This window comes from Geminocystis sp. CENA526 (genome assembly GCF_050753365.1).
Lineage (GTDB): Bacteria > Cyanobacteriota > Cyanobacteriia > Cyanobacteriales > Cyanobacteriaceae > Geminocystis.
Genome location: NZ_JBLZFY010000016.1, coordinates 1 through 57,671 on the forward strand (window position 1 = coordinate 1; position 57,671 = coordinate 57,671).

52 protein-coding genes and 1 pseudogene (1 of these 53 running past the window's edge) are annotated in these 57,671 nt (G+C 34.5%); 18 read left to right on the forward strand and 35 right to left on the reverse strand.

Annotated features, from left to right (window positions below):
* From ACN4EE_RS06715 to ACN4EE_RS06735, 5 genes and pseudogenes are all read right to left on the reverse strand, one after another.
* Window positions 1–172: type II toxin-antitoxin system RelE/ParE family toxin (locus ACN4EE_RS06715; RefSeq protein WP_431705695.1), on the reverse strand; the 172-nt coding region annotated here is incomplete at its 3' end.
* Complete coding sequence (locus ACN4EE_RS06720) at window positions 165–383, reverse strand: hypothetical protein (protein WP_431705644.1); 219 nt, start codon at window positions 381–383, stop codon at window positions 165–167. The genes ACN4EE_RS06720 and ACN4EE_RS06715, both read right to left, overlap by 8 nt.
* 222 nt (window positions 384–605) lie before the next feature.
* Window positions 606–1,773: pseudogene (locus tag ACN4EE_RS06725) on the reverse strand (IS1634 family transposase).
* A gap of 179 nt (window positions 1,774–1,952) precedes the next feature.
* The gene (locus ACN4EE_RS06730; protein ID WP_431705645.1) at window positions 1,953–3,857 is read right to left on the reverse strand and encodes a sensor histidine kinase; all 1,905 of its coding nucleotides are present in this window, start codon (window positions 3,855–3,857) and stop codon (window positions 1,953–1,955) included.
* A gap of 139 nt (window positions 3,858–3,996) precedes the next feature.
* Window positions 3,997–4,323, reverse strand: coding sequence for a hypothetical protein (locus ACN4EE_RS06735; protein ID WP_431705646.1), 327 nt, complete (start codon window positions 4,321–4,323; stop codon window positions 3,997–3,999).
* 308 nt (window positions 4,324–4,631) lie between these two features.
* Between ACN4EE_RS06735 and ACN4EE_RS06740 the strand changes: the two genes are divergently transcribed.
* The 4 genes from ACN4EE_RS06740 (at window position 4,632) to ACN4EE_RS06755 (ending at window position 7,799) form a co-directional block, all read left to right on the forward strand.
* Window positions 4,632–5,087 carry a DUF1036 domain-containing protein gene (locus ACN4EE_RS06740; protein ID WP_431705647.1) on the forward strand — a complete coding sequence of 152 codons (456 nt, stop codon included), beginning with the start codon at window positions 4,632–4,634 and terminating at the stop codon, window positions 5,085–5,087.
* A 69-nt stretch (window positions 5,088–5,156) separates the two neighbouring features.
* Window positions 5,157–6,131, forward strand: coding sequence for a hypothetical protein (locus tag ACN4EE_RS06745; RefSeq protein WP_431705648.1), 975 nt, complete (start codon window positions 5,157–5,159; stop codon window positions 6,129–6,131).
* Window positions 6,132–6,215: 84 nt separating this feature from the next.
* A complete protein-coding gene (locus ACN4EE_RS06750) occupies window positions 6,216–7,241 on the forward strand; it encodes a hypothetical protein (protein ID WP_431705649.1) in 1,026 nt (341 codons plus the stop codon).
* A 15-nt stretch (window positions 7,242–7,256) separates the two neighbouring features.
* Window positions 7,257–7,799, forward strand: coding sequence for a hypothetical protein (locus ACN4EE_RS06755; protein WP_431705650.1), 543 nt, complete (start codon window positions 7,257–7,259; stop codon window positions 7,797–7,799).
* Window positions 7,800–7,802: 3 nt separating this feature from the next.
* Here ACN4EE_RS06755 and ACN4EE_RS06760 read toward each other — a convergent pair whose 3' ends face one another.
* On the reverse strand, window positions 7,803–7,979 hold the full coding sequence (locus ACN4EE_RS06760) for a hypothetical protein (protein WP_431705651.1): 177 nt from the start codon (window positions 7,977–7,979) through the stop codon (window positions 7,803–7,805).
* 43 nt (window positions 7,980–8,022) lie between these two features.
* On the opposite strand from ACN4EE_RS06760, the gene ACN4EE_RS06765 reads away from it, so the two are divergent.
* On the forward strand, window positions 8,023–8,322 hold the full coding sequence (locus ACN4EE_RS06765; RefSeq protein WP_431705652.1) for a hypothetical protein: 300 nt from the start codon (window positions 8,023–8,025) through the stop codon (window positions 8,320–8,322).
* On the opposite strand, the gene ACN4EE_RS06770 is transcribed toward ACN4EE_RS06765, so the two are convergent.
* The 5 genes from ACN4EE_RS06770 to cobS all read right to left on the reverse strand — a co-directional run bounded on the left by ACN4EE_RS06770 (window position 8,308) and on the right by cobS (window position 13,534).
* Entirely contained in the window at window positions 8,308–8,997 is a 690-nt protein-coding gene (locus tag ACN4EE_RS06770; RefSeq protein WP_431705653.1) for a LuxR C-terminal-related transcriptional regulator, read from the reverse strand. The genes ACN4EE_RS06765 and ACN4EE_RS06770 overlap by 15 nt on opposite strands.
* A 186-nt stretch (window positions 8,998–9,183) precedes the next feature.
* A complete protein-coding gene (locus ACN4EE_RS06775) occupies window positions 9,184–10,422 on the reverse strand; it encodes a vWA domain-containing protein (protein WP_431705654.1) in 1,239 nt (412 codons plus the stop codon).
* Between the two features lie 2 nt (window positions 10,423–10,424).
* Window positions 10,425–11,123: a MerR family transcriptional regulator gene (locus ACN4EE_RS06780; protein ID WP_431705655.1), complete on the reverse strand. Its 699-nt coding sequence runs from the start codon at window positions 11,121–11,123 to the stop codon at window positions 10,425–10,427.
* 211 nt (window positions 11,124–11,334) lie between these two features.
* Entirely contained in the window at window positions 11,335–12,630 is a 1,296-nt protein-coding gene (gene purB / locus ACN4EE_RS06785; protein WP_431705656.1) for an adenylosuccinate lyase, read from the reverse strand.
* A 145-nt stretch (window positions 12,631–12,775) separates the two neighbouring features.
* Window positions 12,776–13,534, reverse strand: a complete 759-nt coding sequence (gene cobS, locus ACN4EE_RS06790; protein WP_431705657.1) for an adenosylcobinamide-GDP ribazoletransferase — start codon at window positions 13,532–13,534, stop codon at window positions 12,776–12,778.
* Window positions 13,535–14,085: 551 nt separating this feature from the next.
* On the opposite strand from cobS, the gene ACN4EE_RS06795 reads away from it, so the two are divergent.
* Both ACN4EE_RS06795 and tgt read left to right on the forward strand, forming a co-directional pair.
* Window positions 14,086–14,526, forward strand: coding sequence for a hypothetical protein (locus ACN4EE_RS06795; protein WP_431705658.1), 441 nt, complete (start codon window positions 14,086–14,088; stop codon window positions 14,524–14,526).
* 122 nt (window positions 14,527–14,648) lie between these two features.
* Entirely contained in the window at window positions 14,649–15,749 is a 1,101-nt protein-coding gene (tgt, locus tag ACN4EE_RS06800; protein WP_431705659.1) for a tRNA guanosine(34) transglycosylase Tgt, read from the forward strand.
* An 88-nt stretch (window positions 15,750–15,837) separates the two neighbouring features.
* Here the strand turns inward: tgt and remA are convergent, their stop codons facing one another.
* Window positions 15,838–16,089: an extracellular matrix/biofilm regulator RemA gene (remA, locus tag ACN4EE_RS06805; protein ID WP_431705660.1), complete on the reverse strand. Its 252-nt coding sequence runs from the start codon at window positions 16,087–16,089 to the stop codon at window positions 15,838–15,840.
* Between the two features lie 170 nt (window positions 16,090–16,259).
* A complete protein-coding gene (locus ACN4EE_RS06810) occupies window positions 16,260–16,886 on the reverse strand; it encodes a hypothetical protein (RefSeq protein WP_431705661.1) in 627 nt (208 codons plus the stop codon).
* 102 nt (window positions 16,887–16,988) lie between these two features.
* Between ACN4EE_RS06810 and ACN4EE_RS06815 the strand changes: the two genes are divergently transcribed.
* Window positions 16,989–18,758, forward strand: coding sequence for a bifunctional serine/threonine-protein kinase/formylglycine-generating enzyme family protein (locus ACN4EE_RS06815; RefSeq protein ID WP_431705662.1), 1,770 nt, complete (start codon window positions 16,989–16,991; stop codon window positions 18,756–18,758).
* A gap of 126 nt (window positions 18,759–18,884) precedes the next feature.
* Here the strand turns inward: ACN4EE_RS06815 and ACN4EE_RS06820 are convergent, their stop codons facing one another.
* From ACN4EE_RS06820 to ACN4EE_RS06850, 7 genes are all read right to left on the reverse strand, one after another.
* Window positions 18,885–19,226: a hypothetical protein gene (locus ACN4EE_RS06820; RefSeq protein ID WP_431705663.1), complete on the reverse strand. Its 342-nt coding sequence runs from the start codon at window positions 19,224–19,226 to the stop codon at window positions 18,885–18,887.
* 2 nt (window positions 19,227–19,228) lie between these two features.
* Window positions 19,229–19,609, reverse strand: coding sequence for a hypothetical protein (locus ACN4EE_RS06825; RefSeq protein ID WP_431705664.1), 381 nt, complete (start codon window positions 19,607–19,609; stop codon window positions 19,229–19,231).
* Between the two features lie 222 nt (window positions 19,610–19,831).
* Complete coding sequence (locus ACN4EE_RS06830; protein WP_431705665.1) at window positions 19,832–20,998, reverse strand: SpoIIE family protein phosphatase; 1,167 nt, start codon at window positions 20,996–20,998, stop codon at window positions 19,832–19,834.
* A 296-nt stretch (window positions 20,999–21,294) separates the two neighbouring features.
* A complete protein-coding gene (gene glcD, locus ACN4EE_RS06835) occupies window positions 21,295–22,761 on the reverse strand; it encodes a glycolate oxidase subunit GlcD (RefSeq protein WP_431705666.1) in 1,467 nt (488 codons plus the stop codon).
* 352 nt (window positions 22,762–23,113) lie between these two features.
* On the reverse strand, window positions 23,114–23,686 hold the full coding sequence (locus ACN4EE_RS06840; RefSeq protein ID WP_431705667.1) for a Uma2 family endonuclease: 573 nt from the start codon (window positions 23,684–23,686) through the stop codon (window positions 23,114–23,116).
* Window positions 23,687–23,975: 289 nt separating this feature from the next.
* On the reverse strand, window positions 23,976–24,992 hold the full coding sequence (locus ACN4EE_RS06845; protein ID WP_431705668.1) for a hypothetical protein: 1,017 nt from the start codon (window positions 24,990–24,992) through the stop codon (window positions 23,976–23,978).
* Window positions 24,993–25,086: 94 nt separating this feature from the next.
* The gene (locus ACN4EE_RS06850; protein ID WP_431705669.1) at window positions 25,087–26,256 is read right to left on the reverse strand and encodes a hypothetical protein; all 1,170 of its coding nucleotides are present in this window, start codon (window positions 26,254–26,256) and stop codon (window positions 25,087–25,089) included.
* A gap of 331 nt (window positions 26,257–26,587) precedes the next feature.
* On the opposite strand from ACN4EE_RS06850, the gene ACN4EE_RS06855 reads away from it, so the two are divergent.
* A complete protein-coding gene (locus ACN4EE_RS06855) occupies window positions 26,588–27,376 on the forward strand; it encodes an Rpn family recombination-promoting nuclease/putative transposase (RefSeq protein WP_431705670.1) in 789 nt (262 codons plus the stop codon).
* Window positions 27,377–27,427: 51 nt separating this feature from the next.
* Here ACN4EE_RS06855 and ACN4EE_RS06860 read toward each other — a convergent pair whose 3' ends face one another.
* The gene (locus ACN4EE_RS06860) at window positions 27,428–28,936 is read right to left on the reverse strand and encodes a UbiD family decarboxylase (protein ID WP_431705671.1); all 1,509 of its coding nucleotides are present in this window, start codon (window positions 28,934–28,936) and stop codon (window positions 27,428–27,430) included.
* Window positions 28,937–29,122: 186 nt separating this feature from the next.
* Between ACN4EE_RS06860 and ACN4EE_RS06865 the strand changes: the two genes are divergently transcribed.
* Window positions 29,123–29,548 carry an NfeD family protein gene (locus tag ACN4EE_RS06865; RefSeq protein ID WP_431705672.1) on the forward strand — a complete coding sequence of 142 codons (426 nt, stop codon included), beginning with the start codon at window positions 29,123–29,125 and terminating at the stop codon, window positions 29,546–29,548.
* A 24-nt stretch (window positions 29,549–29,572) separates the two neighbouring features.
* On the forward strand, window positions 29,573–30,544 hold the full coding sequence (locus tag ACN4EE_RS06870; RefSeq protein ID WP_431705673.1) for an SPFH domain-containing protein: 972 nt from the start codon (window positions 29,573–29,575) through the stop codon (window positions 30,542–30,544).
* A 244-nt stretch (window positions 30,545–30,788) separates the two neighbouring features.
* Here ACN4EE_RS06870 and thrS read toward each other — a convergent pair whose 3' ends face one another.
* The 7 genes from thrS to ACN4EE_RS06905 all read right to left on the reverse strand — a co-directional run bounded on the left by thrS (window position 30,789) and on the right by ACN4EE_RS06905 (window position 40,396).
* Window positions 30,789–32,588 (reverse strand): threonine--tRNA ligase, encoded by a 1,800-nt coding sequence (thrS, locus tag ACN4EE_RS06875; RefSeq protein WP_431705674.1) that lies wholly within the window; start codon window positions 32,586–32,588, stop codon window positions 30,789–30,791.
* Between the two features lie 192 nt (window positions 32,589–32,780).
* Window positions 32,781–34,454 carry an ABC transporter permease gene (locus tag ACN4EE_RS06880; protein ID WP_431705675.1) on the reverse strand — a complete coding sequence of 558 codons (1,674 nt, stop codon included), beginning with the start codon at window positions 34,452–34,454 and terminating at the stop codon, window positions 32,781–32,783.
* A 200-nt stretch (window positions 34,455–34,654) separates the two neighbouring features.
* Window positions 34,655–36,916, reverse strand: coding sequence for a BamA/TamA family outer membrane protein (locus tag ACN4EE_RS06885; RefSeq protein ID WP_431705676.1), 2,262 nt, complete (start codon window positions 36,914–36,916; stop codon window positions 34,655–34,657).
* Between the two features lie 37 nt (window positions 36,917–36,953).
* Window positions 36,954–37,697: a phosphoribosylaminoimidazolesuccinocarboxamide synthase gene (purC, locus tag ACN4EE_RS06890; RefSeq protein WP_431705677.1), complete on the reverse strand. Its 744-nt coding sequence runs from the start codon at window positions 37,695–37,697 to the stop codon at window positions 36,954–36,956.
* Window positions 37,698–37,921: 224 nt separating this feature from the next.
* Window positions 37,922–39,139, reverse strand: coding sequence for an RNA-guided endonuclease InsQ/TnpB family protein (locus ACN4EE_RS06895; RefSeq protein WP_431705678.1), 1,218 nt, complete (start codon window positions 39,137–39,139; stop codon window positions 37,922–37,924).
* Window positions 39,140–39,318: 179 nt separating this feature from the next.
* Window positions 39,319–39,897: a Uma2 family endonuclease gene (locus tag ACN4EE_RS06900; RefSeq protein ID WP_431705679.1), complete on the reverse strand. Its 579-nt coding sequence runs from the start codon at window positions 39,895–39,897 to the stop codon at window positions 39,319–39,321.
* A gap of 103 nt (window positions 39,898–40,000) precedes the next feature.
* A complete protein-coding gene (locus ACN4EE_RS06905; RefSeq protein WP_431705680.1) occupies window positions 40,001–40,396 on the reverse strand; it encodes an ArsR/SmtB family transcription factor in 396 nt (131 codons plus the stop codon).
* Window positions 40,397–40,582: 186 nt separating this feature from the next.
* Between ACN4EE_RS06905 and queC the strand changes: the two genes are divergently transcribed.
* Together queC and ACN4EE_RS06915 are read left to right on the forward strand one after the other, a co-directional pair.
* Window positions 40,583–41,248, forward strand: a complete 666-nt coding sequence (queC, locus tag ACN4EE_RS06910; RefSeq protein ID WP_431705681.1) for a 7-cyano-7-deazaguanine synthase QueC — start codon at window positions 40,583–40,585, stop codon at window positions 41,246–41,248.
* 151 nt (window positions 41,249–41,399) lie between these two features.
* Window positions 41,400–43,868 (forward strand): alpha/beta hydrolase, encoded by a 2,469-nt coding sequence (locus ACN4EE_RS06915; RefSeq protein ID WP_431705682.1) that lies wholly within the window; start codon window positions 41,400–41,402, stop codon window positions 43,866–43,868.
* Between the two features lie 112 nt (window positions 43,869–43,980).
* On the opposite strand, the gene ACN4EE_RS06920 is transcribed toward ACN4EE_RS06915, so the two are convergent.
* Window positions 43,981–46,899: a DEAD/DEAH box helicase gene (locus ACN4EE_RS06920; protein WP_431705683.1), complete on the reverse strand. Its 2,919-nt coding sequence runs from the start codon at window positions 46,897–46,899 to the stop codon at window positions 43,981–43,983.
* 430 nt (window positions 46,900–47,329) lie between these two features.
* Here ACN4EE_RS06920 and ACN4EE_RS06925 point away from each other — a divergent pair, with 430 nt between their 5' ends.
* The 4 genes from ACN4EE_RS06925 (at window position 47,330) to ACN4EE_RS06940 (ending at window position 49,836) form a co-directional block, all read left to right on the forward strand.
* On the forward strand, window positions 47,330–47,854 hold the full coding sequence (locus ACN4EE_RS06925; protein WP_431705684.1) for a GNAT family N-acetyltransferase: 525 nt from the start codon (window positions 47,330–47,332) through the stop codon (window positions 47,852–47,854).
* A 91-nt stretch (window positions 47,855–47,945) separates the two neighbouring features.
* A complete protein-coding gene (locus tag ACN4EE_RS06930; protein ID WP_431705685.1) occupies window positions 47,946–49,166 on the forward strand; it encodes a M20 metallopeptidase family protein in 1,221 nt (406 codons plus the stop codon).
* A 99-nt stretch (window positions 49,167–49,265) separates the two neighbouring features.
* A complete protein-coding gene (locus ACN4EE_RS06935) occupies window positions 49,266–49,559 on the forward strand; it encodes a BrnT family toxin (protein WP_431705686.1) in 294 nt (97 codons plus the stop codon).
* Window positions 49,546–49,836 (forward strand): Fe(II)-2OG oxygenase family protein, encoded by a 291-nt coding sequence (locus tag ACN4EE_RS06940; protein ID WP_431705687.1) that lies wholly within the window; start codon window positions 49,546–49,548, stop codon window positions 49,834–49,836. Before ACN4EE_RS06935 ends, ACN4EE_RS06940 begins: the two co-directional genes overlap by 14 nt.
* Window positions 49,837–49,937: 101 nt before the next feature.
* On the opposite strand, the gene ACN4EE_RS06945 is transcribed toward ACN4EE_RS06940, so the two are convergent.
* The 4 genes from ACN4EE_RS06945 to ndhC form a co-directional block, all read right to left on the reverse strand.
* Entirely contained in the window at window positions 49,938–50,204 is a 267-nt protein-coding gene (locus ACN4EE_RS06945) for a YciI family protein (RefSeq protein ID WP_431705688.1), read from the reverse strand.
* Between the two features lie 87 nt (window positions 50,205–50,291).
* Window positions 50,292–50,819 carry an NAD(P)H-quinone oxidoreductase subunit J gene (locus ACN4EE_RS06950; protein ID WP_431705689.1) on the reverse strand — a complete coding sequence of 176 codons (528 nt, stop codon included), beginning with the start codon at window positions 50,817–50,819 and terminating at the stop codon, window positions 50,292–50,294.
* Between the two features lie 3 nt (window positions 50,820–50,822).
* Window positions 50,823–51,557: a photosynthetic/respiratory NAD(P)H-quinone oxidoreductase subunit K gene (gene ndhK, locus ACN4EE_RS06955; protein WP_431705690.1), complete on the reverse strand. Its 735-nt coding sequence runs from the start codon at window positions 51,555–51,557 to the stop codon at window positions 50,823–50,825.
* A 128-nt stretch (window positions 51,558–51,685) separates the two neighbouring features.
* On the reverse strand, window positions 51,686–52,048 hold the full coding sequence (gene ndhC, locus ACN4EE_RS06960; RefSeq protein ID WP_431705691.1) for a photosynthetic/respiratory NAD(P)H-quinone oxidoreductase subunit C: 363 nt from the start codon (window positions 52,046–52,048) through the stop codon (window positions 51,686–51,688).
* A gap of 325 nt (window positions 52,049–52,373) precedes the next feature.
* Here ndhC and hypD point away from each other — a divergent pair, with 325 nt between their 5' ends.
* Complete coding sequence (gene hypD / locus ACN4EE_RS06965) at window positions 52,374–53,480, forward strand: hydrogenase formation protein HypD (protein WP_431705692.1); 1,107 nt, start codon at window positions 52,374–52,376, stop codon at window positions 53,478–53,480.
* On the opposite strand, the gene hypF is transcribed toward hypD, so the two are convergent.
* Together hypF and ACN4EE_RS06975 are read right to left on the reverse strand one after the other, a co-directional pair.
* Window positions 53,421–55,772, reverse strand: a complete 2,352-nt coding sequence (gene hypF / locus ACN4EE_RS06970; RefSeq protein ID WP_431705693.1) for a carbamoyltransferase HypF — start codon at window positions 55,770–55,772, stop codon at window positions 53,421–53,423. The genes hypD and hypF overlap by 60 nt on opposite strands.
* Window positions 55,773–56,326: 554 nt before the next feature.
* On the reverse strand, window positions 56,327–57,671 hold the 3' portion of the coding sequence (locus ACN4EE_RS06975) for a Tex family protein (RefSeq protein WP_431705694.1). It continues 800 nt past the right edge of the window; only the last 1,345 of its 2,145 coding nucleotides appear in the window; its start codon lies off the right edge, out of view — the gene reads right to left on this strand; its stop codon occupies window positions 56,327–56,329.

Sequence of the window (57,671 nt, forward strand, 5' to 3'; positions counted from 1 at the left end):
CCCAAGCCCCTGATAATCTTCCTTTCAATTTGTGAGTGCGTAATACAGGATCATAAGGATTATTAGCTAGTAATCTTAATTTCAATTCGATTTTGGGCTTTAACTCTGGTTTTCTTTTAATAATAGTTTTGAAAGCCCGTTTAAAGGATGGAGTGAGAATTAATTTAGTCATTATCTAATTCAGCAATAATATCATCAACGTCTCCCCGAAATACGTTTCCTTGTTGATAATCTTGACGGGCTTGAGTAATATTTAGAGCAATTTCTTCTCGTCTTTTCTCAATTTGTCTATGGCGAATAATATTAATTAAGTCATCTTGTTCATCCAGAGAAAGATAATCAATCATCTCTAAAATTTGACCAAATTGGATGGTTTGTGACATTATAGTTTTCCTCTTGACCGTTAAAAACTAAGTTTATTATATATAAAATGAAAGCTCGATCGAACTTCCCCCCCAAAAAACTCGATCGAATCTATCTCTTTATATTGATGATGATAACAACTTAATAAGTTCTTACCTCAGTTCGATATAACCGAACTTCCCCCTTTGACAAAAAGCAAAACCTGTGATGTGTATGGTTTTGAATCATTTATTATCCCTCATTTACTGGGTACAAATTAAGGAAACTCCTACTAAATCTAATGCCTTTTGTTGTAATCTCGTTGGTTGAGTAATTGTCGGGAAACTCGACTTTCCTTTTTCAAAATTACATTCTACTTGATGAAGACAAATTGTACCTAAATCTTCTAATAAAGTCCGAAAACTATGTAAGGGATAATCATCTTTATTCCTTTTTTTTCTATCTTTTAACTGGGCTGATTTACTTCGAGATGCTCTCACTATTTCTTCATATTTATTTTCCGTTTCTTCATCTTCAAATAATAATGGCTTTAACCCATTCTTTAAATGCCATTCTACATAATAAGCTAACATACATAAAAATATATGTGCCTTCACTCTCTCTCCTTTATAATGATAAATTGGTCTCACTTTTAAATCTATGGATTTATAACAACGAAATGCTTTTTCTACCTGAGATAAATTCTTATAAGCTATCACCGTTTCTTCCGATGACATCTGGTCTTCTTTTACCGAGGTTCTAATTACATAAACCCCATCTAATGCTCTTTCTTGAGCTATTAAATCTAATTTTCTACTATAATTAAAACTTCCCTCTTTTATCTCTAAATTATAATATTTATTTACCTTATATTTATTCATTACTCTCGTTACTCTCACAATTATTTTATCCTTTTCCTTTAACGCTCTTTTTTCTCTTTGAGTCGCACTTACTATCTTATTTAATTCTTCCTCCGCTTTTAATAATAAATCCTCTCTTTGCTTCCGCTTTTTCAAGATTTAATATCTTTCCTAAACTATTGCTACAGGTTTCTTCATTAAAACTTCTAGCGGTAGCTAATTTTGATGCAGGATTGATAATTCTGGCGGTAATCATTGCCATAATTAAATTAAGATTACGAGAGGATTTAGAACTAATAATAGTGTCTAAATTTAACTTTTTAATCGTCTCTAAAATTAAAGCCACATGACCATGAGGACGACTTCTAACTATGTGAAAATTATCAGGAATTGCTTCATTAATGGAGAGTTTAGTTCCTTTTAAAGCTAGTTTCATACTCTCAATAACATCATCGGATAATTTAGATAAATTAGCCACAGTTCTTTTCTTAACTTTTCCATCCTCTCGATAGGATTCTCTGAGTAAGACGGCAGGAGGTGAATTGCGATTAGGGACTTTTTCGATATACATAATTATCTCTTCTACATGACTACTATCATAGCAAAATATCGTCTCCACAAATCTTAAGAAAATATTAAAAATACATGGGTACAAAAGAACTAGATTTATTAATGTCTAAGTTAGAATTGATAAAGGTTTCAGCTATTTTTTAATACTATTGTACGAGGGAAGTTCGGCTATATGTGCCATTAATAAAGCATTTTCCAACTAAGACATACATAGTAGAGATTTTTCTCAATTTTCTTGTGATAATTTCCCTCTGGTAAATCCATGGCTACTATCTCCATTAGTTTACAACCATAACCGCCGTTCACTCTCTCATTTTTTGTTAATTCGATGCCATCATTAATAATTTCTAAAAATATAAAATCATCTTTTTGTTTCAAAATAATTTCAACATAAGTAGCATTTCCATAAGGCGGTTGAGCGTGTTTAATTATATTACTAATAGCCTCACAAAAAAAGATATATATATCTTCTCTATCAGACAACCAAAGACTGGTAAAATTTGGCTCATTAATCCTTTCAATATCTAAATTTATCGGCAAAAAAAGTTGATCATTTTTTTCTAAATTTTTGAGTGTTATTTCTAATCCTTTCGTTAAACCATTCTTCAACTCTGGACTAATTTCTAGTAAATTATTTGTCTTTTTTCCTAAAATACAACGTAAGTTTTTACCCATTTTTTCTACCTGATTTAATAATAGATTAAACCTTTTTGATAGTTGTGGTTGATGGTTTTCTTTTTCTAACCATTCTAACTCATCTAAAATTATTTTTATTTCCTGTAATGGTCCATCGTGAATTTCCACTGCCAGACGTTTAATTAATTTTTTTGCTTGATTAATAATTGCTTCTTGTTCCATAGTTTTAAGTCTAATCAACTCACATTCTTGCTTTTGCAATAATTCTTCATGTAAAATATATTTTAGACATATACGACAAAAAATATAAGTTAATATCCAAGTCAAAAATACTATAATATAATCTAAAATTATCTTTAGCCATAGACTCACGACAATAAGTGTAAATGGAACAAAAATAAAATAAATTAATAATGAAATAGTTTTCTTCTTGCTGCTTAAGGTATCTATATGTAAAGAAAAAATAGAAATTATAACACTGATCGTAATAATTAAAATACTTTGAATAGATGAAGGTAAAATATAGTAATAAGAATTATCTAGTAAATTAGTTATTTGTAGAGCTTGTAATTTTAATCCTGATATAATTTCTCCATTAGGAGAGTACATCGGTAAAGAGTTGGGATTATCGAGATCACTAAAGCCTACTATAATTATTTTGTCTCGGAAAAAATCTTGGGTAAAACTTTGTTCTAAATCATCAATGGATAAATAATTAAAGTTTTTATAGCGATAATTTATATATATTTTTTGATTTTTAATACTATCTTTAATCTCAAAAATATTTGCTTGTTGAGTAGATAATTTATACTTTTTTAGAGTTAATAAAGCAACTGATTTAAAACTTTCTTTTTTTCTCACATCATCTGCTAAAATAAACTCAGATTGTAAATACATTGTTCGGGCAGGATGATTCAATGTTAAAAAGTTATGTGCGATCGCATCGTAAGAAAAAAAACCCTGTATTTGAGAAGGATTAATTAAAATATTAGTCTGAGAATCAAAAGGAAAAATCTGATTATATTTGTGTAACTCTGATAATTTATCAGGAGAAAGAGAAGGTACACGAGTTGCTAAAACAATTTTATTTTGATTATTAATGATTAAGTTTTTAAGGGGATTATTCTTTTCATCTGCATATTTAACCCAATCAGGCAATAAGTTTAAAACAATGACTTTTGCCCCATCATCGATAATATTTTGTATCATTTGAGAGTAAAAATCTGGTTCTTTTAATACTCCCCAACTTCTTAAATCTCTCTCTCTAATTTTTACCAAAACAATATTCTCAGGCGGTAATGATTCTGATTTTAAGTTTTGTATAACATCGATAAATTTAACATCTAAATAACGAATAAAAGGAATATTAAATAATATAGTTTGATAAATAATTCCCCCAAATAAACCGAGTAAAATAGCATAAATTAAATTAGTTTTTACTTGTTTCATGGCTAATTGAGAAAGTTAACATAAAAATAATTAATATACTGAAAATGATCATTTATTTATATTTACATTATCTTTGATCATCGGAGAAAAGTACGATAATTTTGATACAAACCTTAACTTAATATTTCTTAAGAGTTATTTAAGGAAATTGAAATCTAGGTTGAGATATAATAGGGCTTGTATATAGTTTATAGACAATAACTCGATAGGGTTTTTTTTGATATAGAGTGACAGTTAATTCACTATTTTGACTTTGAAAATGCCAAGTATCATCCATAACTGCAATACTATTATTAAGATGTGAAGAATAAGAATTTAAACTGATAACCTGATTCTGAGAAGGTCCAGATAAAAACTTAATAGTATTGTCATCTATTTCTAAGATTAAATTTAATAATCCGCCCTCCCCTTCACCTCTAATAATTTGTCCTTTCCCTCGCCAAATTTCTCGTGCCATTATTGACATAGATAAGCTAGTGGTAATAATTATCGATATGAGGAAAGAAATAAAAAGTTTCATTATAATTACGTTTCCTTTAATATTAGGAGTTATCATATATATATCTTAAGGAAATCTAAAGTTTTTTTTGGTGGGTTTTTGTCTAAAAAAAATTGCGGTTTAACGCAACAAAGTTTAGGGTTTATGGTAAGTTTTTTCTTCTGATAATTAATACAATAAAAGTAAATGATTCAAGGAGTAAACTGATGAAGATTTCAAAAATTATTACTCGGATTGGTTTAGTCTCAACTATCGCTATTACCTCTTCTATATTAATGGCAACACCAACTTATGCAGACTTATTCTGTTTTCCGTGGGAAAGGAATTGTGTCAGAGATGGAAAAGTTGGCACAAGTCGCCGATACTATACAGTTCATATTCATAATGCTCATAATCAAACTATTTGGGTTGCAGTTTCTTATCGACCGGATGGGGGAACAAGCTATGATGCTGATATACCAACTCCTATAAGACATGGTCAAGATCCTTATATGGGATGGAGAACAGAGGGATATTGGCGTTTAGAACCGGGTCAAACAGCATTGATTTTAGGAGGTAATCACCACAAAATTCGACATCGCTATATTTATTTTCACGCCCATGATGCGAATGGAAATACTTGGGGTGGTAAAGACAGGGTTATTCAGGTGAGGGGTAGAGAACAACCTTTTTTTAGATCAGATATGGGAATGGCTACAGGCCCTGGTAGATATACGCACACCTTTAGGTAGTTTTCTCTTTCTAATAAGCCTATTGCTCATCAAAAACACCAAGTTTTATATATTAGGAGTGTCCTTAAAATGATAAAAAATAATTATTTCTTACCTTTATTTGCTATTCCCCTTGTTGCTTCTAGCCTTGTATTGAATATTCCCAATGCACATTCTCAGACAAAGAATGATGATTCAAATATACAACTACTGGCTCAGTACGCTGTTCCGATTGCACCCCTTCGCATTAGTTTTGTCAACGGTTGTTCATCTGCACCCATTAGAATAGCAGTTCGTTTTATGAATTTATCGGGGCAATGGGAAACAAGATCATGGTATAACTTTCAGGCGGGAAGGGGACAAACTCATCTTGAAGGAACAGATACCCATAATCGTCTGTTTTATTATTATGCAGAGTCCACTGATGGTTCTAAATTGACTTGGGGAGGAAAGGATACTTTCACTGCTATTAATGGAAAAAACTATGGTATGAGAAAAGTGGAAACATCCTCCCCAGGTGATAGAACTTATACCCAAACTTTAAATTGTCCAGAACATGATAAGTTGGCTCAAAATAAACAACCACAGCCACAAAATCAATTTGATCAACCCGAAACTGGCACATTAACAAATAGTCTTCAGCAAAGAGTTGGAGGAGGTTATACAAGAGCAAATGTCAATCTATATCGCAATGGTTCTTTAATGATTCATGGAGAAAATATTTCTACAAAGAGGACTCAAGGTGTCAGAGGTACGGTGAACGTAGTAGGAGTAGATAGAAAAGGTAATGCTTTGTTTGTGTCTGAGCCATTTGATATTAAAACTGCTTGTGGTACATGGGATAAATGTCCGTATCATACACTAGACTTTAAAGAGATAAAGATTAATCCAGAGATTGCTCAATATGTACACAAATTAGACATTTATATAACGGAACGAAATGGACGTACTATATCGGAACAGTTTAAAAGAACAATAAGCAAATCTTGCTCAACATATAATAACTTACCCTCTCCTGTACGAAGTGCAATAGGTATTCAAACAGGGTTTTCGGGTTGTCGTTAAAGTAAAGTATTAACAATATTTATTTTTTCTACTGATTAAAATTTTTACGAGGTAACAATAATGAAATTTTTTTATTCAAAAATAATGGTCGCAACAACACTAGCCACAATAGGTTTAGTAACTTATTTTTCAAAACCAGCTTCTGCGAATCTTTCTTGTTCATCTATTAGTATGTCTCAAGCACCAGTTGGGACAAGATGTACTCATGAACAAACGGTTGACACGGGAAAAACGATGTCTTCTGTTGAAGTAGGATTTCAATACAAAGCACCTTTAGGATGGATTGTTACTCATCATCAATTAATAGCGATTAATGACAATCGTGGTAATGCACAAATTACAGAAATGACTCAATCAGGGGAAGAGTCTGCGGTTTATAGTCAAATATTTAGTAAAGCAAGAGAATTAGAACGCATGGCAGAAGAATTAAAAGCCAGTGGACAATATAAAGGTGTAGGTGCTTCTGGACAAGCTAGTGGCTATTCTGAAGCGATGAAATCATTAGAACAAGCGAGAAACTATGTTCAGTTAGCATCAACGAATGTTTCCTTCCTTCGAGGAGTCGCTACAGCTCAATCATATTGTAAAACCAGAATTTTAGGTAAATGTGTTGATCGTCATGGAGGATGGTGGAATGGTAAATTTTTAGTCGTGGTGGAAAAATTCGCCCAAGATCCTCAAACTATTAATCGTGATATTCTCAATGCTATAACGGAAATAGAAAAAATACGTCAAGCATCTACTCCTCCTTCTAATACCCAACAATCTCAATATCCTCAACAATCTCAATATCCTCAACAACCTCAATATCCTCAACAACCTCAATATCCCCTGCAAACCGGTACTGTTACTTATAACCAAAATATAGACATGGGAGGAGAAATACCACAGTCTGCATTTTTTGATTTGACAACAAAACAACCCATTACCGATCCGACTATGTTAGCTAGATTACGTTCTTTATTTGCTGGACATGGTTTAGCAGAAAGTAACTGTGCATCTCAAGCTCAACAGGTTACTGTAACTTTTAACAATAAGTATATAGGATGTGCTTATCCTAATGGTAAATACTCTGCGGGGAATTATTCCATCAACCTAAGCAATTTTTAAGGAGGAAATAAATTAATGAGATCTCGAAATTTGATTTTGACTACCATTATATTTTTGATAGCATTAGCTACAAATATTCAAGCACAAACTTTTTTAACTCCCATAAATGAAGCGATTAATCCTTTATTGGGGGAAGAAAATGAAAATAGTTCTGAGTTAAAGTCTATTTACATTAATCCACAACCAAGGTCGATCGATCCCCGTATTCAAAATATAGTTTTTACTTTCAATAATTCCTATGAATATGGTAAGTGTTTAGATATATTATTACTGGCTTATGAAGGAAGAATTGAGCAACTGGAGAGGACATCTAATGCTATGGGAATAGATAATTGTGGTCAACAAATTCTTGAAATTTTTGGCAACAATATAAATGCAGATCAAATGCTTCAACTAATTGATTTGGCTAATTTTCGGGCAACGTCTTTGTTAAATAATAAAATCTTTCCTAGTTATGGGCTTCGTCGTCGTATTGCGATCAAACTTGGTTACATTTATGAGATAGATTTGAATGATAGACAAATGCTTGAATATGCCAAATCAAGTCAGGTTCAATAAATGTTAAAAATTAGATTTATGGGGAAGTCCAATGACTAAAATGATATTTTTTATATTTTTCCTGATCATCAACAGTATTATAGTGTTAAATTTAACGTCAAACTCTAGTAAAGCAATACCTGCACCTTGGTTAATTTGCGATTCGGAAGAATTAAAGTCTGCGCCGGAATCTTTAATCATAAAAATACTTAATATTACAGAGACAGGAGTTGCACCAAATCCTATGACATACAAAATAGAAGCCCTTGTCGAACAAGTCATCAATTCATCATCGAATTTGACAGAAAGAGAAAATATCACTATTTATATGAATTATCCTCAACAAATCTCTAACTCTCCAACTAATATCCCAGCCCCCGGCACTCCTATCAATAACTTTTCAATTATCAATGAAGGAGAAGTTCTGTCGGCTTATTTAAGAAGAGTGCCCCCTTATTCACCATCGGAGAAAGTTTATACCACAGCTATTGGTGTAAATAGTTTTAATCATTGTCATCGTTGGAATAATCTAAAAACTGATTAATTTTCTTCTCAATACCTCCACACATAAAGCCACACGAGAACTAGTTTCTTCCGAGGGGTTAACATTTAGTTTTATTTTTAATTTTTGTACATAATTTTGAATAGTTTTTAGAGAGACATTAATTCTCTGGGCGATCGCCTTATCCGTTAAAGATTCTTGACAAATTAACTGTAAAATATATAATTCTTTAGGAGTTAAGATCAATTCATGTTTTAATTCATAAGGAATTTTGAAACCACCATCTAAAGCTAATTTAACACCTTCAATAAAGCTCGATCTTCTCTCAATTTTATTCACTACAACAAAACCACCTTGATAATTATGAATCAAACTTAACTCATTTTTCAATAGACTAGGATCACTTGTATAAACAAGAATATTAAGGTAAGGATATTCTACAAATAAAAATTGTAAAAAATCTAATCCATCCCTCGCAGAATTAACCCCCGAAACGTTACCAAACTGAAGATCAAGAATTATTAAATCAACGGCTTGTTTTTTTAGTACATTCCGTGCTTGTGTAGGATTTTCTGATAAAATACAAGTTGCCGAAGGAGATATTTCTTGGAGATATTTACAGTTATTTTCTCCTACTTCAGGATGATCTTCTACAACTAAAAAGACTAATTGCTTCTTATTACTATTTATATCTATTAAATATTCGATATTATTCATGTCAGTAGTCTTTAAAATATTAATAATAATACTTGTATCACATTTTACCTTGTTTTTACTCCCTTGATTTTGATGATGGTAGATTGTTTTGTACTTACTACTTATTTATCATATTCATTTTGAGAATTTATGCAATTTGTCCTTAATATTTTTTGATGAAGCCTCTACGATCGAACTTTATAAACTTTATGGACGGCTACGACGCTTGTTATAGGCTTGATATTGAGCATTTTTTCGCATGGATTGACGCTCACCCCTTGCCAAATCTTCTAATAAATTATCCATTTCTGCTATTTCTGGCTCAATCATGTCAAAACACACCCCAGAAGCCATCATTTCTTCTTTTGCCTCCTCTAAACGCTCCCTTGTACCGATAATATCCCCCCTGTCAAGGCTTCTTACCGCCTCCTCTTTTGCCCGTGAAGCCATTAACTGAGCAACTTTTGCCTTTACCTCCTCATTAAAAGGATAATCATTCAACTGCGCAGAATTAACCACAGGTAACTGTAACTGATGATGAGAGATTTTTCTTGACTGGGTTTCATTGTCATCATAAGCCAATCGGAATTTAACCAGAGGTGCTGATTCCGTCATGGGGGGAATTTTTAACCGCAATACCACATCAACCTGATTTCCTGCGATAAGATTCGGTAATTTATAACGCCCGTATTCCGTTTTTTCCAAATCATTAAACACATCCACCAATTCCACAGGAGAGAAAGAATTAATCCCTAAACTGACTTTTTGCCCAATGGTTGCCATAATCCCCTGTAACTCACCATTGAAAATACTTGGTAACTGATCGGGATTTTGGATAAAGTAATAGTTACCATCTCCAGATAAAGCCATTCCCTGCATCAAATCCTCATTGAAATCATCGCCGATGCCCATTGTCGTAGTGCTAACCCCCCGTTTACTCAACCCGTTAACATCATTGCCAATCACATCAGGATTCGTCTCTCCCACATTTGCCAAACCATCGGATAACAAAATAACACGGTTTAAATGTTCAGGTTGCAGATACTTACTCACCTGAGTCGCCCCTTCTAGCCAACCGTCATACAACGCCGTCATATTGCGAGGAGTGATGCCATTGATTCGATCGATGATATTCTGTTTATCAGTAGCCTGTTGAGAGGGAATAATCACCTCCACCGTATCATCATAGATGGTAACGCTAATTCTGTCCGACTCCGCTAATTGTTGCACTGCATAGATAGCCGCTTGACGAGCATACTTGATTTTATCACCTTGCATTGAACCAGATCGATCGATCACCAAGCCTAAATTAAGAGTTGGGCGTTGTCGATTAGTCTGGATTTCAGGAATATAGATTCTGACAATCACATCAAGATTAGTCACGGCATCCGATGCAATAGCATCCCTTAAACAGATAAATTGCACTTGGGGCTTAATATTAGTCATAATTACCTCTTTTTGAAGAATTTAGTTAAAATGTTGCTGAAAAGTTCTATTAAAGACTCTCGCTCTTTGATACTATTGGGATAAACAAAATCATCACGAATATGTAACTCTAAACCGTCTAAAATCCTGATACGAGTCCAAGTTTCTTCCCTGTCTAACAAATTTTGATGACTATAAGTCTCATCTAACGCAGACATGGTATTTTTGTTCTCGATCGATGGGATTTGATTCTCTTGTTTGACGCTACCCCTCATCGTTGATTGACTTCTTTTCCCCTTTAAATCAGAGAGAAAATCCAAAGCAGAATTACTGGAATTGTGGGTTTCAGTTAAAATCGGATGGGCTGTCGTAATATTAATCTGAATACCTCCCACTAATAAATTTTTTAACTCCTGATTAGTTTTCGAGGTAAGTAAATCATTAATTGCCGTTGTGCCGATACCATCGCTTAATAAACGCTTAACTAACAATAATTGTAAAAGATGACGATAGGTATAAAAAGCATAACGATTTTGCCGAATAGGCTCATCCATCAACCTTTGACTGGTGTACGATCGCACCAATCGAGTATTAATTTCTTCTTTAACTTTGCTATTACCCTTCATCTGGGGAAGATATAAAGGCAATAACCCATTAGCTACCTCCACAAATTCATCGATTAACCATTCATGATGGTTGTTTTCTAATGTTTCTAAGTCCATAACTTTAGAATAACATTAGTTTTATAAAATGTCAATATCATTTTTCAATGTCAATAAAACTTAAGCTAAAACCCATTTAACTTACATTTTTTCTTGATTATTGTAAACACTATTACCTTCTTTCACAAAAAAACCATGAGACAACCTCTAATTATAATTTTACCACCGTAGAACAGGCAAGATGCCTGTTTTTTTGAAGATGTCTATTGAATTAAATGCCTAATCTTTGGTAAATTGTATCAAGATTTTTTAAGTGTTGTTGAGGATCGAAACAAGTATCAATCTCAGAATCTGTCAATAATTCGGCAATTTCAGCATGATTTTCTACCAAATTACGGAAATTACCATCTTTAGTATTCCATGCCTGATGAGCGCATCCTTGAACTATACGATAAGCATCTTCTCGACTCATGCCTTTAGAAACTAACGCTAGTAAAACTTTTTGACTGAAGATCACTCCTCCATAAACGTTCATATTTCTTGCCATGTTGTCAGGATACACCAACAAGTTTTGAATCAAATTAGTGGTTTCCCTTAACATAAAATGAATCAAAATACAAGTATCAGGCAAAATTACTCTTTCGACAGAGCTATGGGAAATGTCTCTTTCATGCCATAAAGCCACGTTTTCTAAGGCGGCGATCGCATTTCCCCGAATGATACGAGCCATGCCCGTTATACGCTCACTACGGATAGGATTTCGTTTATGGGGCATCGCCGATGAGCCTTTTTGTCCTTTGGAAAAATACTCCTCAACTTCTAAAACATCGGTTCTTTGTAGGTTGCGAATTTCTACAGAGAATCTTTCTAGGGAAGCGGCAACTAAGGCGATTTGTTGCACAAATTCAGCGTGTCTGTCTCTGGAAATAACTTGAGTGGAAGCAGTATCTGGTTCTAAACCTAAAAGAGTACAGGCGATCGATTCAATACGAGGATCAATGTTAGCATAAGTACCTACAGCACCTGAAATTTTGCCCACTGCCACATCTTGACGTAATTTGACTAAACGATCCCGATTACGGCGCATTTCTGCTAACCAACCAGCGAGTTTAAAGCCGAAGGTGATAGGCTCGGCATGGATTCCGTGCGATCGACCTACCATAAAAGTATAACGGTGTTGTTGTGCCTGATAACGAATAGCTTGGATGGTTTCTTCCACACTTTCGAGAATTAAATTTAAACTAGCGACCATTTGTAATGCTAAAGCGGTATCGAGCATATCAGAGCTAGTCATACCAAGATGAATATATCTTCCTGCGTCTCCCACATATTCATTAACATTAGTCAAAAAAGCGATGACATCGTGGCGTACTTCGGCTTCAATTTCTAATACTCTTTGAACATCAAAATTAGCCTTTGCTTTAATTTCTTCTACAGCTTCTTTGGGAATGTTGCCCACTTGTGCTTGAGCTTCACACACCGCAATTTCAACTTGTAACCATGTTTTTAAACGATATTCGTCTGTCCAAATTCCGCCCATTTCGGGCAAGGTATAGCGTTCAATCACTGCAATTTTAGTTCTTTTGCAAATACAACTGCTATATTGTACCTTAAAACAACCTCAGTTCGATATAAAATTTTCTGATTTAGACATTAGGGTATTAGGAGATTGGGGTATTGGGGGGATTTAGGAATTTCACCATTGTTAATTCTTAATTTACCATAACGGTTAAACAAGTTAAAATTATCACTTCACTCCATTCTACCGTTGCCCCATAGGTGTCTCCCGTATGTCCTCCTAATTGTCGATCGAACCACCATCCCGTTAATAATGATGGTATAAATCCGCTTAATGTTTCTATTATCATCAACTCGATCGAACTTTTTAACCAAAAATATTGAATTAACCATAAAAGAATAATAAATAATGAAGCCACAATGACATCAAAAGGTAAATTTAATTCTTTTTTCAAAAATGCCCCTTTTCCCTCTAACTTAAGGTAAGGATACAGTACGATCGACATCAACTGACCCCACCGAGCCCAACTAGCAGACAAAATCAAATAAAATCCCAAATTTTCCCTAATATCCATGACACTGGCTACCTTTAACAGAATCAGAATAATTCCAGCCATGACTCCATAAGCCCCAGTATTGCTATCACTCATCACCGTTAAACGTTTCTCAGGATTTTGCACAGCTAAACCGTCAGCAGTATCCATCACACCGTCTAAATGCAACCCCCCCGTTAAATATATCCATAATCCAACTATCAAAACCCCTTCCATCAAAGGCGAAAAACCCAACATCTCTAAAACATAGGCAATTAAGCCTAATATACTTCCCAGTAAACAACCCACCCAAGGCAACCACACTGCTACTTTACTAAAATCTATAGGAAGAAAAGACGGTATAGGAATAATGGTATAAAAAAGTATCGCCCCGAAAAAAGAAGAGAACAATTTTTTCATTATTGTTGATAATTGCTAGAGTAATAATTATATTGACAAAGTTAAAGGAAACCATTAAAGAAAATATGGATGAGTGGCTAGAAACTTTAAGAATATATGATAGGCGATAATTTTCAGTATTTCTTTTATTTCCACAAATTTTTTATCCCCATATTTAAAATTAACCTGAACAAAAAGGAAATTTTAAGTTAAAATTGTGTCGTAGCGAACAATTAAAAATTATTTATTTAATTTTGGATTTGCTATTAATATAGAATTAGATTATGACTTTTTTGTCGAATAATCTCTATGAATATTCATCTTGACATCAAAAACTTTGTTGTTAAAGATTGACTGATCGATCGAAATATGAGATTTTGATGTAGCTATTGACTTTCTTTGGATTTAACTACATTTAATCTGTCAATGAAACAATAGATTAAAAACTGATTATTTTCTCATTAGAGAACTTAATTATCTCATATTGTAAATTTTTAATTTAAAGATTGTGGTTAGTAATGAAACCACCATAAAACACATTAGTAAGTAAGAGCGAAAAAAGGGTTAATATTATGAATCAACCAAATTATTGTCAAATACCGGCACCTTGCATTATTGAATCGGGTATTTTAGTTAACAAAGAAGACATCAAACGTTTAATCAATGATTTAACTCAAGTCAACTACATACATATCATCGATGATGTGGTGCTAAATCGAGGCACTGGTTGGATTTTAGAAGTATTTAATGACCCAAATCAAGCTACAGTAGTTTGTAATAATAGTCTCTACATCAATATTCAAAGTTTTGATTATCTGAAATTAACTCAAGTATCGCCTCAAGAAACCTATTTTGATTTAATCCAAGATAATCGTCAATTAAGGTTAATTCCTCTTACTACCGCTAATCAGGATGTGCAAACTCCAAAAAATATTGGTTTTGATTGTTTAGAAGATATGTTAGAAGAAGTTTTATCCGCAAAATGGGATGTGCAGTTAGACGAAGACTTTTAGAATAATGAATAGTGAATAGTGAATAGTGAATAGTGAATAGTGGAGAATTAATAACTTTTGCCTTTTGCATGAGTAGTTTTTACTCATTACTCATTACTCATTACTCATTACTCATTCTCTTGGTGACTTTTACATATTCATTAATTGCAAACTGCTCTCATAGTAAAGCAAGGGCAGGGGTTTTTTCCACTCCTCACGGGGAAGTTGAAACCCCTAAATTTATGCCTGTAGGTACGATTGGTACAGTTAAAGGTATCACTCCCTCTCAACTTCACTCTGTTAATGCTCAAATGATTTTGGGTAATACTTATCATTTACATATTCAACCAGGGGAGGATATTGTCGCTAAGGCTGGTGGTTTACATCGTTTTGTCGGTTGGGATAAACCTATGTTGACGGATTCGGGCGGTTTTCAGGTTTTTAGTTTGGCAGATTTACGCCAAATTACTGATGATGGTGTTAAGTTTCGATCGCCCAAAGATGGCAGAATTATTAATATGACACCAGAAAACTCTATCCGCATTCAAAATGCTTTAGGCGCAGATGTGATTATGGCGTTTGATGAATGCCCTCCTGCTACCGCTACAAGGGATGAAGTGGAGATAGCTGTGGAAAGAACCTATAAATGGTTACAAAGGTGCATGAATGCCCACGCCAAGCCCGATAAACAAGCTCTATTTGGCATTGTGCAAGGAGGAATTTATCCCGATTTGCGCACTCAATGCGCGTTGGATTTGATTAGTTTAGACTTGCCGGGTTATGCCATTGGGGGAGTAAGTGTCGGGGAGAAACCTGAGTTGATACATGAAACTGTACGACAAACGACTCCTTTATTGCCAGTCAATAAACCTCGTTATTTGATGGGGGTAGGCACTTATAAGGAAATGGTAATTGCCATCGCATCAGGGATTGACTTGTTTGATTGCGTCATACCGACTCGTTTAGGGCGACATGGGGCAGCATTAGTGCAAGGGGAGAGGATAAATTTAAGAAATGCCCAATATAAGGAAGATTTTACACCTCTTGATTCTCAATGTAGTTGTTATACCTGTACAAATTTTAGTCGTGCTTACCTTAATCATTTAATTCGATCGAAAGAAATGTTAGGCTATATCTTATTATCCTTGCATAATTTACACGAGTTAATTGAGTTTACAAATAAAATTCGTAGGGCAATTATTAATGATACTTTTATGGCAGAATTTGGTCATTGGTTAAATTAGATTCTTATTTACTAGACTTTGGATGAATTTTTTTTGAGAAGGATAATTATTCTAAAATTAAGAACAATATTGATCATATTGAACAAAATTATTTATCCACATTAATCATAAAACGATTAGCGACAGTTTCGGGCTGAATTGCCGATAAAATAACATGATTGGAGTCTGTTATAATAACGGCTCTTGTTCTTCTACCATAGGTTGCATCGATTAACTGCCCTTTTTCTTTTGCATCGGTGATAAGACGTTTAATAGGAGCAGATTCTGGACTTACGATGGCAATGACTCTATTCGCAGTTACAATATTACCAAAACCGATGTTAATTAACTTAGTATCCATAAATTTTGATGATAGATTTTTGTTTTATTTATCATCATATCTTTAAATATAGAGATTTACAATGATTTTGACAGAAAATTAGCTGAATATAGTGGTTTATCGTTTTTTTTGACAAAAAACTGAATTGATATTTTGAAAAAGCGCAAATTGAGTTGTCAGATTTTATCTTGTTAACAATATTCGACAATAACTTGTTTTTGATTATCTCTTAATAACTTAACTAAATCTTCAATTAAACTTCTCCTAATAGAGATATTTTTTGGTAATAATGGGTTTTGATAAAATTCGTTAATTTGTTGTCCAACTAAAAAATAAATTGAGTCTGCTTCTAAAATTTCTCTAGCTAATAAAACCGCACCATTTTTAATAGTTGGTAGTCGAGAAATATCAAATTTACACTTAGTTAAAACTTCTTTGGCTTTAGAAATTGTTAAGATTCCTTCGGTTACTAAATCCACTTCTTTAAGTTTACCAATGGGCGGTAATTCCTTACTCATCGTCATTATATCCATTTCGATCGTCTCTCCCATATAATTAGCGACAATATTACCCCTCGTGCCTCCACAAATAATTTTTCGCCCAGAAAAACTTAATAATTGTTCTGCATATTCCTCATCTTTGGTAACATCTAAAGGAGGTCCAGTAAAAATCATTAATGGTTTAGGTTTACGAACATATACCCCAACAAAAGTGGCATCATCTCCGATATGATCACAGTATAATTTTTTAGTTTCTTTGACAATTTGTTCTATGATCGATCGAGAATTAGGGGCTTTAGTACGAAAAATATTTTCCATAAATTGAGCAAGATTCCATCCCAATAAATTGATAGAGAGGCAAGGTTCGATCGAACTTTACAATTCAAATAGTATTTTTATATATTTTCATAGTTAAACAAAATGAATAATCAACTATTATTTAAAATGCTCGAAGGGCAAAATATTGATAATAAATATTACCTCAAAAGGTTGTTAGGTTCGGGAGGTTTTGGCGGTGTCTATTTAGCGGATGAAGTAGTAAGAGATAGATTTATTCGAGAATTAGCAGTTAAATTAATTATCACCGATAACCCCGATAAACAGTTAGATGAATTGATTTTTTCTACCACTTTAAAACAGCAGAATTTACTCGATTGTTATACCTGCGGAGAATGTACATTAAATAATTTTGAATTTCTCTATTTATTAATGGAAAAAGCAGATTATAGTTTAGAAGATGAGTTGAAAAAAGGTAAATTACCAGAAGAAAAACTTAAAGAATTAGTATTAGATATAGCCAAAGGATTAGATTATTTACACCGTCAAAATCCTGTAATTGTCCATCGAGATTTGAAACCGGGTAATATTTTAAAAGTAGGGGATAAATGGAAAATCTCGGACTTTGGTTTGGTGAGAAGTGTCCAAAATAATTCTACAAAAACCACCACATTGATGGGATCAATGGGTTACGCACCTCCCGAAGCCTACGAGGGAAAAATCTCTCCAGCGTGGGATATGTGGTCATTTGGGGTGGTTATTTATGAGGCATTAACGGGGGAATTACCTTTTAATAGTGAGACTCCTTTAGCGTTAATGAAGGAAGTGGTAAATAAGGAAGTTAATGTCAGTCAAATTCCTAAGTTTTGGCAAAATATTATTGAAGGTTGTTTAAGTAAAGAAAATAAAAAACGTTTTACCATTACTAATTTACTGGAAAATTTAGAGAATAAGATTAATATAAATAATGGGCAAAAAGAAAATATATTTACACCACTAGAAATCACTGAAAATATTGTTAATTCCTCTTTAGAAGATGCTAAAACTTATTTTAATAGTGCTGAAGAATACAGAAAATTAAAACAATATGAAAAAGCTATTAATGAACAAAAAGAGAAAATATTGATACCTCCTAAACAAGAGCAATATTTCACCGAAGACTTAGGTAATGGAGTCACTCTTGATATGGTTTATATCCCCGCAGGTAGCTTTATGATGGGAGCAAATCAAGGAGAAAAAGGTGCTAGTAATGACGAATATCCACAACATCGAGTAACTTTAAATGCTTTTTATATGGCGAAATATCCCATTACTCAAGCTCAATATCAAGCGATTACGGGGAACAATCCTTCTTATTTTTCTAATGCTAAAAATGCCCCCCTTTCAAAGGGAGGTTGGCTTTCAAAGGGGCATTGGGGAAATCATCCTGTGGAAAATGTATCTTGGGATATGGCACAGGAATTTTGTCAGAAACTATCTCAAAAAACGGGGCAGAAATATCAATTACCATCGGAGGCACAGTGGGAATATGCTTGTCGGGGTGGTAGCACCACTAAATATTATTTTGGAAATAACGATAATCAACTAGGAGACTATGCTTGGTATAGTCAAAACTCAAACAATCAAACTCATGCCGTAGGGGGGAAAAAACCCAATCAATGGGGCTTATACGATATGTTAGGCAACGTTTGGGAATGGTGTGAGGATGATTATGCCGATAATTATCAAAACACACCTACCGATGGCACATCTTACATTAATTTTAGTGCGAAATACAAAAGTATGCGTGGCGGTAGTTACTACAGCTATTTGATTAACTGTCACTGTGCTTACCGTAGTAGAAGTACATGTACAGCTATTTTCGACTACGTTATCGGTTTTCGTGTTGTGTGCAATGTATCCAGTGGTACTTAATCTTTTTTCTTTTACTCTCTCTTATTCCCCCCTTTCAAAGGGGGGTTAGGGAGGATAAAACCCTTATATTCAAAGAAAAAGAGAAACGTCAACTTCAGCATGGGTTAGAGAGTTTTTTTGATAATTTTACTCATATCGATCTTTTTTAGATTTAACAACTTTAATCACATCATCATGACGTTGCCCTGAAATAATATCTTTTAAATGAATTTGTCCATTCAAATACTGAACATGAAGTCTCCAACCAGAAATTTTATCAATATCAGCCCGATAAATAGGAAATTTCTGTCCTTTGATACCTTTAATTACATGAAGTCTGGTTTTCGGAAAATTTCTTTTTTGATGACATTCATTATTTTCTAACTCTGCTAATGCTTCCAGAAAATTCATTTTTAAATTATCTGGTAAAATCTTCATTGCTTCATAGATTATGCCATATTCATCCACAAGAGGTTTAAATTGAGTCATTTTTATGCCAATACCGCCACCTTTTTATTTTCTAAGAAATCATGGTATAGTAAATCTCCTGTTTCCTGATAAACTTTGATCGAATCTGGATTTTTAACTAATCGAAATAAGGTAATAATAATTTGTTCAAAAATGGGATCTTCATCAACGGTAAAGATAAGTTTTAACTGATCATTTATCGGTAAAATATATAAAGAAGAATCGTAGTTATTAACTAACTTAAATTGTAGAGGTTGTTCTATTTTAGAATAAAATTTAACGGGATTTGATAATAGTAAACTAAAATAATTATTAATCTCATTAACAATTAATAAGCGTTCGTTATCATCAAAATAACCAATTTCTTTTTCAAAATTTTCCGTTGAATCAAAAACTAATTTCATAGCTAAAATCATTTATTTTCTTCTGAGATAGCTAATTATATAACATTTCTAATTTGAAAGAAGCGAATATATGTAATAATTAATTAAATTTAAAAGAACTTATCACTCTGGAAAAATGGCTGAATGTCCTATCTGTGCTACCCCATACTAAGAAGGCTCGATCAAAAATGGATCATGGATTTTTAGTGTGTGAGAGTGTCAATGGTTGAATATTTGATATTTTTAACAATATTCGACGATAACTTGTTTTTGATTATCTCTTAATAACTTAACTAAATCTTCAATTAAACTTCTTCTAATGGAGATATTTTTTGGTAATAATGGGTTTTGATAAAATTCGTTAATTTGTTGTCCAACTAAGAAATAAATTGAGTCTGCTTCTAAAATTTCTCTAGCTAATAAAACCGCACCATTTTTAATAGTTGGTAGTCGAGAAATATCAAATTTACACTTAGTTAAAACTTCTTTGGCTTTAGAAATTGTTAAGATTCCTTCGGTTACTAAATCCACTTCTTTAAGTTTACCAATGGGCGGTAATTCCTTACTCATCGTCATTATATCCATTTCGATCGTCTCTCCCATATAATTAGCAACAATGTTGCCCGTCGTGCCTCCACAAATAATTTTTCGCCCAGAAAAACTTAATAATTGTTCTGCATATTCCTCATCTTTGGTAACATCTAAAGGAGGTCCAGTAAAAATCATTAATGGTTTAGGTTTACGAACATATACCCCAACAAAAGTGGCATCATCTCCGATATGATCACAGTATAATTTTTTAGTTTCTTTGACAATTTGTTCTATGATCGATCGAGAATTAGAGGCTTTAGTACGAAAAATATTTTCCATAAATTGAGCGATATTTTGCCAACCCCAACCAAAATTCATCGTATTTCCTAAACCTGCATACAAAATTCCATCACTAGCCGCCCCTAAAAAATCACCCCTTTCTAATACGCCTTGACATGAGTGAATTTTTTTGTTTAAAATCTGTTCTGTTTCATGTTTTAGGGTGACAATTACTCCTTTTTTCAGTAAAAAAATAGGGGGATTATCGAAGTTAATAACGTGGAATTTATTATTAGTATGATCGATCGTAATTATGGTAAAAGTAGCATAGGCAATATTTCTCACTTGACAGATAGGCAAAGTACCGACAATGGTTTCTATTACTTCCTTTAAGGGTAAATCTGCGTCAAGCATGGTAATTAAAATTTCGGTGGTTAATGTAGCTAAAATACTCGCTTTTACTCCACTACCTAAACCATCAGAAAGCACGATCGTACTCTTATTTTTACCTTTAGTAAATTTTACTTGATCACCGCATAATTCTTCATTTTGTTTATTTAAACTATAGTAATAAATATCAAAAAAATTATCTTCATTCATAAGTAGGGGTTGCTGAAAAAGTATTTTGGTGAGGGTAGGGAAGAGGGAAAAGGGAATAGTTATGATTTTTTTAATTATGATAAATTATGTTTAAAAAAAGGTTTCAGGTTGCAGGTTTGAGGTTAAATGAAAGGGTTTTGGAGATTTAATCTTAATATTAGAGCAATTTTCATTTCTTGACACCAAACTTTGCATTCTTCTTACCGACTTTGCTACTTTGCGAGAGATAAAAAATGTGGTTAGGTTAAGGAATTTTGTTGGGTTACGCTAGGCTAACCCAACCTACAATATATCTATTAAAAGGCATTTGCACCTTTAAATTCAGCTCGATTCGCATTAGCAGATTCACCGCAGGTGCGAGGAGTGGGGAAGATTTTTTCGGGATTTGCCAAGCCTTTGGGGTTAAAACTTTTTCTTACATATTGCATGGTTTCTAAGTCGGTTTCGGTAAACATATCACTCATATAACATTTTTTATCGCTACCAATACCATGTTCTCCTGAAATACTACCTCCAACCCTCACACATAACTTGAGGATTTCACCTCCTAATTCTTCTACTTGGTGAAATGAGCCTTCAATGGCATTATTGTATAAAATCAAGGGGTGTAAGTTACCGTCTCCTGCATGGAAAACATTGGCGATGCGATAGCCATATTGTTCACCTAAAGCATTTATTTCTCCTAATACTTGGGATAATTTCGATCGAGGTACGACACCATCTTGTACAAAATAATTGGGGCTAATTTTGCCCATTGCCGCAAATGCCGCTTTTCTTCCCTTCCATAGTTTGAGGCGAGTGGGTGCATCACTAGCGGATGTAACACTCCTAGCACCGTTCGATCGACAAATAGCATCCACTTTTTGCTTATAAGTATCAACTTCCACCTGTAAACCATCTAATTCTACCAATAAAATAGCTTGAGCATCCCGTGGATAACAGTCAGTAGCAACCACATCTTCCACCGCATTAATACTAAAATTGTCCATCATCTCCATTCCAGCAGGAATAATACCAGCACGAATAATCTCAGCAACGGCGCTTCCTGCTTCTTCAATACTATTAAAATCTGCTAATACCACACATATAGCGTCAGGGGTTTTAAGGATTTTCAAAGTTATCTCCGTAGCGATGCCTAAAGTCCCCTCAGAGCCGACAAACAAGCCCGTTAGGTCAAATCCGGGGGTTTCTGGGACTTTCCCCCCTATTGTGACTATATCACCCTCGGCGGTTACGATCGTCAAGCCTAAAACATGATTGGTAGTAGTGCCATATTTCAAACAATGAACTCCTCCCGAATTTTCTGCCACATTACCTCCTATAGAGCATATTATCTGACTAGAAGGATCAGGCGCATAGTAAAAACCTGCACCACTTACAGCCTGAGTCACCCAGTTATTGATAATCCCCGGTTGCACCACAATTCTTTGATTCTCATAGTCAACATCCAAAATTTGACGCATTTTAGCAGTAACGATTAAAAGGCAATCTTCCACAGGCAACGCACCACCAGATAAACCTGTACCTGCACCTCTAGCAATCCATTTTATTTCATTTTTATTGCAAATTTTGACAATTTGGGCGACTTCTTCGGTGGTTTTGGGCAATGTAACTAAAGCTGGGCGTTGACGATATTCCGTTAAACCATCACATTCGTAGGTTAAAAGTTCGTCTTTGCGTTTAACTACTCCATTTTTACCTAAAATTGCTTCTAATTCTTTGATAATAGGTTGCCATTTGTTATCTGTAGAAATTGAAAACATGGTAAAGAAAAAATATTAGGATTTGCGCATTTTATTTTTGAAATTATAGCATGATTAGGAGGTTAGATATAAAATTTTCTGGTTTAGACATTGGGGTATTGGGGTATTAGGGTATTAGGGGAATTTAATAATTTCACAATTGTTAATTCTTTTTAATCAGTAAATTTTGGTTAGCGACTATTCTTAAACCTTTATTTTTCCAAGTTTCTTACATCGAATTTGTGTACTGTTTGAGTCTTCTAGTGGTGACATATTTCAAATTTGACATTAAGATTATTGAGACATAACTGATAAAATTTATCATGGGTTAATTCGATCGACAATTAACAGTTAAATTACTCATAATTTTTACCTACCAAATAAGTTCTAAATTTAACACAAAATTAACTAAAATATTTTCACCAGATAAGGTGTTAGGATTATCTAATATTTCTAATGTTTTATCCTCTCGATAAATCTCGACTTGACGATTTTTTCTATTAATTAACCAACCTAATTGACAACCGTTTTCTTGATATTCTTTCATCTTTTCTTGAGTATCTTTTAAGCTATCACTGGGAGACATTAATTCTATGACAAAATCAGGGCAAATATTAGCAAATTTTTCTTTTTCTTCATTAGGAATTAATTGCCATTTTTCCCAAGAAATCCAAGAAGCATCGGGCGATCGAATCGCATTATTTGGTAAGATGAAACCAGCAGAGGAATCAAAGACTATTCCTAAATTCGATCGACTATTCCATATCCATAATTGAGCTGTTATATCAGCATTACGATTACTACTCATATCTCCCACTGGTGACATAATAACTAAATCTCCTTTACTATTCTTCTCAAATTTGACGTTACGATTATTGATACATAATTGATAAAATTTATCATGGGTTAATTCGATCGATCGACAATCAATAGTTAGGTTACTCATAATTTTTTACCCTAATTGTTATTATTTAATATAGTGCATTATACTAATGTAGCACACAGAGATTGTAGGGGCAGAAAATTTTTCTGCCCAATCCCCACCAAAAAATATTAAAGATTATGCTATTTTTTTTGAGTCTTCCAACTCTTTTCGGATATTTATTTGCTCATTTTTAATAGCTTCTAACTGAGTTAATATTTCCTGTAACAATTTTTTTTGATTCATATTAAATTGTGATGTAATCACATCATTATTAGATTACTAAAAAAAGTTCGATCGAACTTGTAAAAAATTAAGAATGAGATAGTAATTGCTCAATGACTTGAGCTTCAATTTCTTCTAATGCAGGTATAATTCCCACATTTGAATCGTACAAGGTTCGATTTTTTAATTCTTTTAAATAATCGAGAATATTTTGTCTTAAAGGAGTGCGAGATTTTTCTACTATTTTGCGATAATCCCACACTTCCCAAATCACAAAACCAATAGCAACGAGAGGATTCACTAATTCAGCTGTGGTTGATAAAGCAATGGAAGCACCACTTTTTACCGCGACTTTACTACTTGCTTTAATAGCAATATTACTAAATAATTTTGCACCAATAGTTGCACTACCTAAAATGAACATTTCTGTTAAAGAATAGCTACTTAAACTTTCAACAGATAAACTAGATTGGCTATTACCAGTATCATAAATTAATGTAGCTAGGTCTCCTAAATGATTATTCCAATCTTCATCAGGTATTTTATAGTAATTTTTTATATCTGCAAACACTAAACTCATGGAATTACGATAAATTTTTCCTGTTGTTTCAATAATGTTTTTAAAATCTTTTTGTGCTGATTTATTAAGTACTAATTCCTGAAACTTGTTGTAAAAATCTTCTGTTAATCTTTTTTCTATTATTTTCTTTGAGTTCAGATTTTTTTCGTCTTCTTTTCTCAGAACTTTTAAAGGTTCATCTAATTTAAAAGCTATCCAATCAATTATACTTTTATATTCCATTAATTTTTGTTGAAAAAAACCAAAATACCAATCAAGAAATTTGTGATCCACATCAATCATTAGTTCATCCACATAATTATTTAATTCCTCCTCTGCAAATTGTTCAGTTTTATCACCAATATCTTTTATTTTTTGTACTAATAATTTATCTATTTTATTCCAATCATAATTAGAATTATTAGAAATTTTTTGTTCGTTAATAACCTTAGCATTTGCTGTTTGAACATATACAAAGCCATTAGTAAATATTAAACAAAAAGTGAGAAGTAATATTGTCAATATTTTTCCGAGTTGATTAAACATATTCTTTACCATTAAAAGATTTAAGTTGAGTTTGAATAGTGGATATAGATCGAACTATTTATAATTGCTATAGTTCGATTTTTTAGGTCATTTTTTAAGCTAAATTTGAGACGATCGAACTTTGAATTTGATCAACAATGTTCATCATTCCTGTTTGCGGATTATTCAATAAAGAATATTTAACTTCTTCTAAATAATCAATCAAATTTGCCTTTAAAATGGGCTTTTCAATTTCTGCTGTATGATTAATATCCCAAATATCCCACAAAATAATTCCGACACCGACACTAGCATCTAAAAAAGTACCTCCGATTTTTCCCGCAAGGACTCCTCCCGTTTTTGTCGCAACTTTTGCCCCAGCTTTTCCTGCTAATTTTGCCACCACTTTACTACTTACCGTTGGTACAAGTTTGACAATTAAAGGCTTGAATGCGACATAAGCACTAGCACCTGTAAAAACTTTAAAAGAAGTATTAGAAATATTGCCTTCTGTATCGTAAATAGTAATAGCAATATCGTTTAAATAATTATTCCAATCTGTTTGAGGAATTTTATATTTAACTGCAATATTATTAACATTATTTTTTACTTGATCAAGATAATATCTAACAATTTTATCGGTGATTCTTTCTATTTGCAACTGTGCAATTTGTGGGCGTAATACTCTTTTAGCAAATTCTGTTTGAAAATCCGCAGTAATTTCTTCTGCTATTTGCTCATTTACATCTTTATCTGTAAATTTTAAAAGTTTTAATGCACCGCCTTTTATGGCTGTAAAAAAGCCTTTATATTCAATAGATTTTTGATTAAAATAACCAAAATACCAATCTAAAAAATCAGGGTCTATTCTTGTGGCTAAATCATCAACCCATAACTGTAATTGTTCATCAGCATATTTGTTAGTATTTTCATAGGCTACGTTCAAACTATCTTGAATGGCAATATCAACTTTTTTCCAATCAATTTGATTTCCTTCAATGACAATTTCTCGATCGGGAGGAGGGATTACTTTATCACTATTAAAAGAGTTAGCAATAATTGCTTGTCCAATTAAGGGAATTATCACGATGATAACGACTAATGCCCATAAATAAGGAGCAAAAGATTTTAACACGGATGCGATCGAACTTAATAAATTACTCCAAGCATTGATTTTATTAGTAGAATCTGATGAAGTTTGAGTTTCTACTGCCTTAGCTTGTAAAGTATCCGTTTCTGACTTTGTTTCTAAAGTCTCGTTTTGGTTAATTTTTTCTTCAGACATAATATATTGCAAAATATAGTATTAAGATTATTGTTTGCATCACTAAGAGAAATATCTCCTATTCATTTATCAGGATGACTTGATCAATTTATGCACATTACAAAAAGAAATCTTTGTTAGTATCTTTGAAAATCATAATTTGTAGATAAGGCATAAACCAACCTTCTGAAATTGAAAACAATAATTATTTGACGCAATCTGTATTATAAGTTTTTTTTTATAAAACAATTATTAACTTTTATGACAACATTTTCATTAAGGGTTCGTAGTAATGCCTTTAGGCATTTATCCTCATGACATAATTTAGAAAAATAAATATCTTAAAAAATTCATGTTTGATAACGTATGCAAATTTTTAGCCGAAAACTATAGCGAAGACTTTGCTCAATGGTTACTAGGCTATAAAGTGACTTTAACCGAATTAAAACCCACCGAATTATCATTACAACCGATTCGAGCTGATTCTCTCATTCTCTTACAATCAGAAAACCTCGTTTTACATCTGGAATTTCAAACAGATACAGATGAAACAATGGCATTTCGGATGATCGATTATCGATTGAGGGTATATCGCCGTTATCCGCAAAAACGGATGAAACAAGTAGTAATTTACTTGCGAAAAACAAGTTCTGAATTAGCACAACAAAACAATTTCCGCTTAGAGAAAACCTACCATGAATTTGATGTAATTCGACTTTGGGAGCAACCTCCCGAATTATTTATGAATCAATTAGGTTTATTACCTTTAGCAGTGCTATCGTCGGGAGAAAATCCTAAAATGGTATTAACCCAGATAGCTCAAACCATTAAACAAGAATCTGATACAACGACAAAAAACAATCTATTAGCAATATCGAGCATTTTAGCTGGATTAGTGTTAAACGAAACAACCATCAAACAAATATTAAGGAGCGACATTATGAAAGAATCCGTAATTTATCAAGAAATACTCCGAGAAGGCAAAATTGAAGGCAAAATTGAGGGTAAACTCCAAGCAAAAATCGAAATAGCCTTAAATTTGCTCAGGAATGAAATGTCGATCGAACAAGTGGTAATGTTTACAGGTTTACCCCAAGACACCATTGAGGAGTTAGCCCAAACGTTAACAAGAGAATCATAAAAAGTAGGGTGGGCATTGCCCACCAAAAATAGGGGATTCGATCAAATTTTTTTAAAATATTTCGTAACCGAATAGATTAGGGTTAACTTCTTCTAAATTTAACTCTCCTAAGCCGTATTCTGCCCATCTTTGAGTGACTTTTTCCGCTATTTTCTCATCGGATTCTAACACTTCTCCCCATTCATGATCTGTTTCTGGATATACTTTTGTGGTAGCATCGATCGCCATTCTTCCCCCTAAACCAATTTTCTCACTGGCAAAATCAAGGGTATCAAAAGGTGTCTCAGGTAAGATAAACACATCCCTCACAGGATCAACTTTTGATGTAATTGCCCACACTACCTGACGGGGATCACGAATGTTGATTTCTTTGTCAACAACAATCACAAATTTAGTATAGGTGAATTGGGGTAAAGCACTCCAAAAAGCCATAGCCGCCCGTTTTGCCTGTCCGGGGTATGCTTTATCTATAGAGATTACGGCGGCTTTATAGCTTAATGCCTCCATCGGTAAGAAAAAATCGGTAATTTCTGATACCTGTTGACGCAAAATAGGGGTATAAATACGATTCAGTGCGATCGCCATCATGGCTTCTTCCTTTGGTGGACGACCGCTAAAAGTGGTAAGATAAATAGGGTCTTTACGATGTGTCATACAGTGGAAACGAATAAGAGGGGAATCTTCCACTCCACCATAATAACCCATGTGATCCCCAAAAGGTCCATCGGGTAATACCTCCCCAGGGGTAATTGTACCTTCTAAAACAAATTCTGAGTCGGCGGGTACTTCTAAATCAAGGGTTTTACACTTCGCTAGTTTAACTCCTTCTCCACCATATAACCCTGCAAATAACCACTCTGATAAGTCCACAGGAATAGGAGTTGCCGCCGCCAAAATGATTAAGGGATCAACCCCCAGTGCGATCGCAACTTCTAATTTTTTGCCCATTAAACTAGCCTTCCTTAGATGTCTAGCACCACCTCTCACAGATAACCAATGTACTGTCATGGTTTTATCTGATTGTAATTGTAAACGATAAACTCCTACATTGGGCGTTCCTGTTTCACAATCTTTAGTGATGACTAATCCTAAAGTGATGATTTTTCCTGCGTCTTTGGGGTAAGGACGAATTAGGGGTAAAGTGTTTAAATCTAAGTCTTTTTCTTCAATGACTACCTGTTGACAGGGAGGGAAAAAACCTTTAGTGGGTTTGGCTTTTACCACGTCAAATAATACTTTACCAAAATCGATCGCTTGGGAGATTTTTTTTGGGGGTTTTGGTTGTTGCAACATCCCTAATTTTTTGCCTAATTCTTCTAATTCTAAGGGATTTTCCATCTTCATTGCCCAACACACCCTTTCTAATGTACCCAAGAGGTTAACCGCTATAGGATAAGGAGAATTTTTCACATTTTCAAAAAGTAATCCCGCTCCTCCAGCTTGTAACATTCTATTCGCAATTTCTGCAATTTCTAAATCGGCATCAACTTCGGTTTTAATACGTTTTAATTGTCCTTTTTTTTCTAATAATTCGATAAATTGACGTAAATCTCTAGCCATGATGATAGAAAAATAATAAATAAGATAATAACGATACTTTAATAATCTTAATACTTCTTAACAACTAAATGATTTTTCTTGTCTAAAATCTCTTTATCGTTACCTCTGAAAAACTTTTTTTGATAGATTTTGAATTGAATAGCTATAATGATTGATATAGATAGTCGTAAATAATCACGATAATATATGTTATCCCCTGTATTAGTATGGCTGATAATTGGCTCTATTTTTTGTATAATGGAGTTTATTTTCCCTACAGCTTTTGTGGAATTAATGATGGGTTTAAGTGCCATTTTAGTGGCAGGATTTGCCTTATTTATTCCCTATGATAATGTACTAATTATTCTCTGGATGCTTTTTTCTGTTGGTTTAATTTTTCTGGCAAAAAAATATTTTGTCACTAAAAAACAAGAGCCTTTATTATTAGAAGAAAGTGAAGCTATCACTATTACTTCGATCGAACCGGGTAAAGTAGGTCAAGTAATGTATGAAGGTAGTTCTTGGTCAGCTATTTGTAGTGATGAAAACCTTGAAATTCCACCAGAAGAAACAGTTTATATTGTTAGTAGAAAAGGTAATATTTTATCAGTTTTACCTAAAAAATTTGTTTAATCATTTAGTAAAAAATTTAATGTTATGGAAACTTTATTAATTCTAATTTTTTTAGCAGGTTCAGCAGTTTTTGGTAGTGTAAAAATTGTCAACGAAAAAAACGAGTTTTTAGTCGAAAGGTTAGGTAGTTACAATAAAAAATTAACCCCGGGATTGAATTTTATTATGCCTTTTTTAGATAAGGTGGTTTATAAGGACACCACTAGGGATAAAATTTTGGATGTGCCTCCTCAATCTTGTATCACTAAAGACAATGTTTCGATAAGTGTCGATGCGGTGATTTATTGGCGTATTGTGGATATGGAAAAAGCCTATTACAAAATCGAAGATTTACAATCAGGCATGGAAAACCTTGTGTTAACTCAAATTAGGGCGGAAATAGGTAAGTTAGAATTAGATGAAACTTTTGTGGCTCGTGCCGAAATCAACAATGTATTACTTAGAGAATTAGATATAGCTACTGATCCTTGGGGAGTAAAAGTGTTAAGGGTAGAATTAAAAGACATAACTCCTTCTAGTGCAGTACAGCAGTCGATGGAGCAACAAATGGCAGCAGAAAGAAGAAAACGGGCTTCTATCTTAAATTCCGAAGGGGAGAGAGATTCAGCGATTAATTCCGCCCAAGGAAGGGCAGAAGCGAAAGTTTTAGAAGCCGAATCCATGAAAAAAGCGGCAATTTTAGAAGCAGAAGGCAAAAAACAACAGCAAATTCTTCAAGCCCAAGCTACAGCAGAGTCTTTAGATATTATCGTCAATCAGATTAAAAGTGATCCTAATGCCCAAAAGGCTTTACAATTTCTCTTAACTCAACAATATTTAGATATGGGTAAGGTGATTGGTAGTAGCGAAAGTAGTAAGGTTTTATTTATTGATCCTAATAATATCGTCTCTACTTTACATGGTATCGGTTCGATCGTAGATACAGAAAATCAAGACAATAAAGATAATAAATTGTCTAAAACTACGACACCTTTTGTTAACGTCATACCCAATTAAGAATTAAGAATTAAGAATTGAGAATTGAGAATTAAGAATAGTTTTAGTTGTTAATCAATAACACGCCGTGTAATAAATCGCGCAGCGTTGCGAGGCACTAAGCAATCTGACGTCTAATAGTTTCTAGTTCAATAAATTGAACTTTAAATTTTTCAATGAGTGAACATTATTCACTATTCACTATTCACTATTCACTATTCACTATTCACTATTCACTATTCACTATTCACTATTCACTATTCACTTAAAAATTACCATGGGATTCGATCGAACTTACCAGTTTTTCCATGACTTCTGTAACCGCAATAGCGCCCAACTCTCCAGACGCACGAGTGCGAATATTGAGGGTATTGTTAGCCACTTCTTCACCGCCGACAACTGCCATAACGGGGATTTTTTGCTTTTCACCGTTGCGAATCATCTTACCTAGTCTTTCGTTAGATCGATCGACCTCTGCTCGAATACCTGTGAGTTGCATTTTTTGACAAACATCTTCACAGTACCCCGAAAAATCATCGTTAACGGGCATTAAACGCACTTGAACAGGTGCTAACCAAAGAGGGAAGTCCCCTGCGTATTCTTCGATTAAAATGCCCATAAGACGCTCTAAAGAGCCGAAGGGCGCACGGTGAATCATAATGGGGCGTTGACGAGTACCATCGGGGGCGGTATATTCGAGATCAAAACGCTCAGGCAAGTTATAATCAACCTGTACTGTACCTAATTGCCACTCTCTTTCTAAGGCATCTTGAAAGATAAAGTCTAATTTTGGTCCATAAAATGCCGCTTCTCCTTCCGCTTCAAAGTATTCCATGTCAAGGTGTTGCACGGCTTTACGGATAGCGTTTTGAGCTTTTTCCCACACTTCATCACCGCCAATATATTTGTCAGAATTGGGATCACGGAAACTCAAACGGGCTTTAAAATTCTTCAGTTGTAAACTCTTGAACACTGATAAAATAAGTTCAACGACGCTGAAAAATTCTGATTCTAATTGCTCAGGAGTTACAAACAAATGGGAATCATCAACGGTAAAGCCTCTTACTCTGGTTAAACCTCCTAACTCCCCTGATTGTTCATAGCGATACACTGTACCAAATTCCGCTAAACGCATGGGTAACTCACGGTACGATCGTAACTCACTTTTATAGATTTGGATGTGAAAAGGACAATTCATGGGTTTTAAGACAAAACCGATTTCTTTTTCTGCTTCCTCGGCGTTGTCTGCCATCATGGGAAACATATCTTCTTTATAGTTTTGCCAGTGTCCAGAAATCTTAAATAAATCCACTCTACCGATGTGAGGACTCACGACAGGAAGATAACCGCGCTTAACCTGCTCTTTTTTCAAGAAATCTTCCAAAGTCGATCGAATTAAAGTGCCTTTTGGTGTCCAAAGTGGCAAACCTGGACCTACGGGATCAGCGAAAATAAATAAGCCTAATTCTTTACCTAGTTTACGATGATCTCTTTTTAAGGCTTCTTCCTTACGTCTTTTATACTCTGTTAATTGTTCGGGGTTTTCCCATGCTGTGCCGTATAATCGCTGTAACTGCTTATTATTAGAGTCGCCACGCCAGTAAGCTCCTGCAACACTTTCCAGTTCGATGGCTTTCGGGTTTAAATCGGCGGTGGATTCCACATGAGGACCGGCACATAAATCCCACCATTCTTCCGCTAAATGGTATATGGTGATAGTATCGTCCTTAATACTGTCTAAAATCTCTAGTTTATAGGGTTCGTTAATACTTTTGATCCTATTTTGGGCTTCTTCCCGACTCACCACTTCCCTAATTACAGGCAATTTACGGTTAATAATTTTAATCATTTCTTTTTTAATTGCCTTCAAATCCTTTTCTGCTAAGGGTTCGGCTAAATCAAAGTCATAATAAAAACCGTTTTCCGTCCAAGGTCCGATCGTCACCTGTGCATTAGGGTATAATTTTTGTACTGCCATCGCCATGACATGGGAAGTGGTATGACGAATTTTCTTTAATTGTTCAGATTCACTGGTGCGGGGTAATTTGATCGTTTCTGTTGTCATAGGATTTAATATATTTTTATCTCTCGCAAAGGCGCAAAGGCACAAAGTTTATTACTTTATTTTACCGTGAAGGGAAGATAAAGAGCATAACCTGAGTGAACTATAAAATGATGAAGATAAGAGGAAAGAGGGAAAGGGAGAAAGATTTATTTCTAATTAATTCAATTATATACCAGTTAAATGGGTCTTAGCTTACTTATAAACTGATCGAGATCGAGCAATACGATAACTTAGGAAGATAACAGGAATAATGCCTACTAAAATAATCGCTAAAGCAGGGGCAGAGGCTTCAATTAATCTTTCATCGGAAGCGTATTGATATACCCTGACGGCTAAAGTATCAAAGTTGAAAGGGCGCATCACTAGGGTAGCGGGTAATTCTTTCATCACGTCCACAAAAACCAGCATTAAGGCTGTTAAAATGCCTCCTCCAAGGAGGGGTAAATGAATTTTAAACAGGGTAGAAAATGCTCCATAACCGAGGCTACGAGAGGCATCGTCAAGGTTAGGTTTGATTTTGGCTAGGCTAGATTCGATCGTATTGAAAGATACTGCTAAAAATCGCACAAGGTAGGCATAAACTAAAGCCACGATCGTACCACTGAGTAACAAGCCTGTGGAAATGTTAAAATTATTGTACATCCATTCATCAAGGCTATTGTCGAAAATACCGAGGGGGATAAGGATACCAACGGCAATAACCGAACCTGGGATAGCGTAACCCATAGAAGAAATGCGCACAGAAATATTTAAAATGGTATTGGGTATCAATCTTTGTCCATAAGCCATAAATAAACCAATAATAATAGCCACGACACCACTAATTACGGACAAGATAAGACTATTTTGGGTTAAAGTCCAAAAAGTATCGTTAAGGGTTTCTTCTCGATTACGAATCGTTAAATCTAATAAGTAGATAGTAGGAATGACAAAACCAAGCAAAACAGGGAGGGAGCAACTACTAAAAGCCAAAATACTGCGCCACCAATTTAACTGAAAACGGGGTATTTGTTGATTGATGCTATTAGTTTGATAGTAACGGGCATTGGATCTCGATCGACGTTCCAGAAAGATTAAAATGAGGATAAATACCATCAAAAAAGAAGCTAATTGCGCGGCGGCAACTCTTTCTCCCATGCCAAACCAAATACGATAAATACCAGTGGTAAAGGTACTCACACCAAAATACTGTACTGTACCAAAATCGTTTAAAGTTTCCATCAAAGCTAAGGCTAAACCAGCCACAATGGAAGGACGAGCTAAAGGTAAAGCTACTTTGAAAAAACTCTGCCAAGGATTATAACCTAACGATCGACTCGCTTCCACAGTACAAGTGGATTGTTCTAAAAAAGCAACCCTTGCTAAAAGATAAACGTAGGGATATAAAACTAATACTAACAATACGATCGCCCCTGTGATATTACGAATTGAGGGAAACCAATAGTCATCAATACTTTCCCAACCAAAAATACTTCTTAACCAGATTTGAACAGGACCAAAGTACTCTAACATACTGGTATAACTATAAGCCAAAATATAAGCAGGGGCTGCCAAGGGCATTAATAACAACCATTCAAAAATACTTGCTCCCACAAAATCACACATGGTAACTAACCACGCACAACTAACCCCAATAAGAAGAACACCTATACTAACTCCTATCATTAAAACGAGGGAATTAACAATATAATCTTTCAGTACAGTATCCTGTAGATGTTGCCAAATTTCTTGACGATCGGCAAAAATACTACTGACAACCGTTAAAATCGGGAGGGAAATTAACAGCGCGATCGAAGCCAAAGAAATATACCAAAGATAAGTAGGTAATTGATTTAACCAAGATTGTGAGAGTGAGGAAGTTTTCATAAAAGAGGAAAGTAATGAGGAATTAAGAATTAAGAATTAAGAATTAAGAATTAAGAATTAAGAATTAAAAATTGAGAATTGAGAAAGGCAAAAGGCAATAGTAAAAAGGAATGTAGGGGTTTAATATATTAAACCCAACCTCATCAAAAAACAATAATTATTTCCTCCTCCTCTACCTGTCCACCTGTCCACCTGTCCACCTAAAATTTCTCGCCTATACCAAAGTGGATACGACTATCACCTTCATCATTGATAGCATAATCGATACGAATAGGACCGACAGGAGATTGCACTCTTACCCCTAAACCATAACCAAAACCATCACCACTTAAGCCTCTGACTTCGGCAGGTTTACCAATGACTGCACCCTGTGAGCCAATATTTGTACCATAGTCAAAAAATAAAGTACCACCTAAGAAAGAAACAATGGGAAAACGATATTCTGCTGTCGCTTGGAAGTACGATCGACCGTTGCCCAAATCACCCTCTCCGTAACCTCTAACAGAGTTACTACCACCGATAACAAAGGCTTCGTAGGGGGGTAAATCCCCTAATACTGTACCTGCTTGAACGTTGAAAGCTAAGGCTTGAGGACCTTCCATAAAATCAAAATTGAGCAATTTCACAGGCACATAATGGCTATAATTAGCTCGGATGCGATTATATAAAATAGATGTTAGAGGTACAGTTTGTTCCATCCCCAACAGTAATAGACTACCACTGGTAGGACGTAAAGGGTTATCTCTGGTATCTTGGGAAGCATTTAACCGCACACTAATTAAATCATCCACACCACTGGCATTAAAAGCTAGTTTTTGATTACCAAAGGCTTGTCCCGATCGAGGTGCTATATCTCCATCAGCATCTTGTACTTCAATGTTTTGATATTGAATCCCCGTACTAATAACCCACTCTGCTGGAGAAAACACATCTTCACTCAAAGGACGAGAAAAAGAAATCCCCGCCCCCGTGCGCACTACCCTAGGGCTATCATTACGACGCTCTGTACGGATGGTTTCAGTATCTGTACCATCATAAACCAAAGAGATCGATCGACGACGGAAAAGGTTAGCACTGTAAGAAGTACGATAAGGATCACCTGCAATCCAAGGGTCTTGAAAATTCAAATCAAATAGTAATTCTCTTTCCCCTAATTGAAACTCTACCCCTAGAGTTTGGTTATTACCGCCAAAATTACGTTCTTGATAACTAACTGTACCAAATAAACCACTGGTAGAACTAATACCAGCACCTGCACCTAAAGAACCGCTTTTGCCTTCTACTATATCAACATTCATGACCACTTCGGATGGGTCTTCTCCGGGGCTAAAGGAAAGTTTTACATCTTCAAAAATACCTAAACCGAATACCCTTTGTAAGTCTTGTTGAGCAGTACGGCGGTTAAACACATCCCCCGGTTTTAGTTTCATTTCCCTAGTGACGATGAAATCTCTGGTTTTACCGTTAACTTCTTCTTCCTCATCATTAAAAAATCTGACTTGAATATTCTCTAATTGTCCTTCGGCAATAATGAGGGTAACGATTCCATTTGGACTAATTTGAGGTGCGCCCACTACTTGGGCTAAATCATAGCCATTATCGGTGTACCATTTGTTTAACTCTGCAATACCTTCTTGTAAATCTCGTAAATTCAATATTCTCCCATACTGTTCATCAAAGGCTTTATCAATCACTTCTTGGGGTAGTAAAGAACTTTGTCCGTTGCTTTTTGCAGGGAGGGTTTCTATTTCAATGCGATTTAAAACAGGGTTTGGCTGAACTTCATAAGTGATTCTTACCCCTAATTGAGTATCTTCGGGAGTCACTCTCACGTTACTAAAATATCCCGTTGCATAAATAGCGTTAATGTCTTCTTGTAATCTCGATCGAGTCGTGGTACGTCCGGGATTAGTCCTTACGGTATTATAGACTAAATCTTTCAATTCTCCATCTACCCCCGACACTAGGACTTCCGACACCAAAACTCTAGCTTCTTCGGAGGTTGCTTCGGGATTGGATTGAGTAAATAAAGAAGTGGATTTGAAAAAAGGTTCAGTTTGAGCAATTAAATCTGGAGATTTTGCAGAGTTTGGAGGAGGGGGAGAACTTGGGGAGTCTGGTTTTTCTGAGATGTCTGGAAATAAGACTGGTATAGGGATAGAGGTATATAAAGGGTTCGGTTGTGGTGATAAAGCAACGGTATTTTCTGAGGATTCTTCTGCACTCGATACAGGAATAGGAATGGAGGCACTAATGGTTTCTGATTCTGCCATTGCCTTGAGAGGAGAAGTCAATCCGACACTGGATAAGAGGGTGAAAATTAGAGTATTTCGCCAAAATAGCTTATTCTCTTGGTTAAGTTTCGATTCACGCCCTATAACTTTCTCTAATGGTAATTTTAAAGAAAATTTACGCTGATTATCGGTTAAAGAACTAGATTTTTTGTTGTTTTTCACTGCCACACACCACATTTAATTGCAATTATTGTTTTTAAATATACTAATTATTTTTCAGTTTTTCAATTTGAGTTAACACTCTTTTTTGTACTTGCTGATATGCTGACTCTACTTTACCTAAATCTCGGCGAAAGCGATCCTTATCCAAGACTCTTTTTTCTGTGTCTTGTTCCAATACATCCCATAAACGACAAGTATCGGGACTAATTTCGTCCGCTAAAAGGATTGTTCCTTCTTGATCTAAACCAAATTCTAGTTTAAAATCCACTAACGTAATATCACAACTTGCGAAAAATTCTATCAGATATTGATTAATTTTCAGGGCTTTTTCTTTCAGCAGAGATATTTGTTCAGGGGTAGCTATATTCAATAATGTTAATCGATCGATTGTCAAGAGGGGATCGCCCAAGTCATCGTTTTTCAAGTAAAATTCTACGAGGGGAAAAGCTAATTTTTGTCCTTCGGGTAAACCTGTCTGTTTGCACAAACTTCCTGCTGCAATATTTCTCACTACCACTTCTAAGGGGATAATTTCCACTGCTTTAACGAGCATTTCTCTTTCTGACTTTTGATCCAAAAAATGAGTTTTGATGCCCTTATTGCCCAATAATTCCAGTAATGCGGACGATATTGTACAGTTGATACTCCCTTTATTTTCGATCGAACCTTTTTTCTGAGCATTAAAGGCGGTAGCGTCATCTTTAAAATAAGTTAAGTATTCTCGATCGTTTTCAGTAGCATAAACTATTTTAGCTTTTCCTTCATATAATTTTTTACCTGTGGACATAATCAAAAGTTATTCTCAAAAATTTTAAATTTAGATATTATATCAAGTATCGTCTCCGTCAAGACTTAGCACAAGGAAGAAAATGTCCATAAGAACAAGGATACAAAGGAGGTTCATATCTAAGGAAAACGATAAAAAGCAAGTGTTTTTTCAACGGGTAAAGAGTTACGAGGTTTACTTACCTCCTGATTATAGTTTCGATCGAGACGAACTTTATGAGTGAACTACCCACACTGAACTGACGTTACAGTGTTGGCTTCCTGCCCAGAAACTAGCGTAGTAGTAGATTTCTTGCGTCCTCCCTTACCCCGACTTACAGTTTGACGACAGGCTTTATCCCCCGTTCCAGAGGTCTGTAAAATTCGTAGTCCTTCATCTCGGATATTAATTGCTGCGTTTATATCTCTATCATGTTTAGTGCCACACTTTACGCAACTCCAGTATCTTACATTTAGGGGTAAGCTGTCTATTTTGTTTAAGCACACATGACAAGTTTTAGAGCTAGGGAAAAATCTATCTACTTCAATGTAAACTTTTCCTTCCTGCTCCGCTTTATATTTAAGCATAGTGCAAAATTGTCCCCAACCTACTTGTTGAACTGCTTTAGCTAGACAATGATTTTGCATCATGCCCTTAACATTCAGATTCTCTACTGCAATAACTTGGTTTTCGTTTACCATCCTACGAGATAGCTTGTGTAGAAAATCCTCACGACAATTAGTGATTTTTTTATGAACTCTAGCAACTTTTAACCTCGCCTTATTACGGTTATTAGACCCTTTTTGTTTACGAGATAATTGTTGCTGTTTTCTTTTTAAGTTTTTCTCATGTTTATTCAGTATCTTGGGGTTATCAAATTTAGAGCCATCACTGGTAATAGCAAAATGAGTCAAGCCTAAGTCAATTCCAACTGCTTTACCTTCAGAGGATAAAGTCGGTTTATCTTTACCATCCTCAATCAAAACAGAAGCATAGTATTGATCACAGCAGTTTTTAGTAATAGTTACCGTTTTAATTTTACCCTCAATAGGACGATGAATTTTAGCATAAATCAATCCTATTTTGGGAACATTAAGACAGTCATCTTTAATACTGACATTGCTAGGATACTGCAATGATTGCTTACCCTGTTTTTTCTTAAAATTAGGATACTTTGCTCGTTTCTCAAAGAAATTATTAAAAGCTACTCCCAGATTTAAACAAACTTGTTGCAAACATTGAGAGTAGGTTTCAGATAGCCAAGCAGTTTCTTCCTGTTTCTTTAACTCAGGAATTAACTTCTTGACATCATAGCCTGATAAACCTTTTCCTGTTTTTTTGTAAGTCTCATTCATTAAATTCAAAAAATAATTCCAAAGCCACCTACAACTACCAAAGGCTTTTGCCAATGCTAGTTTTTGAGACGAGTCTGGGTAAATTCTGATTTTAACTACTTTCAACATTACTTTAGAGTAAACTTGATTTGCTATAATTTAGTTTAACATTAATTTGAGGATTTGTGCAACAATCTAGGATGGCAATTCACTTGTGGTGAGCGTAGTCGAATCATCTCACACTGATTTTATGAGTGTTTTTTGTGTGGAACAATACAGTGTGAGGCTTTTTGCCGAAGAAGCTAAAACTATTTATTGCTAAATTTAACCCGTTTATACAAATCTGCTAAACTAATTTCTACCTCAACGGATTCTAAGGTTAACACATCCTGTTGACTGACTAATTCTGTCAATAACCATTGATGTTTACCTACTTTGCGATACAATTCCACCCGATAATCTTCTTGAGAGATCAAAATATACTCTTTCAATTCAGGTATAGTGCGATAAAAAGCAAATTTTTGATTCTTGTCAAATCCTTCTGTTGAATTAGATAAAATTTCGGCAATTAAACAAGGATTCGTTACTGCGGTTTGTTTTTCGTTAGTAAAGCAAGGCTCACCTTTAATTACCATAACATCAGGATAAAAATAATTATCACCATGAGGGGGTAATAACTTCATATCACTAACAAAAATCTCGTAACTTTGCCCATTGATTTCTAGGGGTAATAGACGGGTGAAATTAACAGCCAAACGATTATGATTAGCAGAAGCACCCGCCATTTTAACAATTTCTCCTTCTATAAATTCGTTTTTTTCTTCGCTGATTTCTTCTTGTGCAAGATATTCTTCAACGGTGATGGGAAATACGATCGAACTTACCATTTTCAACCTCAACTTTCTGGTATCTTAACTATACTTAGCAATATTGTAATTTTTTATGAGTCTTTCTTAACTTTTACCCATTGCCCATTGCCCATTGCTATATCTAATCCGTTTCGTCTAAATGTTCAGCCACCGATCGATATAATTCTAAAACATGATGGTCTAAAAGACGATAAAAAACCTTTCTCCCTCTTTTTTGATAGGCAACCAAACGCATGACTTTTAAAGTCCTTAATTGGTGAGACACTGCCGATTCACTCATGTCTAAAGTAGCCGCTAAATCACAAACACACAATTCTTGTTGTGCTAATACCGATAAAATTCTTAAACGGTTAGAATCTCCTAATAAACTAAAAAACTCCGCCATTTTTTGCGCCTTATCGTTACTTAAAATTTGTGACTTAAAAGTCTCGATTAATTCTATTTCGACACTGTGAGGCTTACAAGGAATTAATTTTGTTTTGTCTTCTAAAGATTTAACGGAATAGGAAAGATTCATATTTATAGGTAGTGCTGAAAAAATTTTTCTGACGAAGGTGGAGTATCTACGCTCGATAACCACAAAGAATAGTAAACAGTTTTGGAGTTATTATAATAATATGCAGTATTTGTAAATTTATATTTTGTACTTAGTTTTTAACTAAAAATGGTTAAAACTGCGAACTTTTTTATTTATTAATGTATTATGTTGAAAAGAGCTATTGTTTTATTATCAGGAGGTTTAGATTCCGCTACCAGTGCCGCCATTGCTATTGATGCAGGATACGAGACGAGAGCGCTATCCTTTCGTTATGGGCAAAAACACGCCAAAGAATTGGACATCGCCCAAAAATTAGCTCCCAAATTAGGCATTAAAGAACATTATATCATTGATGTTAACCTTTCTCTTTGGGGAGGCTCTTCCCTCACAGATAACAGTTTATCTATTCCCCAAGATGGAGTAAAACCCGATGAAATTCCTTCTACTTATGTACCGGGTAGAAATACTGTATTTATTTCGATCGCACTTTCTTTAGCGGAAGCTACCCAAGCAGAAGCTATTTATTTAGGTATCAACGCCATCGATTATTCTGGTTATCCTGATTGTCGCCCTGAATATTTACAGGCTTTTCAACAATTAGCAAATCTATCCTCAAAAGTCGGTATTGAAGGAAAAGCACCCCAATTAATCGCTCCTTTAGTAACCTTGTCGAAAGTGGAAATTGTGAAAACTGCTATGGCTTTGAATGTACCGATCGATGAAACTTGGTCGTGCTATCAAGGAGGAGAAACCCCCTGCGGTGTCTGTGATTCTTGTCGTATTCGGGATGATGCTTTACTCAAAGCAGGTTATAAACTGGGAAGTATCTAAGTTTACCGATTAAGAGAGGGAATGAATAATGAGTAATGAGTAATGAGGAATGAGTAACGTAGGGGTTTAATATATTAAACCCCACCCCATCAGAAAACTATAAATATTTGTCAATTCTACCTGTCTCTTAATTCCTAATTCCTAATTTTTTATGAAAAAAAGTGCTTTTTTATTAAGTTTAAATATTGTTTTTTTATGCTTTTTTCCTAATTCTGGTAAAAGTGCTGAAACAATTAATTTAGTCCATAGTTCTCTCATTTTTTCCGTTTCGATCGAATCCTTAGAAACCTTTGCTAAAACTGGTGAATTAAAGGGTGATTTACAACAATATAGCTCATCTTTAGATGAAAAAACCTTAATAGAAATTCGTAATTTTCTTAATAAAACCCACGATATTGACTCTGTAATTGTCTCTAAATTAAGTCGCACTTCCTTAGCAGAAGACTTATTAAAACAACTAGGGAAAGTTGTCTCGACTCACCGTGATAGAAATGGTTTTTATGCCCTTCGAGGGGCAGTTGTTACTACAGCAACGCAACAAAATTCTTGGACAATTCTTGATGTTTTACGCAATTTTCCCTCATCAAGTATCTTCGTTAATTTAGAATTATTAGCACAATTAAAAGATGATTTATTTCTTTATCAAAGTTATCGAGATGCTGTAGCAAAATCGATCGAAATTCGAGCGAATAACGATAAACAACTTCACTCTAATATTGACTTAAATACCCTCAAAAATTTGAGTCAAAAAGGAGAATATCAAGTTAGTAAAGAAACTATTACCATTGAAAAACAAGACTTAAGACAAACCGATAAAGGATTTGTGAGAGAATATAGTTTTGATGTGGATGTCTATTTTCCTCAAAATACCTCAGAAAAGAAACCTTTAATCTTAATATCCCACGGATTTGGCTCTTTAAAAGAGAATTTCGTTAATTTAGCCCAACATTTAGCTAGTCATGGCTTTGTTATTGCTATTCCCGAACATATTGGTAGCAATTTACAATACCGTGAAGAATTATTAAAAGGATCGTTAAACAGTGCTTTAAGTCCAGTAGAATTTATTGCTAGACCTCAAGATATGTCGTCAGTCATCGATAAACTGCAAGAATTGACCGCTAAAAGTGAAATTTGGCAAAAAAGAGTGGATTTAAACAAAATAGGGGTTATAGGTGATTCTTTAGGAGGTACGACAGTTTTATCTTTAGCAGGAGCGCCGTTAAATATATCACGACTGCAAACAGAATGCAGACAAGATCAAGTTATTGTCAATACTGCCGTAATTCTACAATGTCAAGGCAGTCATCTTCCTCCTGTGGAATATAATCTACAAGATTCCAGAATCAAAGCGGTTATTGCGACTCATCCCCTCACCAGTGCTATTTTTGGACCTGAAAGTTTGAGTAAAATCAAAATACCGATTATGATTACCGCAGGGGGGGATGATGTCATTACTCCCGTAGTTATTGAGCAAGTACACCCTTTTATCTGGTTACAAAATCCTTTCAAACATCTATTATTTTATCAACCGGGTACACATTTTAGTTCTACCCAACCGAGTCCACAATATACTTTAACTAATTTACCAGAAATATTAGTTGGTCAACATAGAGATATAACGAGTCAATATTTTCATGGTATCGCTGTGGCTTTTATGGAAGCATACTTAAATAATAACTCTCAATATTTAGCTTATCTTACTCCTAATTATGGTGAATTTTCTAGTCACGAAAAATTAAATGTTTATCAAATTAATGATTTAACTGCTGATGATATTACCTCAGTTTTTGGTAGTAATTTACCCTTAAAAATAGTGCCTCCTTTAGTGATTTCTTTTCCTTTAGTAGATAACTATAATTCCATAGTGGATGAAATCAAAAATACGGGAAATTTAAAAGTTGCTTATTCTCAAAATACTCCTCCTTTTGGCTTTATTAATCAAGATGGATATTGGGAAGGTTATTGTAGTTTTTTAGCAGAGGAATTAGCTAGTCATTTAGAGGAGCAATTAGATTTATCTTTTAAGCCTAATATAGTATTATTTCCTTCTAATTTAACTAACCGTTTTGATTTAGTTACTAATGGACAGGTACACTTAGAATGTGGTGCTAATAGTATGAGTCAAAATCTTGATGACATTAGTTTTTCTATTCCTTTTTTTGTCACGGGTAATTACTTCTTAATTCCTAAAACTTTAGAGAAAAATTTTAATCCTAATCACTCTTTACAAAATTTTAAAATTGGTGTCTTAAATAACACTCCTACCGCAGATTTATTGAAAGAAAAATATCCCCAAGCTCAACCTATTTATTTTAATGAAGGTATTGAAGAAGAAATAAAAGCCCTCGAAAAAGGCTCGATCGATGCCATTTTTGATAGTAAAATTTTATTAGAAAATCAAGTATCTTCTCTCAAAAATCCCCAAGACTATTCGATCGTACCCTCTTTACCGATAAACTGTGAATATTATGGATTATTATTACCAAAACAAGATAGCCAATGGATAGAAATAGTGAATAATTTTTTAAACAAAAAACCGTTAACAAAAGAATATTTTTCTCCCGAAGTAGAAGATAATTTAGCGAAAACCCTCAATTATTGCTTAAACATTAATCGCTAATAAAAATTAAGAATTAAGAATTAAGAATTAAAAACTATTCACTATTCACTATTCACTATTCACTATTCACTATTCACTATTCACTATTCACTATTACTTTCCTTTTGATACGTTACAAGACGGGAAAACGCTTCATTTTCTGCACTGCTTCTTTTGCCGTTGTGACTAAATTATTATCAATGCGAGGAATTTGGGGTATTTGTACTAATACATCGATCGTACGTCTTAATACACGCACTATATCCCCTTCATCCATAGTGGTATTTTTCGAGATTTCTTCCCATGTTTCCCCTAAACACCAAGCCTCCGATAAACCAATCATATCCCTTTCTAACAAAACGGGAATAGTTATATCGTGGTGTTTTTGAGCTTGGTTGAGACGACGACGAATTTCCCCTAAAGACTCTTGAGGATTATAGTTAACTTCCTCATCTCTAAGGATTCCCAATGCCTCTAAAATTTCGGGAGAAGGTTGATAACCTACCCATGTGTCAAATCGTGCTGGTTCTGAAATCAGGGCAGTAATCACCCCTGCAAGGTGATGAGGTTGAAGAAAACCAAGATGTTGGGAGGTTAAAGCTAAGGCTAACCATAATTCATTTTCTCCTCGAATCACGGCGGCGGCTTCTCCTAGGGGAGTGGGAGTATAACCGTCTAAAGCGTCAAATTCCCTTAAAATTTCGATTAATGCCAGAAATTCTTGCCAATAATACGAACTATGGGATTTTCCTCGCTGATACTGGGTTTGGATACGAGTTAATTCTTGTTTTAATAGTTGTCGTTTACGATTATTTTTGAGAATTTGTCCGATTTTCTCCACTTTATCTAAGGGATTATTGACGATCGAGTCCTCAATTTGGGCTATAGTTTGTTGTTGTAAAATAATATCTTCGCTAGGGGGGGCGTATTCTTGTTCGTATTCCGTGATTAATTGACTCACATTTAGGGTATGATCATCACCATAATCGAATAAACCGATAACCACTTGTTTAATGTCAGGGATGTCGATATTTTCCACAAAATGAGGGGGAATCCTACCGCCATTAATATCAATAACATCCGCAAAAGAAGCAATATACCAATTATTATCCTTACCTAAACACAGCAAAAACTTTTGATTACCATTGGGAATATGGGCAATAAAAACTCCTTGAATACTATAGGCATTCTTTTTATATTCTCTACATAAATTTAGTATAGCCCCCGGTTGTAGAGTTTCTAAATAAGGCATAATCGCCCGTTGTCGAGCTTGAATCCAATTTCTTTGGAATAATTTAAGGACTTTCTTCTCCTGTTTCTTTCTTTCTTTCAATTTCTCGTAATTAGCTAAGTCTCGACTATTGTAACCAGCTAACATAATATCTAACTTGCTTAACTCCGTCGTGTAGGTATTAATAGCATCCTCTTGGGGTGCAAGTTGTAACTGTGCCAAATACTCGGCAAAACTTAACTCTAATAAATCCTTCGCCTCATCAATGGTATGTTTCTGTAATAAATTTAACACCATACCATAACTAGGGGTGAACTGACTCCGCAAGGGTTCGGGGGGAGCTTTTGCTAATTTAGAAGCCACTAAAGCCCCTTCAAACATGGTTTGCACGGTGATAACGTATCCCACCTTATCCATGCCCCTACGCCCCGCTCTCCCCGCAATTTGCATAAATTCCGAAGGGGTTAAAAAACGATGCCCGTCATCTCCTCTTTTTTTCAACGCAGAAATTACAGTGGTGCGCGCAGGCATATTAATTCCAGCCGATAGGGTAGCAGTAGCAAAAACAATTTTCACTAAACCTAATTCAAATAATCTTTCTACCAACTCTTTCCATGCAGGTAAAATTCCCGCGTGATGGGCTGCAATTCCTCTAGTTAAAGGTTCAATTTGACTACTTCTTACTAATTCGCTATGATCTGCTAAAAATCTTAATAAACGTTCTTTAAATAAGGGTTTTTCGATTAAATAATCTACTAATTCTTCTCCCGCTCGATCGTTATTAGCAATAAAAGAGATAATCTTGTTATAGGCAATTTCATGTTCTTTTTTAGCAAATTCAACTATTTTTCCCTGTAATTCTAAATTTTCAATCATTAGAAAATAGAGTAAATAAAGCAAAATTTTTCTACTTTCTTCAAGGGTGACAAGATTAAAATAGCTCAAAGATTCTACTGCTTGATCACATCCTTTTCTACTAAAAATTACATAGATAGCAGGGAGCATATTATCACTACTTAATTGTTGCACAATTGTTTTAATACTAGGGCAATCTTTATGATGAAATTTGCCTCTTTTATTAGTACCTAAAAAGGGTTTTAATTGAGTATTTAACTTCTGATTTTTCTCATTGAATAAGCTATATAAACCTTTAGCATGACTAAAATAAAACTTTAATGGTACAGGACGAAAATCTGAGTTGACTAACATACACTCACTCTTAACCCCCTGTTGAAAATGCGCATCTCTGACGTTATTAATCCAACGACATAAATCTTCGGGGTTGCCGATGGTTGCTGACAATGCTACTAATTGAACATTAGAAGGGCAATAAATGATAGATTCTTCCCAGACTGTACCTCTCCCCGGATCACTGATATAATGACATTCATCTAGTACGACTGTTTGTACATTTTGAATGGATGTACCCACTTCACCAATGGGAGTACTATAAAGCATATTGCGGAAAATTTCTGTTGTCATCACGATAATAGGCGCATTGGGATTGATTAATGTGTCTCCTGTGATTAAACCAATTTCCGCATAGGTGTTAGTTTCTGCTAATAATGTTTGTCCAAATTTTTCTTGAAAATCTCTAAATTTTTGGTTAGAAAGGGCTTTTAATGGAGTGGTATAAAAGACTCTTTTTCCTTGATTTAATGCACGATAAATAGCATATTCTCCGATTAAAGTTTTACCTGAGCCTGTAGGTGCAGTCACCACTACAGATTTATTTTCGTCTAAATACTTAATGGCTTCTTGTTGAAAATCGTCTAGTTTATGGGGAAAAAGGCGGTTAAAGTCTAATTTATTCGTGTTCATAGTTAAGTTCGATCGAGTTTAAAAGTCAATATTTATTAAAAGTTAATGGAATAATTTTTGTGGAGAGTTTTTATAACATAATTCTTGAGTTAAATTAAGATTTGAGCAAAATAAATATACTTTTAACCGATAACACAAACTAGGCAATTTATTAAGAATAAGTAAATATTTAGAGTGAATATTCAAGGTAATTATTTTTTACTGGGATATTTAGATTAAGGGTTTATTTTCAATTCTACCTAATTTACGATCGAACATGATCAAAATAATCTGAGTTCGACATAAAATGATCAAGATAAGTACTGATATAAAATGATGTTCAGAAATGGGTACTTTGTGGTATTATTTTCTATGCCTAAGTGGAAAAAGAAAGATTCTGCACCATTGAGGAGTAAAATAAGTAGAGCATTTATAGATTGACGCTATAGGCATGGTTTGGTTACAAAAATTGTTTACAAAAACCGATAGTTATAACGGTCGAACTGACAAAGATTTCGATCGAGATTGGGTTACACTAGACCCAAATGTGTTTGGTCGTACTAAACTATATTTTAGTACCAGTCAAGAAATAGACTTATACGAATTAGAAGAATTATGCGACTCCGTAGGGTGGGCGAGAAGACCATTGCGAAAAGTGCGCAAAGCGTTAGATAATAGCTATTTAGTCGCTTCAGCTTGGGAAATACGGGGAGCAAGAACAATACTAATCGGTTTTGCTCGTGCTACATCTGATCGTGCTTTTAACGCTACTATCTGGGATGTGGTGATACATCCTCGTTACCAGAATAAGGGCTTAGGTAAAACTTTTATGAAATATATCATCAAAAAACTACGCAGTGATGATATTAGCAATGTAACATTATTTGCTGATCCCCATGTGGTGGACTTTTATCGCCGTTTAGGTTTTGTATTAGACCCTGAAGGCATTAAGGGTATGTTTTGGTATCCTGACTAGCTTCAACAATATTCGTGACAAATATAGAGATTAAATGAAGGTTAAAATAAAAAACAGATTCATTATTTGATTGTAAATATTTATAAATATTATGGTTAATACCCTCACCTCAGATTATTCCATCAAAACCTCCGAAATTCGCTCAGAAATAGCACAACTTCAACCTCAATTAGTGCATTGGAGACGCAGATTACACCAATATCCAGAGTTGGGTTTTCAGGAGGTATTAACTGCCGATTTTGTAGCGGAAAAATTGAGTGATTGGGGTATTGACTATCAAACTCAAGTGGCAAAAACGGGTATTGTCGCTACTATTCATAGTCATCATGAAGGAAGAGTTTTAGCGATTCGTGCTGATATGGATGCCTTACCGATTCAAGAAGAAAATGAGGTTTCCTACTGTTCTAAACACAAAGGTATTATGCACGGTTGCGGTCACGATGGACATACTGCCATAGCCCTCGGTATTGCCCATTATTTAGCCCATAATCGAGATAAATGGCGGGGGACTGTTAAAGTTATTTTTCAACCTGCTGAAGAAGGACCGGGGGGTGCTAAACCCATGATTGAAGCAGGGGTGTTAACTAATCCTGCGGTGGATGCTATTATTGGACTACATTTGTGGAATAATTTACCCGTCGGTACGATGGGAGTTCGAGAAGGGGCATTAATGGCGGCGGTGGAGTGTTTTAAGTGTACTCTATTTGGGAAAGGGGGGCATGGGGCGATGCCTCATCAAACTATTGATTCTGTGGTTTTAGGCGCTCAAATTATTAATAGTTTACAGTCGATCGTATCTCGTAATGTAAGCCCGATCGATTCGGCGGTGGTGACAGTGGGACAATTCCATGCAGGTACAGCATTAAACGTCATTGCGGATACTGCTAAAATGAGTGGCACAGTACGTTATTTTAATCCGAAACTAGAAAAATTCATTGGGGAGAGAATCGAGGCAATTATTAAGGGAATTTGTGACAGTCACGGTGCAAAATATGATCTCGATTACTGGCAACTTTATCCTCCTGTCATCAATAATTCTCGTATCACGGAATTAGTTAAATCAGTGGCTTTGGAAGTAGTAGAAACGCCCTTGGGAGTCGTGCCTGAATGCCAGACAATGGGGGGAGAAGATATGTCATTCTTTTTGCAACAAGTGCCGGGATGTTACTTCTTTTTAGGTTCAGCGAATGAAGAAAAAGGGTTAAACTATCCTCACCATCATCCTCGTTTTGACTTTGACGAAAGCGTCTTGAGTTTGGGAGTGGAAATATTTGCCCGTTGTGTCGAAAAATTTGCTGATTTTATCATCTAAACTTTTAAGAAAATGCCAAACTAATAATGCTCTTTTTGCAAAATTTTCAAAAACTTTACCAGATAGTAAAACTCTTAGATCAAGCTCACATAAAAATTAATGAATATTGTTTATAATTTACAAGGAATAGAGTTTGAATGGGATAGTAATAAAGCTGATAGTAATGTTATTAAACATGGAATCACATTTGAAGAAGCTGTAGAGGTTTTTTTAGATCCATTTTATCAAACAGGAGATGCCACAAGAAACAATGAGCAAAGAGAATTTATCCTCGGTTATTCTTTAAAATATCGTCTTTTATTAGTCGTTTTTATGGAAAAAAATACAAGAAATCGTATTATTTCCGCCCGTACTGCTACTCGTTATGAACAGAAATTATATGAACAATCATAAAGATTATACTTTAACAATTAAGCCTCGTTCTGGAGAAATAGTATCTATTAAAATACCTTCAGATACCCTTAAACAATTAGAAGAAATAGCTCAAGAAAAAGATATGTCTTTAGAGGCTTTAATCAAATTTTATATAGGTAAAAGTTTAAGAGAAGAAATTAGTCAAAAATTTGCTCAAAAATTAATGCAGTCCACTCTAAAAGTATTAAGTAAGCACATTTCTTCTGAGTCGGAAAGGGAAAAGATTATCAAAGAAATTCAATCAGAATTAATTTAGTTATTTATTAGACATCTTCAATAATACAGGCAAGATGCCTGTTCTACGGTGGTAAAATCATAATAATTGGAGAAGTCTCTTAAATTGACTACTTTTCTAGCTTAACCGACAACAATTTGCCATTGATGTAGCTCATATTCAACACACTTGTTTTTCACAAGGGGATCATTAAGGACGATCGATTCTGCCTCATCCCGTGAGTTGGCGGTAAAAATAAGCATTCCCCCACCTAATTCAGCCCAATAGCCCGTTTTTGCTTCGTGACCATCGGCTATTAATTGCTTAACATACATTATATGATCTTCGACATATCGATCGAACACTTCTTTATTAACGATACCTTTTTCTATTTTGACAAACCAAGCCATGAATGGAGAATGAAGAATGAAGAATGAAGAATGAAGAATTAACAAGTATTACCTATTACCTATTACCTATTACCTATTACCTATTATTTAATATGCGTCTTGGAGTTCGTAAAAATCGGGAGAGATGTAATCCTTGCGTAAAGGCCAACCTACCCAATCTTCGGGCATTAACAGACGTTTTAAGTTAGGATGTCCTTCATAGATAATGCCATACATCTCATAACTTTCTCTTTCTTGCCAGTCGGCAGATTTCCAAATCCAATATACAGAGGGAACTTTAGGCTCATCTCGATTAAGATATACCTTAATTCTCACTTCTTCGGGTTTAGTAACATTATCACTTACCTTGACTAAATGGTAAAAACTGACTAACTCTTTTCCTGCACCTAAATCATAAGCGCCTTGACACTGAAGATAGTTAAAACCATAGGCATATAAAGCCGTAGCAATGGGTAATAAATACTCAGGTTCGACTTTAATTAATTCTATGCCTAAATGATCTTTTTCGAGGGCTTCATGTTCAAAACCGTTTTCGGTTAACCATTGAGAAGCAACACCAGCCTCGACGATCGAACTTTCTGCTGTAGTTTCGGGAGTATTATTTGTTTCTGTCATTAATTAAGCCTCCTGTTTAACTTGGGTAGCGGTATCTAAAACGGGTAATCCCATAGCGGCGGCTAATTCAGCAGGGGGATTTTTTCTGGTGTCACTGCGTAAATATTTACCGTCTAAAATGGGATCAACCATCTTCATATTATGGGTAGTAGAGTAATATCTATGGGTTTGAGATTGAACTTTACCCCGTTCTTGAATAGACTCATTAGAAACTTTCTTTCTCAGTTTGATGATAGCATCGAAAATCGCTTCAGGACGAGGAGGACATCCCGGAATATAAACATCCACAGGAATTAATTTATCTACACCCCTAACGGCAGTAGTCGAGTCACTGCTAAACATTCCACCCGTAATCGTACAAGCACCCATCGCAATTACATATTTTGGTTCGGGCATTTCTTCGTATAAACGCACTAAAGCAGGTGCCATCTTCATGGTAATTGTTCCCGCAGTGATGATTAAATCCGCTTGACGGGGGCTCGATCGAGGTACGAGTCCAAATCGATCGAAATCGAAACGAGAGCCAATAAGTGCGGCAAATTCAATAAAACAACAAGCTGTACCATAAAGTAAAGGCCATAAACTAGAAAGCCTTGCCCAGTTGTGTAAATCGTCCACGGTAGTAAGGATAATATTTTCTGATAAATCCTGAGTCACCTGATTTCTAGCAATGGGATTCAGAATTTTATCCGTAGTTTGTTTTTTGAGTGTAGCTAAATCGGGAGTCGAGTTTGTCATAAATTTTTTTTACAAAAATAGCATTATTTACAATAATAACTTTAGTTCCATTGAACAACTGTGAAAACAGCAAAAAGGAAGAAGTAATGACTAAGAATTTTTCATTCTACATTCTGCATTCTTCATTCCTACGACCATTCTAAAGCACCTTTACGCCAAGCATAAACAAGGGCAACCACTAAAATGGAAATGAAAATCAGCGCTTCTACAAAAGCCAATAATCCGAGGGTATTAAAAGCTACAGCCCAAGGATAAAGAAAAACTGTTTCCACATCAAACACCACAAACACAAGGGCAAACATATAATAACGAATATTGAACTGAATCCATGCTCCTCCAATGGGTTCCATCCCTGACTCATAGGTAGTAACTCTTTCGGGACCTCCTGTTTTCGGACGTAATAATTTGGATGCCGTTAACGCTAAAATTGGTACAGAGCTACTGACAATCAAAAAACCTAAAAAATATTCGTAACCAGTAAGAACAAACATATATCTTGAAAGCAAATAATGATTAATTGTTATTAGTTTAAGTCAAAATCGCTATCTTCAATTACTTTATCTAAGTAAACTCTCAAAAAACCTCCTTCTCTTGACACTCCAACGGCTGAAGCACGTTGGATTCTTGGTTCACTGAGTCAACTTATCCAAACCGATTGCTCGACTTAGACAGTGGTTGTTCTCTCCCCAAGCGGTAAATGGATGATTACCACTTTGATACTGATGATTTTGGGACTGAAAGCGGTATATGGTTGTTTATCACATTGGAAAGTGCTGTAAAATTTATTATTAAAAACAGCTAAAATTCAATAAAATTATGAAATTTGTCGATGAATATAGGGATATAAACTTAGTCAAAAAATACTGTACTTCGATCGAGTCTATCACCACTCAACCATGGCAAATCATGGAAATCTGCGGAGGACAAACCCATTCGATCGTTAAATATGGTATTAATGAGTTATTACCCCCTACCATAACCTTAATTCATGGTCCTGGTTGTCCTGTGTGTGTAACAAATATTAACCTGATCGATCGAGCCATAGAAATAGCCTCTTTACCTAATAGTATATTATGCACTTTTGGGGATATGTTAAGAGTGCCGGGTAGAGAAAAAGATTTGTTAAGTATGAAGGCATTAGGGAAGGATATTCGCATTATTTATTCCCCCTTAGATTGCTTAAAAATAGCTCATCAAAACCCTGATAAAGAAGTAGTTTTTTTTGCTGTCGGATTTGAAACCACCGCCCCAAGTACAGCTATGACAATTTATCAGGCGTATGAACAAAAAATAACTAATTTTTCTGTGTTAGTTTCCCATGTTTTAGTACCTCCTGCTATGGAAGCAATTTTATCATCAAATCAATGTCAAGTACAGGGTTTTTTAGCGGCTGGTCATGTGTGTACCGTTATGGGTTATCATCAATACGAGGCTATTTCTTCTCAATATAAAGTGCCTATTGTCGTGACAGGTTTTGAACCGATCGATATTTTGCAAGGAATTTTTATGACTATTAAACAACTAGAAAACAAAGAGTTTAAAGTCGAAAATCAATATAGTCGTTTAGTCACAAAAGAAGGGAATAAAAACGCTCAAAATTTATTAATAGAAATCTTTGAACCTGCGGATTATTTTTGGAGAGGTATAGCGAATATTCCTCAAAGTGGCTTAAAAATTAAAGAGAAATATCAAGAATTTAACGCCGAAAAAAAATTAAATCTCCCCCCGAATAATGATAGTATTTTAGAATCTCAAGATTGTATTAGTGGTCAAATTTTACAAGGCATCAAAAAACCTCACCAATGCCCTTCTTTTGGCACAAAATGCACCCCAGAACAACCTTTAGGCGCACCGATGGTATCATCAGAAGGCGCTTGTGCCGCCTATCATCGTTTTCGCAAATTGAATTTGTCCGACGGATAAACCACCATCATTAAGAGGGATTTTTTGTGACCAATAGGGTTTAAAATTATGATCAATTAATGTATTAATACTATGCTCTAACAAATATTTATTTTGGAAACAACCACCGCTTAAAATCACTGTCGAAGTATCAACTTTTTGACTAATATGTTTGATAATTTCCACTAAAGTTAGATGAAATTTTGTCGCTATTAATCCTAAAGATTTATTATCTAAATAATCCCTAATAATTTCTGTTACCATCGATCGAACATCGATATAATTACAGTTATTAGGATCATAAGTCCAATGAAAATTATATAGTTTATCAGGTGAAGAATTATCTATTAAAAATTCTAAAGCCATAGGCGCTTGACCTTCAAAAGTCACCTCTTTGATAATATCTAAAATGAAGGCAATACCATCGAATAAACGCCCGACACTGCTAGTTAAAGGAGTATTGATTTTTTTGTCAATCATTTTCTGAAATAAGGCTAATTCTTGGGATGAAAAATGAGTCAAAATAGGTAAATTTTGCGGTATATTTTCTAAACCATTATAGACTGTATTTAATAAACCTAAAGCGATACGTTGGGGTTGTAAAATTGCTTGATTTCCTCCTATAAGGGGAAAGGGTAAAAAACTAGCAATTCTTTGGATTTTTTTCTCATTAATATAGAAAAATTCTCCTCCCCAAATAGTGTTATCTAAACCGTAACCAGTACCATCCCATGCTATACCTAATAGGGGTAATTTTAAATTATGTTCGGCAATAGTAGCAAAAATATGGGCTAAATGATGTTGCACTGAAATAATGGGAATAGGAGGGTTTTTTATCTTACTTAATTCTTCGGCGTATTGAGTAGAAAAATAGTTCGGGTGTGCATCACAGACGATCAAATCTGGAGTAAAATCATAAATATCACTTAAATTTTTAATGGTATTTTTATAAGCCTTAATGGTTTCTAAATTATCTAAATCTCCTATATGTTGACTCACAAAAATTTGTTGATTAAATTCAATGGAAATAGTATTTTTAAGATGCCCTCCTAATGCTAAAATTTGCGCTGAATTTTCTGTGGACTTTTTCTCTAATTTTATCGGTAAAGGGGCATAACCTCTCCCCCTTCTTAAAATAATTATTTCGTTATTAACTATTCTGACAATGGAGTCATCTACTGCCCGAAAAATAGGGCGATTATGGATTAAAAAATAATCTGCTAATAAATTTAATCTCTCTAAGGCTTCGTATTCATCAATACAAATAGGCTCACTTTTTTGATTACCACTGGTGGCAACTACGGGAAAATTTAAGAGATTTAATAATAAATGATGTAAGGGAGTATAGGGTAACATTACCCCCAAGTAAGGATTATTCGGTGCGATTTCTTCACAGATTAAATATTGCTGATTTTTTGCTTTATTTTGAGTAAAACTATCCTTTTTTTTCACTAACACAATGGGAGACGCAGAAGATAATAACAGTTTTTCTTCTAAATCAGAGACTAAACAATCATTTTTAATTTGCTCTAAATTAGGATACATTAAAGCTAAAGGTTTATGAGGGCGATTTTTCCTTTTTCTTAAGGTATCAATGGCTTGTTTATTTCTCGCATCTGCTATTAAATGAAAACCACCTAATCCTTTTAAGGCAATAATTTTACCTTGCTTAATTAAATTAGCTGTTTGAGTTAAAGCATCATCAAATTTACTTAAACAGTTACCTTGTTTATCCCATAATTCTAAATTTGCACCACATTTTTGACAAGCATTTGGTTGGGCATGAAAACGTCTATTTTTGGGATTATAATATTCTTTTTTGCATTCTTCACACATGATAAATTTATTCATGGTAGTAAATACTCGATCGTAGGGTAAACTTTGAATGATAGAATAACGAGGACCGCAATTAGTACAATTAGTAAAAGGATAACGATAACGGCGATTATTAGGATCAAAAATTTCTGTTAAACAATCACTACAAACACTTAAATCTGGTAAAACTAAAGTAGTTTTTTTCTGATGATTAATAGTCTCTGAATTTTTGATAATAAATTCTTGATAACCTTCTCCTTTAAACTCTTTAATCTCTATACTATCAATGCGAGAGTGAGGCGGTTTTTCTTCTTTAATTTTATTAATAAATATCTGCAATTTTTCTCTATCTGATTCTACCTCGATCGAGACACCTTCCACAGAATTATTAACCCAACCTTTTAAGCCTAATTCTTGGGCTAATTTATAGATAAAAGGACGAAATCCGACACCTTGTACAATACCCCTAATGGAAATTTTATAACAAATTTTAGTCATATAATCACCTTTTTAAAACAATGAAATGTATATAATAGACATCTCCAGAAATGAAAAATTAAATCAATTTAGATATTGAAATCGTTAAACTAATATAGTTTATCGTCATTTTCAATCGGGTAAAAATAATTATTGGAGAAGTCTAATAAGTTGTAAGAATTTAATCCCTCCTAATCTCCCTTTGTTTAACAGGTTTTTTTCATTCTCAAAATTTGATTTAACTGGAAAATATAATTAACAAGAAATCTAGGCATTTTTTAAGCAAATCAATTATAATTAAAAATTAAGATATTTTTTATGAAAATTAACTCACTTTAGTAAAGTTATGCTATGAGCAATGAAATTTATTTCTTTGCGGAATAAGGGTTTTACCAACTAATCCGCTTTGCAATAAATTGACAAAGCTAACAGCAAAAGTCTGCTAAAGCGACTAAGAAAAATGTAATTTTACCCCGACTTTGAAAAAAACCTGTTTGTTTAAGGGGAAACTTATTTTCAATTTCTCACGAATGATTTAGAATTGCTATATTCTTTTGTCATTTTTCCTGTCAAATTCAATTCTTCATCGATAGGCTAATTCTCTTTAATTTCTCGTTTACTTCTAATACCCTCACTTTGACGACTTGCCCTACTTTCACCACTTCAGTCGTATCACTTACATATCGATCGCACAGTTGAGATATATGTACTAATCCGTCTTGATGAACACCAATGTCCACAAAAGCACCAAAATTAACCACATTAGTCACGATACCTTCTAATTCCATACCCTCTTTTAAATCCTTCATTTCTTTGATAGAATCTTTAAATGTTGCATATTGAAACTTAGCACGAGGATCACGACCGGGTTTCTCTAATTCTTTGATAATATCTTGTAGAGTAGGAAGTCCAATATTTTCGTTAATATACTTCTTTAAATCAACTTTTTTAAGATGTTCATTAATTTGATTAATATTGGCTAAAGGTATCTTTAAATCTTGAGAAATTGCCTTAACTATAGGATAACTTTCAGGATGCACTGCTGTATTATCTAAAGGGTTTTCTCCCTCTCTAATTCTTAAGAATCCTGCGCACAATTCAAAGGTTTTTTCGCCTAACTTTTTCACTTTCAATAACTCTTTTCTGGTTTTAAATGCTCCTTTTTCGTTGCGATAAGTGACAATATTATTAGCAATGGTTTGATTAATTCCCGATACATAGGTGAGTAATTCTGAGGATGCAGTATTTAAGTCCACCCCAACATAATTAACGCAACTTTCTACGGTTTCTTCTAATTTCTTTTTCAGCAATTTTTGATCCACATCATGCTGATATTGTCCCACACCAATGGACTTGGGATCAATTTTTACTAATTCTGCTAACGGGTCTTGTAGCCTTCTGCCTATACTGATAGCACCTCTCACGGTAACATCTAAGTCAGGAAATTCAGCGATGGCAACTTTACTGGCGGAATAAATGGAAGCACCCGATTCGTTGACTATTACCTTAATGGGTTTTTTGTCAAGGGTTGCGTAAACTTCTGTAACAAATTCATCGGTTTCCCGTGATGCTGTACCATTACCTATAGCAATTAATTCAATGTTATGTTTAAGGATGAGCTTTTTCAAGGTATCTTTAGCTAATGCCCTTTTTTCTTGACCAGTATGGGGGAAAATCGCCTGATATTCTAAAAATTGCCCTGTTTCTGATAAAATTGCTACTTTGCAACCTGTCCGAAACCCCGGATCGATCGATAAAGTGGGTTTCATCCCCGCAGGAGGAGACAATAATAATTCTCTCAGGTTGGCTTCAAAAGTTTGTATGGATTCTGTGTCTGCCCATGCTTTGATAGTCGATCGAACTTCCCTCATTAAAGCAGGTTTGAGTAAACGTTGAAAGCTATCTTTGAGGGTATGTTGA

Excerpts from the sequence above, each read along its gene's own strand:
- glcD (WP_431705666.1), bottom strand. The coding sequence starts at position 22,761 with ATGTTTTCAATTTCTACAGATAACAAATGGCAACCTATTATCAAAGAA.
- ACN4EE_RS06855 (WP_431705670.1), top strand. The coding sequence starts at position 26,588 with ATGTTTGATAACGTATGCAAATTTTTAGCCGAAAACTATAGCGAAGAC.
- ACN4EE_RS06755 (WP_431705650.1), top strand. The coding sequence starts at position 7,257 with ATGAGATCTCGAAATTTGATTTTGACTACCATTATATTTTTGATAGCA.
- ACN4EE_RS06925 (WP_431705684.1), top strand. The coding sequence starts at position 47,330 with ATGGTTTGGTTACAAAAATTGTTTACAAAAACCGATAGTTATAACGGT.
- ACN4EE_RS06815 (WP_431705662.1), top strand. The coding sequence starts at position 16,989 with ATGAATAATCAACTATTATTTAAAATGCTCGAAGGGCAAAATATTGAT.
- ACN4EE_RS06740 (WP_431705647.1), top strand. The coding sequence starts at position 4,632 with ATGGCAACACCAACTTATGCAGACTTATTCTGTTTTCCGTGGGAAAGG.
- ndhC (WP_431705691.1), bottom strand. The coding sequence starts at position 52,048 with ATGTTTGTTCTTACTGGTTACGAATATTTTTTAGGTTTTTTGATTGTC.
- purC (WP_431705677.1), bottom strand. The coding sequence starts at position 37,697 with ATGTCCACAGGTAAAAAATTATATGAAGGAAAAGCTAAAATAGTTTAT.
- ACN4EE_RS06810 (WP_431705661.1), bottom strand. The coding sequence starts at position 16,886 with ATGGAAAATATTTTTCGTACTAAAGCCCCTAATTCTCGATCGATCATA.
- ACN4EE_RS06880 (WP_431705675.1), bottom strand. The coding sequence starts at position 34,454 with ATGAAAACTTCCTCACTCTCACAATCTTGGTTAAATCAATTACCTACT.
- ACN4EE_RS06900 (WP_431705679.1), bottom strand. The coding sequence starts at position 39,897 with ATGGTAAGTTCGATCGTATTTCCCATCACCGTTGAAGAATATCTTGCA.
- ACN4EE_RS06865 (WP_431705672.1), top strand. The coding sequence starts at position 29,123 with ATGTTATCCCCTGTATTAGTATGGCTGATAATTGGCTCTATTTTTTGT.
- ACN4EE_RS06940 (WP_431705687.1), top strand. The coding sequence starts at position 49,546 with ATGAACAATCATAAAGATTATACTTTAACAATTAAGCCTCGTTCTGGA.
- cobS (WP_431705657.1), bottom strand. The coding sequence starts at position 13,534 with ATGAAAAAATTGTTCTCTTCTTTTTTCGGGGCGATACTTTTTTATACC.
- ACN4EE_RS06915 (WP_431705682.1), top strand. The coding sequence starts at position 41,400 with ATGAAAAAAAGTGCTTTTTTATTAAGTTTAAATATTGTTTTTTTATGC.
- ACN4EE_RS06930 (WP_431705685.1), top strand. The coding sequence starts at position 47,946 with ATGGTTAATACCCTCACCTCAGATTATTCCATCAAAACCTCCGAAATT.
- queC (WP_431705681.1), top strand. The coding sequence starts at position 40,583 with ATGTTGAAAAGAGCTATTGTTTTATTATCAGGAGGTTTAGATTCCGCT.
- ACN4EE_RS06850 (WP_431705669.1), bottom strand. The coding sequence starts at position 26,256 with ATGTCTGAAGAAAAAATTAACCAAAACGAGACTTTAGAAACAAAGTCA.
- ACN4EE_RS06895 (WP_431705678.1), bottom strand. The coding sequence starts at position 39,139 with ATGTTGAAAGTAGTTAAAATCAGAATTTACCCAGACTCGTCTCAAAAA.
- ACN4EE_RS06825 (WP_431705664.1), bottom strand. The coding sequence starts at position 19,609 with ATGAAATTAGTTTTTGATTCAACGGAAAATTTTGAAAAAGAAATTGGT.
- ACN4EE_RS06945 (WP_431705688.1), bottom strand. The coding sequence starts at position 50,204 with ATGGCTTGGTTTGTCAAAATAGAAAAAGGTATCGTTAATAAAGAAGTG.
- remA (WP_431705660.1), bottom strand. The coding sequence starts at position 16,089 with ATGGATACTAAGTTAATTAACATCGGTTTTGGTAATATTGTAACTGCG.
- ACN4EE_RS06750 (WP_431705649.1), top strand. The coding sequence starts at position 6,216 with ATGGTCGCAACAACACTAGCCACAATAGGTTTAGTAACTTATTTTTCA.
- ACN4EE_RS06735 (WP_431705646.1), bottom strand. The coding sequence starts at position 4,323 with ATGTCAATAATGGCACGAGAAATTTGGCGAGGGAAAGGACAAATTATT.
- ACN4EE_RS06760 (WP_431705651.1), bottom strand. The coding sequence starts at position 7,979 with ATGATTAAAGATTCCGGCGCAGACTTTAATTCTTCCGAATCGCAAATT.
- ACN4EE_RS06775 (WP_431705654.1), bottom strand. The coding sequence starts at position 10,422 with ATGACTAATATTAAGCCCCAAGTGCAATTTATCTGTTTAAGGGATGCT.
- ACN4EE_RS06745 (WP_431705648.1), top strand. The coding sequence starts at position 5,157 with ATGATAAAAAATAATTATTTCTTACCTTTATTTGCTATTCCCCTTGTT.
- ACN4EE_RS06860 (WP_431705671.1), bottom strand. The coding sequence starts at position 28,936 with ATGGCTAGAGATTTACGTCAATTTATCGAATTATTAGAAAAAAAAGGA.
- thrS (WP_431705674.1), bottom strand. The coding sequence starts at position 32,588 with ATGACAACAGAAACGATCAAATTACCCCGCACCAGTGAATCTGAACAA.
- ACN4EE_RS06920 (WP_431705683.1), bottom strand. The coding sequence starts at position 46,899 with ATGAACACGAATAAATTAGACTTTAACCGCCTTTTTCCCCATAAACTA.
- ndhK (WP_431705690.1), bottom strand. The coding sequence starts at position 51,557 with ATGACAAACTCGACTCCCGATTTAGCTACACTCAAAAAACAAACTACG.
- ACN4EE_RS06765 (WP_431705652.1), top strand. The coding sequence starts at position 8,023 with ATGACATACAAAATAGAAGCCCTTGTCGAACAAGTCATCAATTCATCA.
- ACN4EE_RS06840 (WP_431705667.1), bottom strand. The coding sequence starts at position 23,686 with ATGAGTAACCTAACTATTGATTGTCGATCGATCGAATTAACCCATGAT.
- ACN4EE_RS06935 (WP_431705686.1), top strand. The coding sequence starts at position 49,266 with ATGAATATTGTTTATAATTTACAAGGAATAGAGTTTGAATGGGATAGT.
- ACN4EE_RS06720 (WP_431705644.1), bottom strand. The coding sequence starts at position 383 with ATGTCACAAACCATCCAATTTGGTCAAATTTTAGAGATGATTGATTAT.
- ACN4EE_RS06845 (WP_431705668.1), bottom strand. The coding sequence starts at position 24,992 with ATGTTTAATCAACTCGGAAAAATATTGACAATATTACTTCTCACTTTT.
- ACN4EE_RS06780 (WP_431705655.1), bottom strand. The coding sequence starts at position 11,123 with ATGGACTTAGAAACATTAGAAAACAACCATCATGAATGGTTAATCGAT.
- ACN4EE_RS06795 (WP_431705658.1), top strand. The coding sequence starts at position 14,086 with ATGAATCAACCAAATTATTGTCAAATACCGGCACCTTGCATTATTGAA.
- hypF (WP_431705693.1), bottom strand. The coding sequence starts at position 55,772 with ATGACTAAAATTTGTTATAAAATTTCCATTAGGGGTATTGTACAAGGT.
- ACN4EE_RS06905 (WP_431705680.1), bottom strand. The coding sequence starts at position 40,396 with ATGAATCTTTCCTATTCCGTTAAATCTTTAGAAGACAAAACAAAATTA.
- ACN4EE_RS06830 (WP_431705665.1), bottom strand. The coding sequence starts at position 20,998 with ATGAATGAAGATAATTTTTTTGATATTTATTACTATAGTTTAAATAAA.
- ACN4EE_RS06870 (WP_431705673.1), top strand. The coding sequence starts at position 29,573 with ATGGAAACTTTATTAATTCTAATTTTTTTAGCAGGTTCAGCAGTTTTT.
- ACN4EE_RS06820 (WP_431705663.1), bottom strand. The coding sequence starts at position 19,226 with ATGACTCAATTTAAACCTCTTGTGGATGAATATGGCATAATCTATGAA.
- ACN4EE_RS06950 (WP_431705689.1), bottom strand. The coding sequence starts at position 50,819 with ATGACAGAAACAAATAATACTCCCGAAACTACAGCAGAAAGTTCGATC.
- hypD (WP_431705692.1), top strand. The coding sequence starts at position 52,374 with ATGAAATTTGTCGATGAATATAGGGATATAAACTTAGTCAAAAAATAC.
- ACN4EE_RS06730 (WP_431705645.1), bottom strand. The coding sequence starts at position 3,857 with ATGAAACAAGTAAAAACTAATTTAATTTATGCTATTTTACTCGGTTTA.
- ACN4EE_RS06770 (WP_431705653.1), bottom strand. The coding sequence starts at position 8,997 with ATGAATAATATCGAATATTTAATAGATATAAATAGTAATAAGAAGCAA.